Source organism: Vibrio sp. D404a, assembly GCF_030248535.1.
In the GTDB taxonomy this organism is placed as follows: Bacteria; Pseudomonadota; Gammaproteobacteria; order Enterobacterales; family Vibrionaceae; genus Vibrio.
In genome coordinates, this window is record NZ_JAHGAJ010000010.1 from 57,672 (window position 1) to 99,086 (window position 41,415).

19 protein-coding genes (1 of these 19 cut by a window edge) are annotated in these 41,415 nt (G+C 46.2%); 8 read left to right on the forward strand and 11 right to left on the reverse strand.

Annotated features, from left to right (window positions below; all coding sequences use genetic code 11):
* Together KI655_RS07020 and KI655_RS07025 are read left to right on the forward strand one after the other, a co-directional pair.
* Window positions 1–1,163: the 3' portion of a carboxypeptidase M32 gene (locus tag KI655_RS07020; RefSeq protein ID WP_285403050.1), read on the forward strand. The gene continues 310 nt to the left of window position 1, outside the view; 1,163 of the gene's 1,473 nt are visible here — the last part of the coding sequence; its start codon lies beyond the left edge, outside the window; it ends in the stop codon at window positions 1,161–1,163.
* 71 nt (window positions 1,164–1,234) lie between these two features.
* Entirely contained in the window at window positions 1,235–2,110 is an 876-nt protein-coding gene (locus tag KI655_RS07025; protein WP_285403052.1) for a DMT family transporter, read from the forward strand.
* A gap of 85 nt (window positions 2,111–2,195) precedes the next feature.
* Here the strand turns inward: KI655_RS07025 and KI655_RS07030 are convergent, their stop codons facing one another.
* Genes KI655_RS07030 through KI655_RS07040 form a run of 3 tightly spaced genes read right to left on the reverse strand, consistent with a single transcriptional unit; the run spans window position 2,196 to window position 5,366 of the window.
* Complete coding sequence (locus KI655_RS07030; RefSeq protein WP_285403053.1) at window positions 2,196–3,287, reverse strand: ABC transporter substrate-binding protein; 1,092 nt, start codon at window positions 3,285–3,287, stop codon at window positions 2,196–2,198.
* On the reverse strand, window positions 3,284–4,702 hold the full coding sequence (locus KI655_RS07035) for a sensor histidine kinase (protein ID WP_285403056.1): 1,419 nt from the start codon (window positions 4,700–4,702) through the stop codon (window positions 3,284–3,286). Before KI655_RS07035 ends, KI655_RS07030 begins: the two co-directional genes overlap by 4 nt.
* Window positions 4,686–5,366, reverse strand: coding sequence for a response regulator transcription factor (locus tag KI655_RS07040; RefSeq protein WP_285403058.1), 681 nt, complete (start codon window positions 5,364–5,366; stop codon window positions 4,686–4,688). Before KI655_RS07040 ends, KI655_RS07035 begins: the two co-directional genes overlap by 17 nt.
* A 173-nt stretch (window positions 5,367–5,539) precedes the next feature.
* Here KI655_RS07040 and tcuA point away from each other — a divergent pair, with 173 nt between their 5' ends.
* The 5 genes from tcuA to KI655_RS07065 all read left to right on the forward strand — a co-directional run bounded on the left by tcuA (window position 5,540) and on the right by KI655_RS07065 (window position 12,654).
* Complete coding sequence (gene tcuA, locus KI655_RS07045) at window positions 5,540–6,931, forward strand: FAD-dependent tricarballylate dehydrogenase TcuA (RefSeq protein ID WP_285403060.1); 1,392 nt, start codon at window positions 5,540–5,542, stop codon at window positions 6,929–6,931.
* Window positions 6,918–8,006: a tricarballylate utilization 4Fe-4S protein TcuB gene (gene tcuB, locus KI655_RS07050; protein ID WP_285403062.1), complete on the forward strand. Its 1,089-nt coding sequence runs from the start codon at window positions 6,918–6,920 to the stop codon at window positions 8,004–8,006. Before tcuA ends, tcuB begins: the two co-directional genes overlap by 14 nt.
* Before the next feature lie 262 nt (window positions 8,007–8,268).
* Window positions 8,269–9,381 (forward strand): tripartite tricarboxylate transporter substrate-binding protein, encoded by a 1,113-nt coding sequence (locus KI655_RS07055; protein ID WP_285403064.1) that lies wholly within the window; start codon window positions 8,269–8,271, stop codon window positions 9,379–9,381.
* A 185-nt stretch (window positions 9,382–9,566) separates the two neighbouring features.
* A complete protein-coding gene (locus KI655_RS07060) occupies window positions 9,567–10,049 on the forward strand; it encodes a peptide-methionine (S)-S-oxide reductase (protein ID WP_285403084.1) in 483 nt (160 codons plus the stop codon).
* Between the two features lie 373 nt (window positions 10,050–10,422).
* Entirely contained in the window at window positions 10,423–12,654 is a 2,232-nt protein-coding gene (locus tag KI655_RS07065) for a hypothetical protein (protein WP_373417277.1), read from the forward strand.
* A 142-nt stretch (window positions 12,655–12,796) separates the two neighbouring features.
* Here KI655_RS07065 and KI655_RS07070 read toward each other — a convergent pair whose 3' ends face one another.
* The 7 genes from KI655_RS07070 to KI655_RS07100 all read right to left on the reverse strand — a co-directional run bounded on the left by KI655_RS07070 (window position 12,797) and on the right by KI655_RS07100 (window position 21,611).
* Complete coding sequence (locus KI655_RS07070) at window positions 12,797–14,533, reverse strand: ABC transporter permease subunit (RefSeq protein ID WP_285403068.1); 1,737 nt, start codon at window positions 14,531–14,533, stop codon at window positions 12,797–12,799.
* Between the two features lie 4 nt (window positions 14,534–14,537).
* Window positions 14,538–16,052 carry an ABC transporter substrate-binding protein gene (locus KI655_RS07075; RefSeq protein WP_285403070.1) on the reverse strand — a complete coding sequence of 505 codons (1,515 nt, stop codon included), beginning with the start codon at window positions 16,050–16,052 and terminating at the stop codon, window positions 14,538–14,540.
* Window positions 16,042–16,875 carry an ABC transporter ATP-binding protein gene (locus KI655_RS07080; RefSeq protein WP_285403072.1) on the reverse strand — a complete coding sequence of 278 codons (834 nt, stop codon included), beginning with the start codon at window positions 16,873–16,875 and terminating at the stop codon, window positions 16,042–16,044. The genes KI655_RS07075 and KI655_RS07080 overlap by 11 nt, the downstream gene beginning before the upstream one ends.
* Window positions 16,876–16,895: 20 nt before the next feature.
* Window positions 16,896–17,657 carry an ATP-binding cassette domain-containing protein gene (locus KI655_RS07085; protein ID WP_285403074.1) on the reverse strand — a complete coding sequence of 254 codons (762 nt, stop codon included), beginning with the start codon at window positions 17,655–17,657 and terminating at the stop codon, window positions 16,896–16,898.
* Window positions 17,658–17,844: 187 nt separating this feature from the next.
* Window positions 17,845–19,149, reverse strand: a complete 1,305-nt coding sequence (locus KI655_RS07090) for an MATE family efflux transporter (protein ID WP_285403076.1) — start codon at window positions 19,147–19,149, stop codon at window positions 17,845–17,847.
* A gap of 212 nt (window positions 19,150–19,361) precedes the next feature.
* The gene (locus KI655_RS07095) at window positions 19,362–20,393 is read right to left on the reverse strand and encodes a hypothetical protein (RefSeq protein WP_285403078.1); all 1,032 of its coding nucleotides are present in this window, start codon (window positions 20,391–20,393) and stop codon (window positions 19,362–19,364) included.
* A 339-nt stretch (window positions 20,394–20,732) separates the two neighbouring features.
* Window positions 20,733–21,611, reverse strand: a complete 879-nt coding sequence (locus KI655_RS07100; RefSeq protein WP_285403080.1) for an NAD(P)-dependent oxidoreductase — start codon at window positions 21,609–21,611, stop codon at window positions 20,733–20,735.
* Window positions 21,612–21,877: 266 nt separating this feature from the next.
* Between KI655_RS07100 and KI655_RS07105 the strand changes: the two genes are divergently transcribed.
* Window positions 21,878–22,642 (forward strand): transporter substrate-binding domain-containing protein, encoded by a 765-nt coding sequence (locus tag KI655_RS07105; RefSeq protein WP_285403082.1) that lies wholly within the window; start codon window positions 21,878–21,880, stop codon window positions 22,640–22,642.
* Window positions 22,643–22,742: 100 nt separating this feature from the next.
* Here the strand turns inward: KI655_RS07105 and KI655_RS07110 are convergent.
* Window positions 22,743–41,415: cadherin-like domain-containing protein (locus KI655_RS07110; protein WP_285403083.1), on the reverse strand; the 18,673-nt coding region annotated here is incomplete at its 5' end.

Sequence of the window (41,415 nt, forward strand, 5' to 3'; positions counted from 1 at the left end):
CTGGTTCGAAGTGTGAGCATGCTTGGCGCACACAACGCGGTGAAAATGACTGGGTCGGTTTTGAGAAGAACTGGCGTGAAGTGGTTGAGCTTTCACGCGAAGAGGCACAAATCCGTGCTGACGCTGCAGGCCTAACGCCTTACGATGCCATGCTAGACATCTACGAACCGGGCACCAACTCTGCTTCTCTCGATGCGCTATTCAGTGACGTGAAAACATGGCTACCGGGCCTAATTGATCAAGTGATCGATAAGCAATCTAATGAACAATTAATCGTACCTGCGGGCAACTACCCAACAGAGAAGCAAAAAGCCCTCGGCCTTGAAGTGATGAAGCTGCTTAAATTCGATTTCGAACATGGTCGACTGGATGAAAGTGTTCACCCATTCTGTGGTGGTGTACCTTCGGACGTGCGTATTACCACGCGTTACGATGAATCTGAGTTTGTACAATCGCTAATGGGTATTGTTCATGAAACTGGCCACGCACGCTACGAACAAGGGCTACCAAAATCACTTGCAGGCACCCCAGCAGGTGAAGCGCGCTCTATGGGTATTCACGAGTCTCAATCTCTATTTTTTGAGATGCAAGTTGGCCGCAGTGATGCCTTCATCGCCCACTTAGCGCGCATGGCGGGGAATCAATTCACTGGCCCAGAGTTTGAGCAAGAGAACTTTAAGAAGATCTACACACGTGTGAAGAAAGACTTCATCCGTGTCGACGCTGACGAGCTTACCTACCCTGCGCACGTTATCTTGCGTTACGAGATTGAGCGTGACTTGATCAATGGCGACATCAAACATACCGATGTACCAGAGCTTTGGAGCCAAAAGATGCAAGATTACCTAGGGCTAAGCACTCAAGGTAACTTCACTAATGGCTGTATGCAGGATATTCACTGGACAGACGGCGCATTTGGTTACTTCCCGAGCTATACATTGGGCGCAATGTACGCGGCACAATTCATGGCAGCGATGAAGCAAACCGTCGACGTCGATCAAGTGATTCAATCTGGCGATCTAAGCCCTATCTTTAACTGGCTTGAGAGCAATATCTGGAGCAAAGGTAGCCTACTGACCACCGATGAGTTGGTGAAAGGCGCGACGGGTGAAACACTGAACGCGAAGTTCTTCCAAGATCACCTAAAAGCTCGCTACCTATAACCCTGTAGCTAAAACAATATCGAGCAGCGTGGACCAGCGCTGCTCTCTTTCCCTTCCCAAGGAAACCGACCATGGAATGGATACTCTTCACTGTGCTTGCCGCTTCTAGCCAAGCATGGAGAAACGCTTTTCAAAGCCGACTAAGCAAAACCTTGAATGTCTCTGGGGTAACGCTCGCGCGCTTTTTGTGGGCAAGCCCACTCGCCCTAATTTACCTGTTTTGTCTGTATCAGTATCAAGATGCGCCAATGCCTACATTCTCTGGGCACTCTTACTTTTTTCTTGCGGGTGCTTCGGTGATGCAAATCATCGCGACTGGCTTGATGGTGGTGCTGTTTAAGCAGCGTAACTTTGCTATTGGTGCCGGGTTAGCAAAAAGTGAAGCTCCCGTTTCCGCTGTACTTGGGATACTGTTTTTCGGCACCTCGTTGACAGTACTTGGTTGGGTAGGTGTCGCTTTTGGTATGGTCGCGGTATTTCTACTTAGTTGTGCCAATGGCGTGCGCAGTGTGTCACTAAAAACAGCCTCAATTGGTCTGGCGTGTTGTACTGCCTTCGCCCTCACCTCGCTTTGGATTCGTGAAGCCAGCTTGAGCTTCAACTTACCGTTTCCACACAGCGCCGCTTGGGTACTGTTTATCGTTATTCTTACTCAGACCATTCTCTTGTTGAGCTATTTGATCATTAAAGATCGCGCAACGCTAAGGCTGATGTTTACCAAACCTAAGCTGGTGATCATGACCAGTATTGCAAGCTTTATCGGGTCTCTTGGATGGTTTAGTGCGATGTCGCTACAGGCAGTTCCGTACGTCAAAACGCTGGGACAAATTGAAGTTTTCTTTACCATGCTGATTTCGATATTCTGGCTGAAAGAGCCGGTCAAAAACAAAGACATGCTGGCGCTATTCTTCATTGCGATTGCCGCTATTTTGGTGATGTGGCAGTAACACAGCCCATCGCTTGCCTAGAAATTTGAGCAGAGTGTTTCTTAGGGTTTATCTTGTAGATTTTAAGAAACACTCACGCATCTATCTAATGATCGAGTGAGTCGGGGTGAATTAAGGCGCTCTTCCATTCATCAATCAACACCTCTCTTTTTAACTCATCTGTCATCACCAACAATCGAAGCCCAAGTGGAATACTTCGAATTGGCCCGTGCTCTTGCTGGAAAAAGAACGTATCACTATTGTTAGCGACAACCTTAGTGCGGATTGGAGATAAGCTGGACGTATCGGCAAGCAATTGCTGCCCGCTCATCGAGAGCAGAAAATCAATGTAACGGCGAGCGGCATAAGGATTCTTGGCGTCTTTATTGATAAAGGCTGTGCGCATGATGGCCGTTGTATAGTCCGTTGGCAGCAGGAGTTTGACGTCAGGATTCTTATGCGTCGCGCTATTGGCATAAGTGCCTAACACATTGTATGCAAAAGCGATATCACCACGATTGAGCGACTCTAACATATCTTTACTGCTGGAATACAACCTGACGTTATGCACACCAAAGGATTCTAGAATACGACCATAGCTCGCTGTTTGTTGGCTGTCGTATGACCATAGAAGGTAACCAACACCGACACTGTCGATATCAAAGGTGCCAATCAAACCATCCATGTTGTCGCTATGCTCTCGTATAAACTCCAACATATCGGCGCGAGTTTCTAACTCTAGCTCTTCTTCATAGGCAATGCGTTTCAAGAGCTTATGATTGTATGCGATCACAGCAGGCTCATAGGTGAAGGCAAAAATTTCATCACGCCACTTGGCTCGCTTGGGCAAGCTTTGCGTTTCAAGGGACACATGAGGTTGCGCGTAACCATCGTTAATTAGCTTCACCTGTAGATCCATTGCCGAACTTGCAATAACGTCTGCATCAGCAAAATCACCGCTCACCATACCTTGGTAAAGCTCGATGGTGCTGGATTCGATATAAGTCAACTCGATGTTGGGGTTTCTTCGTCGAAACTCGGTGAGAAAAGGTTCAATTTCACGAATATCGACCGCCCCTCGAACCAGTAACTCACTGTTTTTAAGCCTCTGTTTAACGCTAGGCGCTGCGGTGGCTGGAAGCGACCAAACCGCCACCAAAGAAAGCATTAACCATGACTTTATTCCACCCAGCCTCATTGTGTACTCCTTTCGATTGTCGGAAAAACAAACTTCACGATGAGTCCCTGCGGTTTATTGTCGAGTAGCTCCAATTCCGCTTGGTGAAAATCGGCGATCTCTTTGACGATAGCAAGCCCGAGGCCAGTTCCTGAGCGCGGATTGGTTGGGCTGCGATAAAACCGCTCAAATACATGTTCTTTCTCCTCATCTTCAATTCCGACACCGAGATCCCTCACCAGCAACATCACCTTGTTGGGTGTCTCAAGCTCATGCAACTCTATATCAATCGCGTCGCCACGCTTGCTGTGTTTAATGGCGTTTTCCAGCACGTTGCGAAGCATTTGCGAAAGTACAAATTCGTCACCATATACGGTCGCTTTTACAGAGCCGATGTAACCAATGTCTACGCCATTCTGCAGCGCCGATAACACGACCTCTCGACACACCTTTTTTGCCAGCTCATCCAATTCGACCGCTTCAAATTGCTGGCTCTGCATGCGATGAGAAAGTGATGCCCGTTCTAGTAGCTTATCGATTGTGCAGCCAAGCATGTCGCAAGACTCCAATACCCGCTGCAGCTGTGCTTCTCTTAGTTTATCGTCTGGTTCTGTAAGGGCATTTTCGGTCTGAGAACGCATACCTGCCAATGGTGTTCTCAATTGATGGGCAGCTTCACTGGTGAAATTCTTTAAGCGATCCAAACTGTTATCAAGCTGCGCCATAAATCGATTGATACTCCCTACCAGAGGAACAATTTCGGCGGGCACTTCATGCTTGATGGGCGTAAGATCGGATGAAGTACGCCTTGCGATACTGCGGTTGAGTCGATTGATTGGCTGCAGTGTCTTCCAGATACCCAGTAAAACCAGAAAGAAACCGGCACAAATAAAAGGAAAAACCAGCTGGATGGCGTTGAGAGTAATATCGACAGCAAATGCTTCTCTGGCTCGCTTAGTCTGCCCTATCACTATGGTGATCAATCCAGAATAATTCGTCTCTGTCAGCAGCTTTCCGTAAGCGATAAAACGCACCTCTTCGCCGCTGTAAATGGCATCATAAAATAGTGCTTCTGGGGTTGTAGAAGCCGTTGAGGGTGAAGAAACCCACTCGTCAGATAAAGGTAAATCTTGATAGCCAGTAAGATGAACCCCATGCATGTCGATGATTTGATAAAAGGCACGATCATTCTCTGCTAAAGACAGAGTTTCAAACACAGACCAAGGAAGATCAACGGCGATCTTGTGCTCTTGAAGACTGATGTTTTCTGAGATCTGAAGCGCTGCGCCCGTTAAAAACTGGTCAAAGGAGCTGTTGGCGGTGTGCTTCCCGTAGTTATCCGCAAGTATGTAAACCACGGTGCCCATGGTGATAAGTAAAACAACGGACAACATCACGAACTGACTTCGTATCGAGCGCTTACCTTTGGGCTTCATGATACCCCTCTAGTAAATACCCTAGCCCTCTTAGAGTCCGAATCTCAATGTCGCTCTGCTGCAGTTTCTTGCGCAGTCGACCCACATAGAGTTCCACGGCATTCGGGCTTGGCGCTTCGTCAAAATTGCATAATCTATCGAGCAACTCATCTTTGCTCATCACCTTGCCGGTATTGGTCAGAAAAATCTCAAGCAAGCGAAACTCTCGCTGTTTGATATCCACAGTCTGGTCATCGATGGAAACAGAACAAGCGTTGCGATCTAAACTAAGGTTGCCATAGCGAATCACATTCTCCGCCTGACCACGAAATCGTCTCAGTAGTGCTCGACAGCGCGCCTCCAACTCACCGAAATCGAATGGCTTGGTTAAGTAATCATCGGCTCCCAAATCAAGTAACTCAATTCTGTCTTCCACTTGCCCGCGAGCCGTCAGTACCAACACAGGCGTAGACGTACCTCGTTTACGCGCCTTTTTCAGCACTTGCTCGCCGTTCATTTTGGGGAGGTTTAAATCTAGGATAATAAAGTCATATTCCTGATGCTGTAATATCGCATCAGCTTCGCCTCCATTTTGCGCCAGATCGACACCATGTCCCTGCCTTTGGATCCGTTGAACAATCGCTTCACCCAACACTTCATCATCTTCTACGACCAGAATTCTCATAAACATCCCTATTTATAAATCCAACAACTTACTCTAAATCATTTTTGTCACCTTTCCGCACGATCCTCGATAAAAAGTCCTATTTTGTGATTTCTGCACGACAGGTTTGTGACAGGCTTGCTCGCTATGATCACTTCGAAAAGCCTATAAAAACAATCAAATTTGGGTGGACTATGAAGAACAAACATTACGATGTCGTTGTTGTTGGCGGTGGCAATGCAGCCCTTTGCGCCGCGATGACTGCAGCAGAATCTGGAGCAAGCGTGATCATTTTGGAAGGCGCACCAAAACCTTATCGCGGAGGTAACTCTCGTCATACGCGCAATTTTCGCTGCATGCACTCTGACCCTATGGATGTGCTTACCGATACCTACAGCGAAGACGAATTTTTCGATGATTTAATGAAGGTCACCAAGGGCAAAACCGACGAAAACCTCGCACGCTTGGTGATTCGAAATACCAAAGAGTGTTACCGCTGGATGGAACAGCGAGGTGTGCGTTTTCAGCCATCGTTGTCGGGCACACTTTCACTTTCTCGTACAAACGCCTTTTTCATGGGTGGCGGTAAGTCCTTAGTCAATGCCTACTATCGAACGGCTGAACAGCTTGGCGTTGATATTCTGTACGAAGCGCAAGTGACGCACTTAGAGGTCACAGACCAAACCATTACCCAAGTTGAATTTAGCCATCAAGGCTCAGTAAAGCGCCTGTCGCCAAACAGTGTTGTGGTTGCTTCTGGCGGTTTCCAAGCCGACCGCGACTGGTTGGTTGATGCATGGGGACCTTCGGCTCAAAATTTCCTGATTCGTGGCACGCCCTATAACCGAGGCGTTGTACTCAAGAACTTACTCGATCAAGGAGCTCAATCGGTTGGTGACCCAACTCAGTGCCACGCTGTTGCGATTGATGGACGCTCACCACAATACGATGGCGGTATTGTCACTCGTTTAGATTGTGTTCCCTTCTCAATAGTCGTTAATAAACATGGGCAGCGCTTCTATGATGAAGGTGAAGACGTGTGGCCCAAAAGATACGCGATTTGGGGCCGATTAGTGGCAGACCAACCGGAACAAACGGGTTATGTGATCATTGATTCTAAATCCATTGACCTGTTCATGCCGTCTGTTTTCCCACCCATCAAAGCTGACACATTGGAAGAGCTGGCGGAAAAAATGGGATTGGACGCCGCGCCACTCAACACAACAATTTCTGACTTCAATGCTGCTTGTCGCCCGGGAGATTTCCACCCTACCGAATTGGATGGCTTGGCCACCGAAGGCCTTCAACCAGCCAAAACCAACTGGGCAAGACCTATCGACACGCCCCCTTATTATGGCTACAGCCTAAAAACAGGCGTGACCTTTACTTACCTTGGTTTAAAGGTCGATGAAAACGCACAGGTACAAAGTATCAACGATAGCCAAATCAAAAACTTGTGGGCTGCAGGAGAAACCATGGCGGGCTCCATTCTTGGTCAAGGGTATTTAGCTGGATTTGGTATGGCTATAGGGACAGTTTTTGGTCGAATTGCAGGCAAGGAGGCCGCAGATTATGCACAACGCTAGTACGGTTCAAACCATTGAAATAACCGACATCACCCCGATTCAAGAAGCACGTCGACAACTCGAAATCTGTAACGCTTGTCGCTACTGTGAAGGCTACTGCTCTGTATTCCCTGCTGTGCACGGAGAGCGCGAGTTTTCCGATGCCAGCATCTCTCAGCTCGCCAACCTTTGTCACAACTGCCGAGGATGCTTTTACGCGTGCCAATTTACTGCCCCGCATCAATTCGAATTAAATGTGCCAAAAGCACTTGCTCAAGTTCGTCAGGACTCTTGGCAACAGCATGCGTTTCCCGCAGCCCTTGCGAGTCGTTTTCATAAAAGCGGTGTAGCAATTGCGTCTTTAGTTATCGCTGCATTCGCCCTGTTCATGTTAGTCATGCAGGCCTCTCCAACTGGCTCAGACACTACATTTTACGATCTCGTTTCTCATAACGTATTGGTGGCGCTGTTTGCTCCCATGTTCCTATTCCCACTGCTTGCTGTTGCGATTAGCATCCGCAGTTATTGGACAAGTATCAATGGTCAATCCATTACGGTTTCACATGTGAAAAACGCGTTAATCAGTGCCGGAAAGATGAAGAACTTAGCCGGTGGTCATGGTCACGGGTGTAACTTTGAAGATGAAGACCGCTTCTCTCACGCAAGACGCTACTTCCACCAAGCCACCATGTGGGGATTCTTGCTCTGCTTTGCAGCCACCAGTGTTGCTACCTTGATGCACTACATTCTGAACATTCCTGCACCTTACGGGCTTTTCTCACTCCCTAAACTGTTCGGCGTTTCAGGCGGGCTCTTACTCAGCGCGGGTACTTTAGGGTTAATGGTCTTGAAAACCAAGGCAGATAAGAACCTAGGTGATGTTCGAGTATGGGGTGGCGAAATGGCATTTATTGCACTGTTATTCGCCGTGAGCACAACTGGATTACTGCTTTGGATACTCGGCGATACCAGCTTTTTGCCTTTCATGCTTGCTATTCACTTAGCGAGTGTCGCCGCTCTATTCTTATTAATGCCTTACAGCAAAATGGTGCATGGTTTCTTCAGACTAGCAGCTTTGATTCGTAACGAGCAGTAGTTTTAAAATCAACAAATTCTACCAACCCCGACTTCTATTGATGTCGGGGTCATTCGGTTTTCAGGGATTAAATATTCATAATAATCATAAAGTTAAATATAAAATAAGTTCAATTCTCTCACTCAAAACTATCTCGCGACAGGTCGATGACAGGCTAGCCCCTTAACGTTAACTCATGGTCAAAATGCGAACGCGTTTCTTCATCTGATTTCCATTGATGACCTTCACAACTCCAATAATTGAGATAACAAGAGGTAGTGACATGAGCAATTCCAAACAACGAACCACCCTCAGAAAGCTTGTTCGACCAATAACACTAGGCTTAACAATGGCGTTCGCCACACTATCGAGCGTCGCCATAGCTGAGGAGGTAAACCTCGAAGGGAAACGTGTTGAATGGATCGTTCCGTTTAAAGAAGGTGGCGGCTCGGATACTTGGGCTAGATTCTACGCGCCAATGCTCTCTAAACACCTACCCGGTGAACCTACTGTGGTGATCAAGAACGTTCCCGGTGGTGGTTCAACGAAAGGGGCGAACCAATTTCAAAGACGCGCCAAAACTAATGGCCTGAATGTATTAGGCACATCAGGATCGACGCAGCTCCCATACCTATTAGGCGATCGACGTGTTGCTTATGAATACAAAGACTGGAACCCAGTGCTGGCGACCCCAACAGGCGGCGTATTCTACGTAAGCAAAGACCTAGGGATTAACTCAGCGCAAGAACTGGTCAAGCTAAGAGGAAAAGAGCTTAAATACGCGAGCCAAGGGGCAACATCCCTCGACTTAGTACCACTACTCGCTTTGGATATCTTAGATATTCCAGTACAAGCGATCTTCGGCATGAGTGGTCGAGGTGCAGGCCGCTTAGCCTTTGAGCGTGGAGAAGTGAATACCGACTACCAAACGACAGCGGCTTACATCAAAAAAGTACTACCACTGGTGGAAGAAGGAAAAGCCATTCCAATTATGTCTTGGGGTGTCATGAACGCCAATGGCGAGCTGCAACGTGATCCAACCTTCCCAGACCTTCCCCACTTCGCAGAAGTTTATGAAATGATCCACGGACAGAAACCGCAAGGCACAGAGTTTAATGTATGGCGCTCTTTCTTTGTTGCAGGGTTCGCCGCGCAAAAAGGCATCTTCTTACCAAAAGATACACCGGAAGAGATCGTCCAAGCATGGCGTAAAGCAGCCCAAGAAGTGGTTGAATCTGAAGAATTCAAAACACGCTCTCCACAAATCCTCGGTAGCTACCCACAAGCGGTAAACGAAAACGCTGAAAACGCATTTCGCATGGCGTTGAACATTTCAGAACAAGACCAGCAATGGATTCGAAACTGGCTAACGCAAAACTACAACGTTCGCTTCTAAACATTCGCTTCTAAACACGCGCTTCTGACTGAAGCCCACTGCTACTTCAGGCAGCCTCCGATATAACGGGCTGCCTTCTCTCCGCTAAATCCTACTTGAAAACGCCCTCTTAACCTCATTGACAAACATCAGCAGTATCTTTGACAATGCTCGCATCCAGTAAAAGCGAGTTTAAAATGAATCAAATCGAGAAGATCTACTTGGCCGGTGGTTGCTTGTGGGGCGTGCAAGAGTTTATTAAATACGTACCCGGCGTTAAAGACACCAAAGCAGGTCGCGCTAATGGCACCAATCCAACCACCCAAGGTGAATACGATGGGTATGCTGAATGCGTAGAAGTTGAGTTTGATTCCACCAAAGTCACCGTTGAAACGCTTATCCAACACCTGTTTGAGATTATCGACCCATATAGCCTCAACAAGCAGGGAAATGACGTTGGCGAAAAGTACCGAACCGGTATCTACAGTGAAAACCCAACCCACCTCGAACAAGCCAAACACTTCATTTCAGCACGAGATGATGCTGAACAAGTCACTCTAGAGGTTTTGCCTCTTACTCATTTTGTGCCGAGCGACGACATCCACCAGCATCACCTTTCACTCCACCCAGAGAATCACCACCTGTGTCATATTCCATGGGATCTACTACACAAGTACAAAGCGAAATAGTAGCCTCTTTTATTGTTGGTCATAGCGCCAGTTAGGCTAACACACGTTGCAATGATCACACTGAACACTAATATTCTTCGGCAAAATCTGTTGGGATGTTGTCTTTCTGCGTCATCCTTCTATCTCAACTAAATTCTCAAATTGAGAATCCTCGAACAAGACTTCACACTAAAACAAACAATAAAATTTATATAAAACGCTAAAAAAACGCCATTCTAGCTAGTTGATTTAAAGTAATTTAAACAGGTTGCATAATAATTAGCGCCTGTCTGTGCCTTGAATCCACAAGTCCAATCAACAATACTTTTTCCTAATTTGATTGTCATTTTGACGTATCGCTTTTTGCTCAATTTTTGCTGGAATTGTGGGAATGATGAAAACTATATTAACAGTCTCGCTATGGGCTATCTCGCTCAACGCGCTTTCAACTGAGTTTCCTTCTGCAGGTGCTGCTTTTATTCTTCCAGGGCAACATGAATCTACAACCAATCACAACGGAGATGCTCTAACAGCCCAACAGGTCATCGATTGGGAGCTGGACAACAGCGACATTGTTTTTGGCTCTTACGGGCAAGCCAGCGACAATGCACAAACCAACACCTTGGGTTACATGTACAATCAAAAACTCGAAGTGAATTCGAGTTGGGTTGAAGATGAACTGCGAAATTATGCCGAGGCCAACGGCCTAAACTATGAAGACTTCTTCCTTCACTTTTCCGAAGACACTGTGATTGCCGAAGTGGATGCAACGCACGGTGAAAATACCATTCTCAACAGAAAGCCCATGATTGTCGGTTACACCGTCAACCAATCACACGCAGGCTTCTGGCTTTACCAACAACCACCTTGGGATGCTGATGTCTTTGAACATTCTGACAATGACGGTGCACTTTACGTCTATCACTCCGAACGCTTTGACCGTTTAACACTGAAGTTTTCTCAGTTTGCAACGGGCGGCAGTTTCTCTATCGAATACCCAAGTGCTATCGACGAACGTGGTCAAGTCACCAACTGGCAGAACATTCAAATCAAGAAAGACAAAACCCTCAACATGACCAAAAACCAAACAGTGATTTGGCATATGCCGGATGATTGGAAGCGAGCCACTACGCACGATGGCAGTGGTGCCAGTTATGGTGGAGGCCAATACTTTGGGTCTGAATACCTAAGAGACGGTGGTCGTCTTTACGCAGTACGTATTCGTTGGAACGACGCTGAGTACCGCCCACGCTTGAAAGAGATCAAACTCAAAAATTCATTCCCAACGGTGAAACTGACTGACGCAGCAGAGACAACACCAGATGGAAGAGCAATAGAGAGATGGCGTAAGATCAGAGGCTTTGATCACGCTGCCGATCTCAATAACGATAACTATCTATCTAACTCTGAATACAAGGCCCGTACAAACAAAAATGCGACCGCACGCTTTCGTTGGGAATCGCGCGTGATCCCGTTCGGCCGAATGTGGAATCAGGCCTCTTCTTGGGCATTAACAAATTTAGCTAACAACGACTATCAAGACGCAATGTCTGCCTATCACGCCAATAACTGGGCTGAACAGGGTCTTAATGGGGCTTACAACGATGACACTAACAAGTTACTTGGCAACAATCAGTTCTATGTTCACTCTGGCGGTAATATTGACGAGCTTCAAGCGGTAGCTGGCTCTAATGAAGCAGACACGCTTTACAAGCAGCAGTTTTCTGCCTTCTTAAACCATCTGGCCACCGACCAACCGGGGTCACTGATAGGACTGAATATTGGGACGGCTAATCTTTATGGTCGAAACGGACAATCGCATCTGATCGACGCCGGCTCACTATACTTACGTGAGCACTACCTGTTTCCGACCACCGGCTTTAGCGGCTACGCGGGGATTTCTAAGTTCTGGGATAACTCCGCCTTGGCACTAGCGGGGCAAAAGGTGATTTTCCAAGCGACTACACGATACGGACGCGTGCAGTATTTTGGTAACACTCAAAATAATTGGCAGCAAGACCAATATTCAGCGCTCGCGATCTATTACCTTAACCACCACACCGATCGAAGCTACTTCAATCAATGGAACAGCAGTTACCTGTATGGCAGTCACAACACCACGAGCGGTAATTACTATACCAGTGGTATCGCACAGAACATCGCGTATCAACCTACATCTCTTCTCAAAGTCGATATTGGTGCGCCCTCTGGAACAATCCCAGAAGGTCATAATGCGATACCTTTGATGCTATCGACTTCGACGCCCTATGCTGCTGACTACGCCATTGTTGGCGATAGCGCGATGAGCGAACTAGTACATCAAGATCTTCCTAACGGCATGGCCCATGTTTTACCGACTTACACTTATTTTGCATACCAATCAGAGAATCAAGTCGTGAATGGTGGACCCGAAGAGATGGTTCTGGCACGCAAATTTGATAAAGGAATGGTACTGTATCGAACCGATTTCCATGGACGAAACGCCAGTTACTTTGAGGCACCCGTCATTACTGTTCAGCTCGACCAACAGATGAGTCCGGTGGACGCGCAAGGCAACATAGGTGAACCAGTGACTGAAGTTGAAATGAGTGGTTATCAGGGGCTAATTTTGGTGAATGCTGAATAAACAGTAAATGCCAGATATTTCACCCTAAAGTACGTCGCAAATAGAAAAGCCCCTTGTCACATGGAACCAAGAGGCTTTTACTTTAGTCATTGTGCAGCGTTTGCCGTTGGCCACTCGTCATAAAACAAGTAGTTATCAAAACCTAATCATCAAACAACAAGTTTATTGCTACCGAGAGCATGACCAATCCAGCAATCGGGGCAATAACGCCCACTGCAGAGCGCTCAATATACGGTAGATTTTCCGCAATCAATAAGCCCCACTCCGGCTCTGGTGGCTTCGCACCTAGACCGATAAAGCTCAATGAGGTTAAGCTCAGGGTGATAACTGGAAGTCGCAACAGTGCGTGCCTTACCAGTGGTGGTAGCACGTAAGGGAGCAAGTAAAAACGCAAAACACGCAAACGACTGGTTCCCCAAACTGGAGCCAAATGTGTATAAGGCTGCGCTTTAGCTTCCATTACTAAGCTCGAACAGTGCGCAGCTAATGGCGCCCAAGAGACCAGTACAATAGCGATTAAGGCACTGTTTGGGTTCATCCCCGTTAGACCAGCCACCAATAGGCCTGCTACGATATATGGAACCGCTTTGGTGATCTCAATAAGCCCTTGGCTGTATCGAGTCACAAAACCAAGCAACAAGCCAATCACTAGGCTTAGGAAGGTCGCCAGTATCCCCATTTTCATGGTAGAGAACATGCCTCCACCGACCCTAGCAAGCAGATCACGACCAACAGCATCGGCACCAAAAGGCGCTTCAAGACTTGGTGGTGCGAGTCTAGAGAATTGAATGAGGTAAGGATCGCGAATCAACGCCCAGCTTGCACACAAGATAAGTAGAGCAAAGATGGTCAAGCTTGCGATTCTTTTAGCTCGATTCTCTGTAAACCTAAATGTACTGTGGCTACTGATCAACTTTCCGCTGGTGGCACTGTGTCCAAGCAAAGCACGTTGAATCATGATGCTGATGCTGCTGATCAAAATCGAGAACGCTAGCAAGACCAACAAACCACCTTGTAACAGAGGTAGATCTTGTGACTTCGCTGCGCCAAGGATCAAACGGCCGATACCCGGAATCGAAAAAATCTGCTCAACCGCAACTGCCCCGCCAGTCAAACCGATCACAATCATCGCTAACTGAGGGATCAGGTTACTCAGCGCTCGCCACAAGGCAAATCTCAAGATCTGAAATTTGCTGATGTTGGCCGATAGCCAAGTAATCACCCAAGGTTCATCAAGAACACGAATCAAACTGTCATTCAATAAGCGGCTGAATAAACCACTTGCAGGTAACGCGAGCGCGAGCGTCGGTAACCAAAGGTTTTGAGTGCTCGTCCAGCCATAAGGCGGAAACCACCCTAGCCAAATCGCAAACACCAAAATCAGCAGTGATGCAATAACGTACTCGGGTAGAGACACCAACACAGAGCTTAAGCTGTTGTGTTGACTATCGAGTCGGTTTTGTTGCCAGCGATGAATGGTAAAAAGCACGCTGATGAGACAGAACACCAAGGTCAATGACAGTGCGCATGCCATAAGGAACAGTGATGTTTTTGCCGTAGACTGAACACTCTGCATAACAGGTGAGCCGTCTACCCAAGAGACGCCGAGATCGCCTTGAACAGCCAGCACTAACCAGTCCCACAAACGTTCCATCGCTGAGCGATCGAGTTGTAAGTCTGCGCGAATCGCTTGCAGAGCTTCCGGAGTCATCAACTGCTGAGCACCCGCTCGCGCACGCAGTATCGCCTGACTTGGGTCAATCCCAGCGATATCAGGCATTAAGCCGACAAGTACCACTACCACGCTTAACGAAAGCAAGCGTGACAGCCATGGCATACACGCGCCCCAATTGAAGCGCATGTTAGCAACAAGTGACATTGACTTAGTTTACCTCAGTAAACTGGTCAATCAGGCGACGCTCACGTGGGTCACGCTGTGCATTTTTCACTCGGTCGCTTTCGCCTTGAATAACACGCTCGTGCAATAGAGGAATCGCCGCGTATTGGCCAAGGATCAAGTTTTCAGCTTCAATAATTGCTTGTTGACGCAGTTCACCAAGAGGTTGACGGTCAGCATGGTCTAGCGCAGCATCCACCTCTTCAGAACAGAACTGGCCTAGGTTGAATGAACCGTCACAGCTAAAGTCACTCTGCATGTAAGCAACTGGGTCACCCGAATCTAGAACAGTCGCACGAGATAGGATGAAGGCATCAAACTTACCTGCAAGTGCATCATTTTCAATTTGAGCGTATTCACGAACATCCAGCTCAACCACAAAGCCAGCCGCTTCTAGCTGTTGCTTTAGAAGAACCGCAACTTCCGGCAGTTCTGCACGGTCAGTAAAGGTACCAATCGTGATCTTCTCGCCGTTTGCTTCACGAATCTCCATTGTTTCCATACGAGGATTCTTATCACGAACTGGTGCAGCCCACGCTAGTGCTGGACCTAATAGACCCTTAGCAAGGTCAGCGTGATTTTCGTAAACTGTTTCAATGATTTGTTCACGGTTCACCGCTTGGCCTGCCGCTTTACGCAGAGCAAATTGGCTGAATACTTCAGACTGATTATTCAAGTAAAGCGTGTTTGTACGAGGCATCGCAACTTCGTGCAGTTGAGACTGATCCATCATCGCGATTTGAGAAACAGGAACCGCTTCTACAACGTCTGCTTCACCAGTACGCAGAGCAGCCGCACGAGCAAAACCGTTTGGTACGTATTCAGCTAGAACGTTTTCAACTTTTGCTTTCTCGCCCCAGTAACCATCGAAGCGTGTCAGTTTCGCGCTGGTAGTACCGTTGATTTCAGTCAGAATAAATGGACCTGTACCCGCTTTAATCGAGTTCACACGGCCATCTTCTTGGTACGCAGCAGTCGATAGAATCGAAAGTTGCGGGCTTGATAGACGACTTGGCAGAAGAGGATCGTTAAACGTTGTTTTAATCTGTACCTTAAAGTCACCAATTGCTTCAACTTGCCACTCGATACCATCAAGGATTCGTGGCTTCGGCGCAGCATCTAAAGCTTGTTGTAGCGAGTTAACCACTGCCGCAGCAGTAAGGTCCGAACCGTCATGGAACTTAACGCCTTCACGAACTGTGAACGTCCAAGTCATAGGATCAACTTGTTCCCATTCAGTTGCTAGCATAGGCTCAGCAACCGACTGATCGCTCAGGTTAACCAGTGTTTCAGCTGTGCTCCAACGAGATAACTTAAACGCATCGTCAGACAGCGGCGACAGACCTGTTCTTGGTGGTTGCATCATAGCAACACGGATTTCTGATGATTCTGGTGTCGCTGTAACTTCAGCTTCTTGTTTCTTTTCTTCAGAATCGAAACAGCCTGTTAGCAGTGTACTTAACGCTAACGCAACGGCTAACTTAGGCGTATTAAGGTGCATACGAAACCTCTCCAATGGTTTTTGTGAATTCATGATTTGTTTGCTGAGCACTCAATAAAGCTTGAGTAGTCATATGTTTGGGTTTATTCATCACTTGGTCTGCGTCGCCGTGTTCTGCAACGCTGCCTTTATCAAGAACTAAGATATCGTCACACAAGGCCTGTGCGGCATTGAGATCGTGTGTGACCAAGATCAGTCTCATCTGACGGTGCTGTTGAATAGAAATAAATAGGTCGAGAATTTGTTGTCGGCTCACCGGATCTAGGCTGCTGGTGGGTTCATCCGCAACCAATACGCATGGTTCGACGATCAATGCTCGCGCAATCGCCACCCTTTGAGCTTGACCAACAGAAAGGCGACGCGACGGACGAGGTAGCAGTGTTAGGTCTAAGCCAACATCTCGCATCGCATCTTCAATTTTTTGTTGCTTGTTCTCAGTTAAGCCCATACTAATTAGCGGCTCTAACAAGAGCTGCTCTACCGTGTAGTAAGGGTTTAAGCTGGACTGCGGCTCTTGTGGGATAAGCTGAATATGCTGACACAAAGCGCGACGCTGCTTCTCTGAGCTCAATGACAGCGGCTGACCACACACATAAACCTCGCCCGATGTCGGTTTGCGCAAGCCAAAAAGCAGCTCAATAAGTGTAGACTTGCCCGCTCCCGATGGACCGACAATCGCTAGGTTCTGTGTTTCGATAGTTAGATCCAACTGATCGAGCGCTTTAAACGGTTTACCGCCAAGCCAAGCTGGCTTTGAAAAATAATGCACGTTCACATTTTCAAAACGAACTTGCGCAGACATAGGCTGTGTATGGTTATGCATGTTGCACTCCAGCTCTTGAACTAAGGAAGCAATAAAGCCAATTGTTGGCAGAATTCATGGTCACTCGAAGTAATCGCCTCTTTCGGAGAGCCGTAAGCGACCATCGTACCTTCAGCAATGACTAGCAGCTTGTCACAAGCCAGTGCCGCAGATAAGTCATGAGTGATCAACATGCCACCAATGTTTCTCTGTTGAATACTGTCTCTAAACAGCGTGAGAATTTCCGCTTCAGTAATGGGGTCGAGCGCGCTAGTCGGCTCATCAGCGATCAATAGATTGGCTTGACCAAGCAGAGCAATGGCAATACAGACACGTTGTCTTTGACCACCAGAAAGCTGACTCGGATACTGCTTCAATGCCATTTCAGCATCATTAAAGCCAAGCTGCTCCAACAGGGCGGTAACCGTGGTTCGTTGAGCCGCATTGAGACGAGTTTTATTATTGGTTAACGCCAAGCTCAGCTGTTGTTCAACCGACGCCAACGGATTAAGAGCTTGCAGTGCATCTTGAAAAATAACAGCGGGTCTCTGTGCCGATTCTCGTTGCAGCATAGCTTGTGCACTCACTTCCTTACCGTTGATAAAGACCTCTCCATGAGCATAGACATCTTTAGGTAAGAAACCAGCAACAGCTTTAGATAGCATTGATTTGCCAATCCCAGAAGGCCCCATAACGGCAAGTACTTCACCCTCAGCTAGAGTAAAAGTGATATTGCTAAAAAAGGAGTGATGAGAATCCGAGATTTGGAGTTGATTTACGGCGAGTATTGGTTGTGTAGTCACGACAGCTTAGCTTGTAATAATATAACATAACAATACTATCATGAGGGTTTGGCGAAGAAAACATCTCGTAAGGGTTAAATCTTACTCTTTTCTCTGTTTATGAGAATAAAGGGCGAGTCACCCCGCCCCTTATTAGTTAGGAATTTCAATAGTCCCAAATAAATTGGCTTGCTTTATAAATATATAGTTACAAACACTTATTTCGTACTTGTTGGATGGATGGATATAAGAAAACGAAACGTCCAACATAAAAAAGTGTAAAGGCTAACCATAAACCATGATTACCCCACTGCGGCACCGCCAGTAACTGTACAATCAAAAAAACAATCAGCGTTATGAAGCTCGAATTTCTGACCGGTTTAGTTGTACCTGTCCCTGTGAAAATACCGTAAAACGTCAGTCCATAGCCTGCGACCAATGGAAACACCAATAACCAAGGGCTCATCGCAAGATACAAGGTGTTTAGTTCGGGTAACGTCGTAAACAACATAACGATTTGCTCTTTGAAAATCACAGTTAACAACGTCAAAACCACAATAAACGCCGTCGTCCACTGAGTGTTCAGCTTAATCACACTATCAAGCAACTTAGGGTTCTTCTGGCCCACCGCTTTACCTGCAAAGACGCTCGACGCGTTCGCCACGCCATCGAACATGTAGCTGACGATGAAGGTCACTTGCATCAGTATCGCGTTAGTTGCCAATACGTCTGAGCCAAGCTGCGAACCGACGCGAGCCATCATGTTGAAGAAAACCAAAATACAGATGGTACGTAACAGCAAGTCCATATTCGAAGACATAATGACTTTCAGATCTTTCTTGGACATTTTGGCTGTAGATAGATGTTCGAACAGCGAGAATTGACATGTCTTGAAAACAAAGCCAACACCGATAGCAAATGTAGTAACTTGTGCTATCAGAGTAGCAACTGCGACGCCTGCTATCCCCATATCAAAATAGAGTACAAACACGATATCCAACACAATGTTGAGCACGTTACCAAACACTTGTGTGAACAGGGTTTCTTTGGCTTTGGCCTGCCCCATTAACCAACCGATGATGGTGTAGTTCAACAGTACAAACGGAGCGCCGTAAATCATGATGTCAAAATAGATCTTCGCGTTTTCACCCACCGCGGCATCTGGTGAGATGATCCATTCTGCGCCCATCCAAATCAGTGATTGCAGCGCTATGAAAATCAATCCAACACACAAAGCCAGTACAAATGGGCGAAACAGACTACTCGCCTGTTCTGAGTGACTGTTTCTGCCTAGCGCAATAGCACTTTGACCTGTTGTACTGACACGAAAGAAGCCAAACAACCAGTACAAGGTGTTCATGATAACGGTGCCGATCGCGACGCCACCAATCAGCTCAGCGACACCGAGTTTACCAATAACGGCAGTGTCGACCGCGCCAAGCAAAGGTTGCGTAACAGTCGAGACAATAAAAGGAAAAGCAATCGTAAAATAATCTTTATGAGTCAGATTCATTCGGGTTTAACTCGGAACAGTGGTGAGTTTAAGTCAAAAAAAGAGCCTCCGTAGATTCGAGGCTCTTGCTTTCTCAAGTAGAGATTCACATTAATCAAGGTAACATAGTCGAAAGAGGCGAATATTTACCTTAATCAAGAAAGTGCTCAGATGATAAAGTTAATGATAATTAATATCAATTGTTAATATTGTCTGACATGTTTTCTAACACATCAAGTCTTGGGTAGCTTCAACTGGTAAATCTTCTCCGCTTTAGTCCCCAATAACCAAAAACTCACCGCGAGAATCGCGAAAAACAAAGCTTTGTGCATGCCTTCCCAAAGGTACTCAAAGAAACGGCTATAGAGATTCAGAAAGATGAACACCAAGGCAACGCCTTTAGTCATGTCGTCATGATACTTCAAGCCTAGATAGAGCGCCGCTAACGAAGCCACCAGCAGTAAAATAGACCAATACAGAATCGAGAACTGCTCTACATCCAACCAAATACTAAAATCAGCATGGTTGCCAAATATGGAGAGTAGCCAAAGTGAAAAGAAGAAATACAGAAGCCCGACAAACTTAGTCACGCTTTCAAACTCGGTAGCAATGGACACTTTTGGAAGCAGATAAAGGCTAGACGCTAATAGAAGAGCCCCAAACACAGCAAATCGTAATGGGTAGTTCATGCCTAGGTAATACCCGTCTAACTGACCTTGGTAGGAGTGAAACCCAAACCAAGCACCGAGTGTTATCAAGGCAAATATCCAGACGGTTTGCGATGGCAACCAAAGGCCTATCAAGCCATAAATCACCGCAGCCAGCAGAATGAGCGGTGCGAGGTTCTCGGTCTCAATCACTTTACCCAAGAAAAAGATCGACAACGCGGTACTGATCATCCCGAGTACAAACAGCGCCTCATTGGCCAACACTTTGCTTGGGTAAAGTTTCTTTCTGCGAATACCGAAAATGTAAAAGCCGACAGCCCCAGCTAAGAAAAACAGACTCTTTGCTAGTTCTGGCGCAGTAAAGATGCTCTTGAACAGCTCTATCAACCACTCATCAAACACAAAGGATAATGTCGCCAATACAACACATGTCACGGCGATGGTGAATGAGTAACGCGCGATCTGAGTCCAATCAAAAGCCGACACCTCAAAGGTACTCTCCAGCTTGTCATGCTCTTCTTGTGTTAAAACGCCTTGGGATTGCCACTCATCAAGCGCATTACCAATGATTCTGCGCTCCTTCTTAGACACTTTCATGCCTACCTCTCTCTTAAACCGATATTCGCAAGTCAGAATTGTGAATTTCTCACTCTATTATGATTTAAGAGTAACATGGAGTTTCTGTCTGCGTAGATCGCACACGAATAAAATATTGGTTTTTAAGATCTTTAATGCTTGTGAAATCTCTAGACTAAGAGAACTTTCGATAAAAAATAGAATGGAAAAAATGATTAGAAAGGCGAAAAAAACGCACAAAGAAGTAGCGCTGTAGTTGATGATATTAGGTTGGTTTATTGACAATTAAGTCAGACAAATAAGCAACCCTACTCATGAGAGAAAAGGAAGAAAAATCCTCATGAGCAGGGTCTATTTGTATTACTTCTCTAGCTTAGTGAAGTAATCAAACAGCACTGGTACATCGTTCTGACCTAGACCTGCATCAACAGCAGCTTGTAGGCTCTTAGAGGTACCTTCAGCGATTAGAGACTCTGTACCTAGGTCTGAAACCATCTCTAGGAAGTAACCAAGGTCTTTGTTCGCGTTTGCTACAGTGAAACCTAGCTTCTCTTCGCCGTCTACTGCGTAGAACTTACAGAACTGCATGAATGGAGAGTTAGATGGACCTGCAGACATGATGTCGAACAGTTGTTGGCCATCAACGCCAGCCAGCTTTGCAACAGCAAATGCTTGAGACATTGTTGCTACAGTCGTCATACCCATGAAGTTGTTTACAAGCTTAGTTACGTGACCTGAACCTAGAGCACCTAGGTGGAATACGTTTTCTCCTTGCTCATCAAGAACAGGTTTAACTTTGTTGAATGTCTCGATGTCGCCAGCAGCCATGATGTTTAGTAGGCCATCTTTAGCGTGAGCTGGTGTACGACCTAGAGGTGCGTCAATCATACCTGCGCCTTTCGCTGCAAGGTCTTCACCAATCTTACGAGTTGAAGCTGGGATAGAAGTACCGAAGTCAATCAGTGTTGCACCTTCTTTGATACCCGCTAGGATACCTTCGTCACCGTAAACTACTTTTTCTACAACAGCAGACGTTGTAAGACATAGCATTACGATGTCGCTGTTTTCCGCAAGTTCTTTGCCAGAAGTTGCTTCTTTTGCACCACGAGCTACACAAGCAGCAACTGCTTCTTTGTTAAGATCCATAACGTTTAGCTCATAACCACGTTTTTGTAGGTTCTCAACCATGTTGCCGCCCATAAGACCAAGGCCAATGAAACCAATGACAGGTTTTGTCATAACTAACTCCTAAACTCAAGTAATGTGTTATTGTATGATTATATTATATTGGTGCAAAACCTATTGTGCAATGACCTTGAGTAAGAATCTGTGATCAGCTAGACGTATTAAGCTTATCGTCGCCTATTTATCAGACAATATGTCAGTAAATAGTCAGACTAATTACCACTTTTCGCTATAAAGTCGAATTACACATTGGTTTGATCTCTTTCTTCTCTTCTTTCTGTTAGTTTAATCCTTCCAAACAAACACAACAGACAATAACAATGAAAAAGATATCTTTATTGATCGCTTCTATTACTCTGGCAGTCAGCAGTTTCACGTTCGCAGACCAACTCGAAGACATTCAAGAATCCGGTACTCTCCGAGTCGGGACGACGGGTGACTACAAACCTTTCTCTTATTTCGATGGCAAGGGCTATTCGGGCTACGATATTGATGTGGCTAAACACATCGCCGAACAACTGGGTGTTGAACTTAAGCTTGTTCGCACAAGCTGGAAAGATCTGCTGTCCGATCTTGAATCAGACAAGTACGACATCGCAATGGGGGGAATCACCCGTAAGATGCAACGTCAACTCGCTGCTGAGCAAACACAAGGTTACATGACGTTTGGCAAATGCTTCCTCGTTGCCAAAGGCACAGCCGACCAATTCAACACCATTGATAAAGTGAATCAGCCTTCTGTGAAAGTGGGCGTGAACATTGGTGGTACGAACGAGGCGTTTGCAGACCAGCATCTACAGCAAGCCAGCTTTACTCGCTACGAAAATAACCTTGATGTGCCTAAAGCGGTTGCAACAGGCAAAGTCGATGTGATGGTGACAGAAACACCAGAAGGCTTGTTCTATCAAGTCACCGATGAACGCTTAGAAGCAGCGCGTTGTGAGACACCGTTTACCAACAGCCAGTTTGGTTACTTGATTCCAAAGGGTGAGCAGCGTCTATTGAACACCGTTAACTTCATTATGGATGAGATGAAGCTCAAAGGTGTTGAAGATGAGTTACTACAGAAGAACTCTTTAAAGTAGTCCTCTTCTACCCGACCAACAAATAAAACGCCGACTCGATTGAGTCGGCGTTTCTCTTTTGGCTTTTGGCTTTTAGCTTTTAGCTTTTAGCTTTTAGCTTTTAGCCATGAGTAATCACGTTCTGCTGAACCAGAGCATCTAAGATGTCCACAGGTGTGGTGCTAGCTAGAGTTAATTGCGGAGCAAGATCCTCTACCACGATCACTTGTTGTGTCGTGCCCATACCATCTGGGTTTATCGTTAGCTCTATATTGTTAACGTCTACAACTTTTGCATCTATGTGCTGCAGCAACACTGCCATATCTAGCGTAGTGTTTTGTAGCTCAGGCAATACTTCTCTCAGGTCTATGCTATCCCCTTCCGATAAATCAAAGTCGGTAATCGTATCCTCAACGCCATCTTGAATATTGAGCCAGACAAACGCATCCATACCATCGCCACCGGTCAGGATATCGAAACCATCACCACCGATTAAGGTATCATTGCCATCACCGCCAATCAGCTCGTCGTTACCACTGCCTCCTTCGATAAGATCATCACCACTGCCTGCTTCAAGAACCGCATTACCGCCATCTCCCATTAACTGCACATCATCCGATGTCGTACTGAGGTCGATATCGGTAGCATCCGCCACAATAGTCAGATTGAGATCTATCTCGGAAGACGTTGCCCCTGGAGATATCACCATATTCATGTCGTCCAACTCCGATGAAACCGCCTCCAGCTTGATCGTGTGTGGTGTTGCATCTTCAGGAAGGTCAACAATTTTCAGGCTATCAATCGCATCAGCGGATGCTACCCAGACACCACCATTGAGTGCGACGGTACCCGCACTACTAATGACAGAGGCACCCGCCGGTACATCTTTGATATTCAGAGTCAGGATCTCATTAACATCAGCCAACGCCGCTACAATACCAACCAGTGGAATACCATTCATACTCGCTGTTTGGCTTGCAGTAATGTTGCGAACATAGTTCATTGCAGGGTCGATAGACAAACTCGGTGCATTCGCGACCGGAGTTACCTGAATCGTGAACTCTTCTGGTGGGGTTTCGATGATAATGCCAGATGGGTTACCGCTGTCTTCCGCGACTACTTGCAACTTAATACTGTTCGAAGGAATGTATTGCGTATTCACAAACACCCCAACAGGATTGGTTGGTGTGTTGAGAATACCGTTGATGTCGGCAGGTGTCCCTTCCAGCATAATTGAGCTAGTACCCTGCCCACTCACTGTTATCGTCGTCGAGCCCGGTAGCGTCGCTGATAAAGTACCAAAGTCGACACTTAAGGTGACGGTCATGAAATCACCCGCATGAAGACCAACGTAATCAGGGTCTGCTACGGTAATACCACTAATCAGCTGGTCGACATCTTCGTCGATCGTTGACGTGACATTGTCACTATTAATAACTGGCGAATCATTAACACCTGTCACTGTTAAGCTCAAATCGCCAGTGTCTGTTAGAAAATCATCGACGCCATTGGTTTGTCCATCATCTTGAATGGTGTAGGTGAAGCTGATATTGCCACTGGCCGCATCGTATTCATCGTTGGCATCAAATACCCAATATGGACCAGTAATCGACGGGTCGTCTGCGCCACCACTGTTTTCGAAGTACTGTAACTGACCCTGACCGGATGTAAGGCTGACATCGGTTACTGTCAGGTTATCTCCTTCAGGATCGGTCGATGCTGCAATCAAATCTTCAGCTTTAATCACGATTTGATCATCCTCAGCAATCGTTCCTAAGTTGATATCAGGGGCAACAGGCATGTCATTAACGCTAGTCACCACCAAACTTAGCTCTGCGGTATCCGTTTTCGGATCCGCTACACCATTGGTTGTCCCATCATCTTCGACGGTGTAATCAAACTTAACATCACCATTGAAGTCATCCGCGCCAGTGAATATCCAATAAGGCCCAGTAATCATTGCGTCATCGGCTCCTGCGACATTTTCAAAACGTTGCAGTGTTCCGCTACCTTGAGTAATCACTAAATCAGTGATCTGCAGGTTGTGATTCTCCAAGTCCGAAGATGCAGCTAGAAGGTCGGCTTCGATGATCGTTACTTGGCCTTCTTCTGATATTGAGCCTAAATCGACATCCCTCGCAACAGGGTCGTCATTAACCTCGGTAACCTTAATTTCAAATGTGGATACATTAGTAAGCGGCCCCGGTGAACCGTTGTTTCCACCATCATCAACAGTGGCAGTGACCGTAGCAACACCATCCGTTAAATAGTTCTGGTCTGCACCTAATTCAAATCTAACGCTACCATTGTCCAGAGCATTATTGATGTCCGCCAAAGTACCGGTAAGCGTCAATTCAGTTCCAGTACCGGAAACAGGATCTACGGTTACCCCTGTAGAAGCGGTATAACTCAAGGTACCTTTGTCGACCTCTAAATCTAGTATATATATCGCATTTGGATCATCATAGACGGCATCTGGGTCTTCAATTTTGAAGCCAGACACATCACTCAGGGCAATAGAGGTATCTTCTGGTGTCTCTAAGTTTTCAATATTAACGAAGGTTGGTTGGTCATTGATTGGATCAATCACTAAGTCCACATTAAAGGTCGTTTCTGGCCCCAAATACTCGGTGTTATCGGCATCTGTGTCGACCGCCCGAATTGAAATAGACAAAGGAGCATCAATACCAAGTGCGTTACCTGTATCGGAGTTATGTTCTCCTGAGTTAAACACGATCTTATCAAGTGTTATCGCATCGACATCTAGTGTCCATGTATCTGAAACTGCATCGTATGTACCTAACGTTGTTCCATCTGGATACAAAATTGAAGCATCGGAAGGTACATTGCTAACCACCACACGGATAGTCTCTGGGTCATTCTCGGTAGTAAGCGCAGGCGCAGAATCTTCTTTATCAAGAATGCTCGCATTGATTGCGATATCGATATTCTCACCTTCATTGCCAGAAACAGAATCCGTTGGGTCGGTATCAATATCGTCCCCTACCGGCAATACATGCACTTGGAATTTAGGTAACGTGCCCGCGTTGGTTGGAACACCTAGTAGTGATTCTTGTGTAAAGACCTCCACTCCAAATTCGAATGTACCACTGAAATCTTTCGGCGGTAGCACGGATATGTCGTCCAAATTGAATGATGTTGAGGCATCTGAAGGCAATTGAACACTCCACACTCCTCCACCATTGTTCTTAACGGTAAAGTCAGAGCTGTCATCTACTCTAAATTGGAAACCATCAGGAACATCGGTGAACTTGATAGAGACAAACTCTTCTGAGCCGTCTAAATCCGTCAAGGCTATCGATACTGGATCGCTCATTCCAGACAATGAAATCTCCTGATCTTCTTGACCTTGGATCTCAATGATATTCGGGTTGGTTCCCGGCCCTGTGATCTGAATACCATCGACAACAGGCACGACTTCAAAGCTCACCGGCGTCGAGAAAAACTCGCTAGTTGCATCTTCCGTGGTGCTAGAGCCATCTTCATTGAACGTCGCCGTATCAAGAATATTGCCACTCACGGTAACACTAACGGTACTAATATCGAGATCATTAGCATCATCATAAGTCGGGAAGTTTTCTTTCGGTCTAAACAACACACCTGACAAGGCACCATTTTCAATCTCACTTTCGGTGAAAGAGATGGATGTGCCCAACGGCGTTCCTGTATCACTGTAAAATTCGCCATTGGTTGTGTCCGTTAAGGTTAAAGTGATATCAGTGAAACGCTCATCACCGCCTTCAACACCATTGACTTGGTCTGCAACAGAACCTGAGAAATCGAGCACAATATAGGTGTCTTCATAACCGACAGCTTCAGCGCCCGGTTGACCATCGATATCGACTGGGTTCAACGAATCATCCAGAGAACCCGTGATATTCACAGAAATACTTGGCGCTACATCGGTTACCGCAGACACTTTGATGATGGCGCTGGTATTAAGAACCTTTTCATCACCCGATATCAGATCTTTGGTGATCACCGTAAATGGCAGCTCAAAGTCACCCGAATAATCAGCAGGTAAATTTAAGAGTAAGTCAGAGAAATCTGGCGCTGTGCCATCTACCAAAGTTGTTTGATAGACATACTTACCGTTCACAAAATCGATTTCACCACTGCCCTCTATGCTAATCGGGAACACTTCCGGATTAGGATCTGGATTCAAGTTCGGATCACTGATCGTAACCGTATCATCAAAAATGATCGTGATTTCATCGTCAAAGGTATCGCCATTAATGAAACTAATGATATTTTCAAGCTCGTCACCAAGCATTACTTGTGTATCTTCTTGTGCGGCTATCGTCTGATCTGGTGTCACGACGATATCAGCAGCAATTTCTCCTCCTCCTGTAATATCTTCAGGGAAGGTTAACGTCACATCACCTTGTCTTTGAACAATTGCAGAATTTTGGTCATCAGTTTCATCCCCCAAATCTTCTACTTGAGTAAACACCGTCATTTTGATGCTGCTGGTATTGTTTTCATCACCATCAGTGTATGGTGCAGTCAGATCTAAGCCCTCTGGTGCACTAATCGTAAACGCATCTTCGTCTGTCACCACCCAGCGACCATCACCTTCGTAGACAGCCCCAGTCACGAGCAATTGACTCAACACCTCTTCTGGCAATATGCCGTTGGTCGTAGTAGTCAACTGAATCACAACTTCGTTAACGACTTCATTGATAGGAAATACAGGAGAAACATCATCTTCTTTGTAGCGGATGACGTACTCACCATCCAAGATTTCAACACCACCGCCATCTACGGCTTGGTTGTCGCTATTAGTTGTGAATTTGATTACCCCAGCGTTATCAGAAGTAATTGATGTTAATTCACCAGTCCCGTTTTCATTGGAGAAAACAATATAGTTCTCGTCAACATTATCTCCGTCTGGATCTTCAGGTTCCACCACAGGCACAACTTGTACGGTGATGGTGCCTGTAATTGCTGGGTTAGCGACCACACGGCCGCCCTCACCAACAATCGCATCATCGGTGTACTCGAAATCTCTCTCCTCCATCTCCACGACAGTTGTCAGCGTAAAGTCCACACTCGAGTTTTGTGGTGGTGTCATCTGGATAAAGTCATTCGCCAAAGCAATCTGAGTAAATTGTTCTGGTGTCTGTGAAGCGTCTTTAGGCGTAATGATTAGCGTGCCCGGTGTGCTGGAATCGACTGCCACATCACCATTCACTACCGCGACAACACCCGTTGGAATACCATTAATGGTAATGGATGTGAAATGTTCATCGTCATCAATGTAGTCAGCACCTTGTGGATGCCAATCGATATTGATCGCTGTATCTTCATTACCTGTGGTTGTATTACTATAGGTCGCAGAAGTGTCAATTCTAGGTTCAACCAACACTCGAACTTCTTGGTCAAACGTTAAGGTATGACCGTCGTTCTCTGTAACGACGATACGGCCTTGGATGTGAATATTCTCGGTCGATGAGTCAACAGGGCGGATTCTGATGCCTGACGTTACGCCCGCTTCAGTAATGTTTGCTTCATAGATGGGTTTATCAAGATCAGGGTTACCATTGATATCATCTTCATAGCCAACGAAGTTCAAATCAATCACGGTACCGTCACCGTCTTCGATGACAACACCATCTGGTATACCAGATAGAATAACGGTTATCGATTCCGAACCATCACCAGCAAGCGGGGCATCAGTAGGATCATCTGGTCTTCTTTCACCAGACAACACCGTGAAGTCAAGAACTGCGAAGCTGTCTCCGTTCTGACTCTCTTGAATGGTTGTTTGTACTCCACTCACGCCACCATCGGTAAACTCTTCCCAATCGGTGCCGTTAGTTCCACCAAATGGCACATCAGCAACACCAATGACTTCAACATTGACCGTTTTAGGACCAAAGGTAACTTCATCAACCACTGTACCTGTTGACAGATCTGCCTCATCTTTGACAACGCCTAACACATCAAAGCTAAAGTCTTCGTTGCTGTGTTCTTTAGGTCTCACTTCAACTTGGTCAAGTTGAGAGTAAAGAATCTCTCTATATTCGACACCTTCAATGGTCACGGATGGGATAACGTTGTCTGTATCTAACTCATAAAGCTCGGCGCCTTCGGTGATATTATTAATCCGCACGTATAGCGTTTCCGACGCATCCATATCTTCAGATGGCGTCATCGTAATCACTTCATCAAGCGTGAACGCGATTGTGTTGTTAGGATCACCAACAATATCTGGGTCGAGAATATTGTCTTCATTGATGGTTTTACGATTCACGCTTAACGTGCCCAAGTCGGCGTCTGGAAGTACATCTATGGTTAAGATCCTGACCTCAGAACTAGCCGTCGTTTTATCGTTCGCTCCTGCGTTATCGCTGTCCGTAAAGGGGTTACGTGTCTCTTCGGTTAACGCTACCGCTTCAAAGCGAATAGTGCCTGAGAAGTTATCAATCGGGTCGACGACTGTGCTATTGATGTCTGCCTCATCAATAATATATGGACCTCCAACAGGCCCTATTGGATTACCTGAGCTATCCAATAGGGTGAAATTCCCAGCGCCCTCAATGACCGTCAGCTGATAAGTAATAGTCTCTGAACGTGACGTATCCTGAGTATCAGCCTCGAGGTTAAGAGTGATGGTATTTCCATCCTCCGTCACCGGTATATCTTGGTTCATGTTGTCGGTATCAGGGAGGTAAGTGAATGTGCTATTTACATCATCCCATATAGCCTCGTCCGCTACGGCTTCGATTTCAATTCTGAAGTTAGAGCTTACGGTATGATCAGGTACACCGTTGTTGTCGATCTCTAACTCATAATTAATTCTGACGCCATTTTCACCGGTACTAAAGTTTCTATCAGGGACGAAGTAGAGATTTTCGATGGTCGCAATCGTATCGCTTGGATTGTCTGGATCATATACCGCAGGCACGAGAGTTCGCGTTATATCGGCACCATCTAGAATGAAATTACCGTCGACGTCTTCCGCCAATTTCACATACTCTGCCCCATCGTAGTAATAGAAGGTGCCTCTATGGTTGGTGTTGTCGAAAATCTTCAGTTGACCAATGTCTTCATTGTTATCTCGGTCATAAAAGTTAACCTGCAATTCGACCTTAGCTGGCGTGTCAGGCAAACCATCTTGGTTATCAAAGGTATTTTCAACACCTCCCGTTGGTTCACTACCGGTAGCGTAAACAATTGAAGGATCACGACCTATATCCTCAGTAGTGGTCACTTTCAATGAAATAGCTGTTGAATCGCGATCGACAATAGTGATATCTAACGGGGTTTCAGAGGTATCTAAATCTCCATCAGTCGCGATCACATTGATGGAGAAGTTAATCTCATCGCCATCGTGCTCCAGATAGCTATTTGCTCTAAACTCAACTTCACCGTTCGAATTGATTCTTAATGTCCCTAGTTGTCGTTCTTCCGTTCCCCCCATTCCATCTTCAGTTTGTTCATATACACGAATAGTTCTGCGTCCACTTACTATATTCAATGCATCACTGAAATCGGTATTGTTACCTCGTTGGAAGACGATATTGGAACCATTGTCAGATATACCCTCTATACGGCTAAGGACAGCCCCATCAGCGCCAGTATCCGTTGCAGTGGCAAACATGTTCACTTTTGAGCCGTTATAACCCTGTCCCTCAAGACGAGTAATAGATTGAGTCGTAACTAGTGGAACATCATCTGTAACGGATAGGTTGAGAGCGATCGCGTTAGACTGATCGCCATCGAAATCTTCAGCCACTACAGAGAAGTTCAATGGAATGCTGTTTTGTGCTATCAGATCTGGATTCGGATGAGCGAGTGGTTTAAACAGTTCAAATTGATAACTGTTGTCGCTGGTATCGAACACAATCTCAAACACAGCTTCGTTGCTTGTCTCTGTTTGTGCGGTATAGGTAAAGGTTGTGCCACTCTCAACGACCGGAAGCCACTCTAAGTTCTCTCCTTCAGAGGTTAGCCCAGTTAAGACGGCATCAGGGTTTACCAATTCATAGAGGACTACGCCATCAGCACCTTCATCTATGGTAAACAAGCCATTTATGATGGTATCTTCGGTTTGGTCAGAACCAATTCCCGCCAAATCGTCTTCGTCGACAATAGTTTCTCCTGTTGGGTCGGTCATTGTTGGACCATCATCCAGTACTTCTATTGGCAATCGGTATTGATTCGAATCATCACCATCTCCATCGACCGCTACCACGTCGAAAGGTATGGTCAGCGTATCGAGGTTTGTAGGTGTGGTGGCGTGGTTTAGTGGCCCCAACAAGGTAAAGGTATAATCACCATCATTGGTCAATGCTAGAGTAAAGATTGGGACACCCGATGTCTCTGTAGCACCTTGGTAAGTCGTGGTATTAGCCGCACCAGTGACTTCAGTGATCTCAATACCTTCATTTCCAGACGAAAGCATCGCTTCTAAAGTCGTTATGTTACGAAGTTCGTAAGCATCAACTTGGTCGGCACCTTCAGTTGTAACAAATGAGCCTGTCGCTTGTGTTGGGTTACCTATATCTTCTTCATCAACAATAAAGGTACTGCCAACCCCTGTATCTGTAATTTCAGGCACGTCATCGGTTATCGTCACGCTGAGCGGCTTCATCGCTGAATCGGTTTCGTCAGTATCAACAGCGTAAACTGGCAGAGTGAATACTTGGTCATTATTACCCTGCACGTCGGCATGATCGATCTCTTGCAGCAGTGTAAAGGTGTATTGTCCTAACACTGAGGACGAGAAACTAATTTTAAAGATTTCGACTTCAGGTCCATTAACAGGATCTTCTGTAGTAAACCCTATATAGCCACCAGAAACCGAAGGATCCTCTTTCAATTGAATAGAGAGCCCATTGGATTTAAGCGCTCCGTTATCATTGAATTCGGTGGTCTCAATGCGGAAGTAGCTGACGTCATCACTCCCTGCTGTAAACGTCATCTGTTCAGTCTGGCTAACAGGTAAGCTTGGTGAAGATCCATCGGCTAAGTTAACTTCACTCAAGCCCACAGGTGGAATGATATCAATCGTTGGAGGAGCGCCATCACTAATTATTAACCTGACAGTTGCATCTTCTGGGTCGAGATCTCGGTCTAGAGAGTTCACCACAATATTCTTAATGATATCGCCATCTTCATGATCTAAGTTTCTGTTTGGCTCGAAGCGAATGTCACCATTCAACTTGATATACAGCGTCCCTTCTGGGTAAACAAAAACTTGCTCATTAGTATCGTTTTGATCCAGTAACTCCTCTGATCCGCCATCGTAAGTAAACCCAGTGACTGTTGAACCATCTGCACTTGGCCCCGTTATGGTTTCAAACACATTACTCGTCACCGTGCCCGAAGTAGGTTCTTCTACTAATAGGTCTCCAGATTGCATGACCTGAACATCATCACTAATGATGACTTCAAGCGGTTTAGGATCAGAGAGATCACCGTCTGTATCTTGAGCGCGAACCGATAAGTCAAAGCTAATCTCATTGTTTCCGTCGCCATCGGGGTGGTCTAGATGTTCAAGCAGTGTAAAGGTATATTTAGTTGGAATTAGGTTATCAAACGTTAGGGTGAAAATAGGGACTTCAACACCCGGTGACACCGTAGTAAACGCCAAGTAGTCTCCCGAATTTACTGGGTCCTCTCGTAGATCGACGACCAATCCATTTGATTTGATCGTCCCACCAACATTAAACAGCGAGGTATTGACGATAATCTTCGCGATGTCGTCACTACTAGCAATTGTTGTGATGGTATTTGTCTCGCTAATCAAATTCGAGTCTGGAGCAGAGCCATCGGATAGGTTACTTTCCGATAAGTTGACGCCAGGAACCACGTTCAGTTCTGGGTCTTCACCATCTATGATGGTCAATCGGACACTCGACATAAAGACATCGTTATCAAAGTCTGAAGAGGTGAAAACAACGTTCTTAACGATATTCCCACCCGAGTGATCTAGGTTTCTGTTTGGCTCAAATCGAACATCACCATCTAACGTGACGAACAAAGAACCTTCCGTGAAGGTAAACTCCTGTTCACCAACAATATTCTGATTAAGCGAGATTGCGAGCCCACCATCGTAGGTAAACTCAGTAATGGTCGCACCATCGGCACTTGGCAATGGCATGACATCAACAGTCGCCGTTGTAGGTGTGCCTGAAGTTGGCTCAGTAATCGCTAAGATTCCATCCTGCATTTGCTGAATGTCATCTTCAATCGTTACCACAATATCGCGTCGTGCTGACTCTGAATCATCCGTATCAACAGCATAGATAGGCAAACGGAAATTAAGGTCGTTGTAATTGAGGCCATTTAGGTGGTCGACCGCCTCTAACAAGGTGATCGTAAATTGACCTTTGTTAACACTATCGAAGCTTATCGTGAAGATATCTGTTTCATTGTTTGGACCATCGCTAGTAAAGCCAATATAAGTGCCAGAGTCCGCTGGTTCCTCCTTCAGCGAGACAACGAGACCGTTCGATTTCAGCAAGCCACCAAAGTTGAATTCATTGGTATCGATACGGAAATGGCTGAAATTATCACTTCCTTCGGTATAAGTAATGGTATGCGTTGAACTCACTGGCCCTGAACTTGGCATCGATCCATCGGTTAGGTTCACTTCTGACAAGTAAACGTCTGGCACTATGTTGATTACAGGGTCAACACCATCCGTAATAGTGAGCGTCACCGTCGCTGTTTCGACATCTTTATCAAAGTCACTTGTAGTGACCGTAATGGTGCGAACGATATCACCGCCTGAATGGTCGAGATTTCGGCCTGGCTCAAAACGTACAGAACCATCTAACTTAACGAACAGTTTCCCATCTGCAACGGCAAACTCTTGCTCAGTGAAGTTTGTTTGGTCTAAGACGAACGGTCCGTCAGTTCCATACATAAACTGAGTGACCGTTGCGCCATCAGCACTGTCTTTTGGCATTACATCCACAATACCTGTTGAAGGAGGCCCGCCAGCACCAGATGTCGTAACAGGTTCAACAATGCTCAAAGTTTGGTTTTGAGTCTGTTGCAAGTCATCGGTAATCGTGACGTTCAGAGAAGACGATGCGGAATCTGTGTTATCGGCATCAACCGCTATCACGGGAATATCGAAGTCTAAAGTGTTGGCAAAGCTTGCATCAGCATGATCCAAAGCCTCTAACAAAGTAAGTGTATATTGGCCAAGGTTACTGTCTGAAAACTCCAACGTGAAAACATTGGTTTCCACATTTGACGCGTCAGTAACAAAGCCTACATAGTTGCCTGAATCCGTTGGCTGCTCTTTGATTTCAACGGCAAGGCCATTCGACTTCAAGGTTCCCATAGTGTTGAAGTTGGTGGTATCAACTCTAAAGTGCGTGACGTCATCACTACCCTCAGTGAAGGTAATAACTTTAGTGTCACTCACTGCCGTTCCTGTTGATGAAGACCCATCGTCTAAATTCGCTTCGTTGAGCGCAATATCAGGCACAGTATCGATAACCGGCGCATCGCCATCTATGATAGCCAGTGAGACCGAAGTACTGACAATATCTCCGTCGCCATCCACAGAATTAACAAAAATAGTTTTGGTGATATTGCCACTTGAATGGTCTAGATCGGATACGGGTTCAAATCGCATACTGCCATCAATAGAGACAAACAGTGTGCCCTCGTCATAAGTAAACGACTGTTCCCCCGCTACATTTTGATTCAGTGTTTGTAGCGGCTCTCCGTCATAGCTGAAACTAGTCAGCGTTCCACCATCTGCACTGCTGTCGGGCATTAGGTTAATGGTATTAGATGTTTCAACGCCTGTTGATGGCTCTTTGGCGGTCATAGAACCAGCAACTAATGATTGGATATCATCAGTGACAGTGACAGCTAACGGCGACATTAGAGAGTCATCGCCATCGGTATCAACCGCGTAAACCGGCAAGTTGAATGTCAGATCGTTATTACCTTGAATTGGTCTGTGATCGATAGCTTCCAATAAGGTAAAGGTGTATTCACCCAATGTAGTGCTACTGAAATCTACGGTGAATACTGTCGTCTCTACATTCAAGATGCTAGTGGTGAAACCAATGTAACTACCCGACCCTACTGGCTCTTCACGGATCTCAATGATCAAACCATCTGACTTGAGTGAATTGTCTGTATTGAACTCATTTGGCTCTAATCGGAACTTCTCAACATTGTCACTTTGATTGGTGAATGAGATGGTTTCTGTTTGACTTACTGCCCCAACAATTGGTGACGAGCCATCGTCTAATTCTGCTTCCGCAAGCGTAATACTTGGCACCGATTCAATGGTTGGGATATCGCCATCTGTAATCGTTAGCGTTACTGTCGCAGTTTTTACATCGACATCGCCATCACTTGAAGTAAACACCAGTGATTTAATGATATCGCCATCTTCGTGGTCTAGGTTTCGATTTGGCTCAAAACGCACGTTACCTTCGATGCTCACAAATACAGAACCTTCGGTAAAGGTAAACTCTTGCTCACCGGTGATCGTGGGATCTAGGGTTTGCGCTGCACCACCATCGTACGTGAACTGGGTAATCACTGCCCCATCAGCGCTCTGTTTTGGCATCACATCAATAGTGTTGGTGGTAACAGTACCAGCGGCTAAATCTGCGACGGTTGGCTCAGTGATATCTAACGTGCCGGTCGCCATGACTTGCACGTCATCACCAATGGTCACTGACAACGGTGACATCAATGAGTCATTACCATCAGAGTCCACTGCGTAGACAGGCAAATCGAAGGTTAGCTCGTTGTTATCTAATCCATCAGCATGGTCTAACGCTTCAAGCAGTGCAAAGGTGTATTCGCCCAATGTGGTTGTAGAGAAGCTCAAGGTAAATACCGGAACTTCCGTACCACCATCATCAATAAAGCCGACGTAAATACCCGAATCTGCCGGATCTTCTTTTAGCTCTACCGCAATGTTATTAGAGGTTAGTGCTCCACCAACATTGAACTCCGTCGGTTCAAGTCTGAACTTCTCAACATCATCACTTTGGTTAGTAAACGAAATAGTCTCTGTCTGGCTGACCGCGCTGCCGCTTGGCGATGAACCATCAGCAAGCTGCGTTTCTGATAGCGACACGCTTGGTACGGTTTCGATGGTTGGAATGTCGCCATCGGTAATGGTTAGAGTTACTGTCGCGGTCTCGACGTCGACATCACCATCACTAGACGTCACCACTATCGATTTCACGATCGGACCATCTTCATGATCGAGGTTGCGGTTTGGCTCAAAGCGGACATCACCCTCTAGAGTAATAAACAGAGAACCTTCGGTGAAGATGAACTCTTGTTCGCCTGTATCCGTTTGGTCAAGCATCAACGGCGTGCCGCCATCGTAGGTGAACTCTGTAATCGTCGCACCATCCGCACTCTGCTTTGGCATCACATCAATCGTAGTTGTGGTCACCACCCCAGCAGCCAGTTCGGCAACCGTTGGCTCTTCAATGGTCAAGATGCCATTGCTCATCTCTTGCTCATCATCTTCAATAGTCACCTTAAGTTGCGACATTGCCGAATCGTTACCATCGCTATCAACTGCAAGCACTGGGACATCAAAGGTGACCATATTTTTGTCCAAACCATCTTCATGGTCGAGCGCTTCAAGCAATGTGAAGGTGTATTGGCCTAAGTTTGAATCGGAGAAACTGATGGTAAATACATTGGTCTCAACATCCGACGCATCTTTAATAAAGCCGATGTAATCGCCAGCACTGTTAGGATCTTCTTTGATCTGAACCGCCAAGTTATTCGATGTCAAAGCACCTAATGGATTGAATAGAGTCGGTTCGATACGGAAAGAGACCACATCATCGCTTTGGTCAGTAAATTGAATGACCTTAGTGTCGCTAACAGCAGCAACTGTTGGATCTGAACCATCAGTAAGGTTTGATTCAGAGAGTGAGATTGGCGGGATCACATCAATAGTCGGAACATCACCATCGGTAATGGTCAGTTTCACTGTCGAGGTAAGAACATCTTCATCCCCGTCACTCGATGTCACCACGATGCTTTTAACAATATCGCCACCTGAGTGGTCTAAATCTCGGTTCGACTCAAAGCGAACATCCCCTTGAGTAGTAATGAACAATGAGCCTTCGGTGAAGGTAAACTCTTGCTCAGTCGCTATACTTTGGTCGAGCGTGTAAGCCGTGCCATCATAGGTAAATTGAGTCACACTCGCGCCATCAGCACTTGGTGAGGTCAACACATCGAAGATTAATGTTGTCGGCGTACTTGCAGCCAAATCAGCGACCGTCGGCTCTTCGATGCTTAGAGAGCCGCTCGCCATCACTTGAATATCATCGGTGATGGTGACAGACAGCGGTGACATTAACGAGTCATCGCCATCCGTATCCACCGCATAAACCGGTAGTTCAAACGTCAGGTCGTTATTACCACGACCATCTTCATGGTCGATGCTTTCCAGCAATGTAAAGGTGTATTGTCCCAGAGGCGCAGCACTAAAGTTGAGAGTGAAAATCTGTGTTTCCACATTAGTTGCACTGTTCGTAAAGCCAATGTAGTTACCTGAGCCTGCCGGGTCTTCTTTAAGATCGATCGCTAGCCCATTAGATTTCAAAGAATCATCTGTATTGAACTCATTTGGCTCTAATCGGAACTTCTCAACATTGTCACTTTGGTTAGTAAACGAGATGGTTTCTGTTTGACTCACCGCACCAACGATTGGTGACGAGCCATCGTCTAAATCTGCTTCCGCAAGCGCAATACTTGGCACCGACTCAATGGTTGGGATATCGCCATCTGTAATCGTTAGCGTTACCGTTGCAGTCTCAACATCGACGTCGCCGTCACTTGAAGTGAACACGAGTGACTTAATGATATCGCCGTCTTCGTGGTCTAGGTTTCTGTTCGGTTCAAAACGCACATTACCTTCGATGGTCACGAACACCGAACCTTCGGTGAAGATAAACTCTTGCTCACCAATGATGGCCGTATCTAACGTTTGAGCTGTACCGCCATCGTACGTGAACTGGGTAATCACCGCCCCATCAGCGCTCTGTTTTGGCATCACATCAATGGTGTTGGTGGTCACCATACCAGCGGCTAAATCTGCGACGGTTGGCTCGGTGATATCGAGTGTGCCGTTTGCCATGATCTGTACGTCATCACCAATCGTTACTAACAACGGTGACATCAGTGAGTCATTACCATCTGAGTCCACCGCGTAAACAGGCAGGTCAAAGGTTAACTCGTTGTTATCTAATCCATCTGCATGGTCTAACGCTTCGAGCAGCGTAAAGGTATATTCCCCAAGGGTTGTACCTGAGAAGCTCAAGGTAAACACCGGAACTTCAGTGCCGCCATCATTGATAAAGCCAACATAATTACCGGAATCGACTGGATCTTCTTTTAGCTCAGCTGCAATGTTATTCGAAGTTAAGGTACCGCCAGTATTGAACTGGGTCGGTTCAAGTCGGAACTTCTCTACATCATCACTTTGGTTGGTAAATGAGATAGTCTCAGTTTGGCTGACCGCGCTACCGTTTGGCGTTGAACCATCGGCAAGTTGCGTTTCGGATAGCGACACGCTTGGTACGGTTTCGATGGTTGGAATATCGCCATCGGTAATGGTTAGAGTTACCGTCGCGGTCTCGACATCCACATCACCATCGCTAGACGTCACTACAATCGATTTCACGATTGGGCCATCTTCATGGTCGAGATTGCGGTTTGGCTCAAAGCGCACGTCACCTTCAAGGGTAATAAACAGTGAGCCCTCGGTGAAGATGAACTCTTGTTCGCCTGTATCCGTTTGGTCAAGCATCAACGGCGTGCCGCCATCGTAGGTGAACTCAGTAATCGTCGCTCCATCCGCGCTCTGCTCTGGCATTACATCAATCGTGGTTGTGGTCACCACCCCAGCAGCCAGATCGGCGACTGTTGGCTCTTCGATATTCAAGATGCCATTACTCATGCCTTGAACGTCATCTTCGATAGTCACCGTTAGCGGAGACATCAAAGAGTCATCACCATCGCTATCAACCGCAAGCACGGGAACATCAAAGATGACCGTATTTTTGTCCAAACCATCTGCATGATCGAGTGCTTCAAGTAGTGTGAAGGTGTATTGGCCTAGGTTTGAATCCGAGAAACTGATGGTAAAGACGTTAGTTTCAACATTCGACGTATCTTTAACGAAGCCGATGTAGTCGCCAGGATTGTTCGGATCTTCTTTGATCTGCACCGCTAAGTTATTTGATGTTAAAGCACCTAACGTATTGAACAAGGTCGGCTCAATACGGAACGAGACCACATCATCACTTTGGTTCGTGAATTGAATGACCTTGGTGTCGCTAACAGCAGCAACTGTTGGGTCAGAACCACCTGTAAGGTTTGATTCAGAGAGTGAGATTGGCGGGATCACGTCAATAGTCGGAACATCGCCATCGGTAATGGTCAGCGTGACCGTAGAGGTCAGTACATCACTATCACCATCACTAGAAGTCACTACGATATTCTTGACAATATCACCACCTGAGTGGTCTAAATCGCGGTTTGGCTCAAAGCGCACTTCACCTTGAATGGTGATGAACAACGAGCCTTCAGTGAAGGTAAACTCTTGTTCAGAACTGTCCGTTTGGTCGAGCGCGTAAACTGCACCATCGTAAGTGAACTGAGTAACATTGGCACCATCAGCGCTTGCGCTAGTGAGCACATCGTAGACAGAAGTCGTTGGTGTACCTGCTGCCAAGTCAGCGACCGTTGGCTCTTCGATACTAATCGTAACCCCAGCCATGACTTGAACATCATCAGTGATAGTCACAGACAGTGGTGACATGAGTGAGTCATCGCCGTCGCTATCAACTGCATAAACTGGCAAGCTGAATGTCAGATCATTGTTGCCTTGAATAGGTGCATGGTCGATTGCTTCAAGAAGCGAGAAAGTGTATTCGCCTAACGTTGTTGAGCTGAAATCCAATGTGAAGACAGTAGTTTCAACATTCGAGATATCAGTGGTGAAACCTATATAGTTACCTGATCCCGTTGGCTCTTCACGGAGTTCTATGATCAAGCCATCCGATTTCAATGAATTGTCTGTATTGAACTCCGTCGGCTCTAATCGGAACTTCTCAACATTGTCACTTTGGTTAGTGAATGAAATGGTTTCAGTTTGGCTTACCGCCCCCATGATTGGAGAAGAGCCATCCGCCAGTCCGGCTTCTGCTAGCGTGACGCTTGGTACAGATTCAATGGTTGGGATATCGCCATCGGTGATGGTCAGAGTCACTGTTGCTGTCTCAACATCGACGTCGCCGTCACTTGAAGTAAACACGAGTGATTTAACGATATCGCCACCTTTGTGGTCGAGGTCTCGGTTAGGCTCGAAGCGGACATTACCTTCAATGGTAACGTACAAGTCCCCTTCAGTGAACGTGAACTTCTGCTCACCTGTAATAGTTGGATCTAAAGTTTGCGCTGTACCACCATCGTACGTGAACTGGGTAATCACCGCCCCATCAGCGCTTTGTTTTGGCATCACATCAATAGTGTTGGTGGTAACAATACCAGCGGCTAAATCTGCGACGGTTGGCTCGGTAATATCTAACGTGCCGGTCGCCATGACTTGGACATCATCACCAATGGTCACTGACAACGGTGACATCAATGAGTCATTACCATCAGAGTCCACTGCGTAGACAGGCAAATCGAAGGTTAGCTCGTTATTGTCGAGACCATCAGCATGGTCTAACGCTTCAAGTAGTGTGAAGGTGTATTCGCCCAATGTAGTTGTGGAGAAGCTCAAGGTAAATATCGGAACTTCCGTGCCACCGTCATCAATAAAGCCTACGTAAATACCCGAATCGGCTGGGTCTTCTTTTATTTCGACCGCAATGTTATTCGACGTTAGTGCTCCACCGACATTGAACTCCGTCGGTTCAATTCGAAACTTCTCAACATCATCACTTTGGTTGGTGAATGAGATAGTCTCAGTTTGACTGACCGCGCTGCCACTTGGCGTTGAACCATCAGCAAGCTGCGTTTCTGATAGCGACACGCTTGGTACGGTTTCGATGGTTGGAATGTCACCATCGGTAATGGTTAGGGTTACTGTCGCGGTTTCGACATCCACGTCACCATCGCTAGACGTCACCACAATCGATTTCACGATTGGGCCATCTTCATGGTCTAGGTTGCGGTTTGGCTCAAATCGCACGTCACCTTCAAGAGTGATAAACAGTGAGCCCTCGGTGAAGATAAACTCTTGTTCACCCGTATCCGTTTGGTCAAGCGTCAATGGCGTGCTGCCATCATAAGTGAACTCTGTAATCGTCGCGCCATCCGCACTCTGCTCTGGCATTACATCAATCGTGGTTGTGGTCACCACCCCTGCAGCCAGATCGGCGACTGTCGGCTCTTCGATATTCAAGATGCCATTACTCATGCCTTGAACATCATCTTCGATGGTCACTGTGAGTGGCGACATCAAAGAGTCATCACCATCGCTGTCTACCGCATAAACAGGTAGATCAAAGCTTAAGGTGTTATTGTCGAGTCCATCTTCATGGTCAAGCGCTTCAAGTAACGTAAAGGTGTAACGACCTAACACGACGTCATCAAAGTTGATGGTGAAGACTTCAACTTCTTGATTCAGCGCGTTAGTTGTAAAGCCTGTGTATTGACCAGAGTCAGCTGGGAACTCGCGAAGTTCTACTTCCAAACCATTCGAAGTCAGCGTGCCTGAAGGATTAAATTCGTCGGTCGCGATTCTAAAGCGTTCAACATCATCACTTTCGGTAGTTAAAGAGATAGTCTCT

Excerpts from the sequence above, each read along its gene's own strand:
- KI655_RS07065 (WP_373417277.1), top strand. The coding sequence starts at position 10,423 with ATGAAAACTATATTAACAGTCTCGCTATGGGCTATCTCGCTCAACGCG.
- KI655_RS07100 (WP_285403080.1), bottom strand. The coding sequence starts at position 21,611 with ATGACAAAACCTGTCATTGGTTTCATTGGCCTTGGTCTTATGGGCGGC.
- KI655_RS07030 (WP_285403053.1), bottom strand. The coding sequence starts at position 3,287 with ATGAGGCTGGGTGGAATAAAGTCATGGTTAATGCTTTCTTTGGTGGCG.
- KI655_RS07095 (WP_285403078.1), bottom strand. The coding sequence starts at position 20,393 with ATGAAAGTGTCTAAGAAGGAGCGCAGAATCATTGGTAATGCGCTTGAT.
- tcuA (WP_285403060.1), top strand. The coding sequence starts at position 5,540 with ATGAAGAACAAACATTACGATGTCGTTGTTGTTGGCGGTGGCAATGCA.
- KI655_RS07075 (WP_285403070.1), bottom strand. The coding sequence starts at position 16,052 with ATGCACCTTAATACGCCTAAGTTAGCCGTTGCGTTAGCGTTAAGTACA.
- KI655_RS07070 (WP_285403068.1), bottom strand. The coding sequence starts at position 14,533 with ATGTCACTTGTTGCTAACATGCGCTTCAATTGGGGCGCGTGTATGCCA.
- KI655_RS07025 (WP_285403052.1), top strand. The coding sequence starts at position 1,235 with ATGGAATGGATACTCTTCACTGTGCTTGCCGCTTCTAGCCAAGCATGG.
- tcuB (WP_285403062.1), top strand. The coding sequence starts at position 6,918 with ATGCACAACGCTAGTACGGTTCAAACCATTGAAATAACCGACATCACC.
- KI655_RS07105 (WP_285403082.1), top strand. The coding sequence starts at position 21,878 with ATGAAAAAGATATCTTTATTGATCGCTTCTATTACTCTGGCAGTCAGC.
- KI655_RS07035 (WP_285403056.1), bottom strand. The coding sequence starts at position 4,702 with ATGAAGCCCAAAGGTAAGCGCTCGATACGAAGTCAGTTCGTGATGTTG.
- KI655_RS07055 (WP_285403064.1), top strand. The coding sequence starts at position 8,269 with ATGAGCAATTCCAAACAACGAACCACCCTCAGAAAGCTTGTTCGACCA.
- KI655_RS07090 (WP_285403076.1), bottom strand. The coding sequence starts at position 19,149 with ATGAATCTGACTCATAAAGATTATTTTACGATTGCTTTTCCTTTTATT.
- KI655_RS07080 (WP_285403072.1), bottom strand. The coding sequence starts at position 16,875 with ATGCATAACCATACACAGCCTATGTCTGCGCAAGTTCGTTTTGAAAAT.
- KI655_RS07040 (WP_285403058.1), bottom strand. The coding sequence starts at position 5,366 with ATGAGAATTCTGGTCGTAGAAGATGATGAAGTGTTGGGTGAAGCGATT.